Source organism: Stenotrophomonas sp. SKA14, assembly GCF_000158575.1.
GTDB lineage: Bacteria > Pseudomonadota > Gammaproteobacteria > Xanthomonadales > Xanthomonadaceae > Stenotrophomonas > Stenotrophomonas forensis.
Map to the genome: position 1 here is coordinate 3,939,540 of NZ_DS999412.1, position 55,915 is coordinate 3,995,454.

57 protein-coding genes are annotated in these 55,915 nt (G+C 62.1%); 16 read left to right on the plus strand and 41 right to left on the minus strand.

The annotated features are described in order from the left end of the window. Positions 1-348 precede the first annotated feature (348 nt). The 4 genes from SSKA14_RS17805 to SSKA14_RS17820 all read right to left on the minus strand — a co-directional run bounded on the left by SSKA14_RS17805 (position 349) and on the right by SSKA14_RS17820 (position 4,243). Positions 349-717: a glycine zipper 2TM domain-containing protein gene (locus SSKA14_RS17805; RefSeq protein ID WP_008268471.1), complete on the minus strand. Its 369-nt coding sequence runs from the start codon at positions 715-717 to the stop codon at positions 349-351. Between the two features lie 166 nt (positions 718-883). After that, positions 884-3,106: a methyl-accepting chemotaxis protein gene (locus tag SSKA14_RS17810; protein WP_008265347.1), complete on the minus strand. Its 2,223-nt coding sequence runs from the start codon at positions 3,104-3,106 to the stop codon at positions 884-886. A 182-nt stretch (positions 3,107-3,288) separates the two neighbouring features. Continuing rightward, positions 3,289-3,984 (minus strand): hypothetical protein, encoded by a 696-nt coding sequence (locus SSKA14_RS17815; RefSeq protein ID WP_157635957.1) that lies wholly within the window; start codon positions 3,982-3,984, stop codon positions 3,289-3,291. Continuing rightward, positions 3,968-4,243, minus strand: a complete 276-nt coding sequence (locus SSKA14_RS17820; protein WP_157635958.1) for a DUF596 domain-containing protein — start codon at positions 4,241-4,243, stop codon at positions 3,968-3,970. Before SSKA14_RS17820 ends, SSKA14_RS17815 begins: the two co-directional genes overlap by 17 nt. A gap of 312 nt (positions 4,244-4,555) precedes the next feature. On the opposite strand from SSKA14_RS17820, the gene SSKA14_RS17825 reads away from it, so the two are divergent. From SSKA14_RS17825 to SSKA14_RS17840, 4 genes are all read left to right on the plus strand, one after another. Further along, positions 4,556-4,948: a barstar family protein gene (locus tag SSKA14_RS17825; protein ID WP_008267696.1), complete on the plus strand. Its 393-nt coding sequence runs from the start codon at positions 4,556-4,558 to the stop codon at positions 4,946-4,948. Between the two features lie 594 nt (positions 4,949-5,542). Continuing rightward, the gene (locus SSKA14_RS23070) at positions 5,543-6,298 is read left to right on the plus strand and encodes a M15 family metallopeptidase (protein WP_053091888.1); all 756 of its coding nucleotides are present in this window, start codon (positions 5,543-5,545) and stop codon (positions 6,296-6,298) included. 65 nt (positions 6,299-6,363) lie between these two features. After that, entirely contained in the window at positions 6,364-8,055 is a 1,692-nt protein-coding gene (locus tag SSKA14_RS17835) for a YadA-like family protein (RefSeq protein ID WP_160314184.1), read from the plus strand. A gap of 131 nt (positions 8,056-8,186) precedes the next feature. Continuing rightward, positions 8,187-8,669 carry a GIY-YIG nuclease family protein gene (locus SSKA14_RS17840; RefSeq protein WP_040008353.1) on the plus strand — a complete coding sequence of 161 codons (483 nt, stop codon included), beginning with the start codon at positions 8,187-8,189 and terminating at the stop codon, positions 8,667-8,669. Positions 8,670-8,845: 176 nt separating this feature from the next. Here SSKA14_RS17840 and mobF read toward each other — a convergent pair whose 3' ends face one another. The 10 genes from mobF to SSKA14_RS17885 all read right to left on the minus strand — a co-directional run bounded on the left by mobF (position 8,846) and on the right by SSKA14_RS17885 (position 21,989). Beyond that, complete coding sequence (gene mobF, locus SSKA14_RS17845) at positions 8,846-11,773, minus strand: MobF family relaxase (RefSeq protein ID WP_008265274.1); 2,928 nt, start codon at positions 11,771-11,773, stop codon at positions 8,846-8,848. A gap of 62 nt (positions 11,774-11,835) precedes the next feature. Beyond that, positions 11,836-13,746, minus strand: a complete 1,911-nt coding sequence (locus SSKA14_RS17850; protein WP_008268642.1) for a type IV secretion system DNA-binding domain-containing protein — start codon at positions 13,744-13,746, stop codon at positions 11,836-11,838. After that, a complete protein-coding gene (locus SSKA14_RS23075; protein ID WP_050413387.1) occupies positions 13,724-14,800 on the minus strand; it encodes an ankyrin repeat domain-containing protein in 1,077 nt (358 codons plus the stop codon). The genes SSKA14_RS17850 and SSKA14_RS23075 overlap by 23 nt, the downstream gene beginning before the upstream one ends. Positions 14,801-14,944: 144 nt before the next feature. After that, positions 14,945-15,067: a hypothetical protein gene (locus SSKA14_RS24315; protein ID WP_269724181.1), complete on the minus strand. Its 123-nt coding sequence runs from the start codon at positions 15,065-15,067 to the stop codon at positions 14,945-14,947. A 253-nt stretch (positions 15,068-15,320) separates the two neighbouring features. Then, complete coding sequence (locus SSKA14_RS17860; RefSeq protein WP_040008355.1) at positions 15,321-16,022, minus strand: hypothetical protein; 702 nt, start codon at positions 16,020-16,022, stop codon at positions 15,321-15,323. Then, the gene (locus tag SSKA14_RS17865) at positions 16,022-18,949 is read right to left on the minus strand and encodes a CPBP family intramembrane metalloprotease (RefSeq protein ID WP_008265877.1); all 2,928 of its coding nucleotides are present in this window, start codon (positions 18,947-18,949) and stop codon (positions 16,022-16,024) included. The genes SSKA14_RS17860 and SSKA14_RS17865 overlap by 1 nt, the downstream gene beginning before the upstream one ends. Further along, complete coding sequence (locus SSKA14_RS17870) at positions 18,946-19,566, minus strand: hypothetical protein (RefSeq protein ID WP_040008357.1); 621 nt, start codon at positions 19,564-19,566, stop codon at positions 18,946-18,948. The genes SSKA14_RS17865 and SSKA14_RS17870 overlap by 4 nt, the downstream gene beginning before the upstream one ends. 62 nt (positions 19,567-19,628) lie before the next feature. After that, a complete protein-coding gene (locus SSKA14_RS23680) occupies positions 19,629-20,828 on the minus strand; it encodes a hypothetical protein (protein ID WP_040008359.1) in 1,200 nt (399 codons plus the stop codon). Positions 20,829-20,894: 66 nt separating this feature from the next. Further along, the gene (locus SSKA14_RS17880; RefSeq protein ID WP_040008362.1) at positions 20,895-21,509 is read right to left on the minus strand and encodes a hypothetical protein; all 615 of its coding nucleotides are present in this window, start codon (positions 21,507-21,509) and stop codon (positions 20,895-20,897) included. Between the two features lie 33 nt (positions 21,510-21,542). Next, complete coding sequence (locus SSKA14_RS17885; protein WP_040008364.1) at positions 21,543-21,989, minus strand: hypothetical protein; 447 nt, start codon at positions 21,987-21,989, stop codon at positions 21,543-21,545. Positions 21,990-22,983: 994 nt separating this feature from the next. Between SSKA14_RS17885 and SSKA14_RS17890 the strand changes: the two genes are divergently transcribed. Continuing rightward, complete coding sequence (locus SSKA14_RS17890) at positions 22,984-24,036, plus strand: hypothetical protein (RefSeq protein ID WP_040008366.1); 1,053 nt, start codon at positions 22,984-22,986, stop codon at positions 24,034-24,036. Between the two features lie 7 nt (positions 24,037-24,043). On the opposite strand, the gene SSKA14_RS17895 is transcribed toward SSKA14_RS17890, so the two are convergent. The 8 genes from SSKA14_RS17895 to SSKA14_RS17925 all read right to left on the minus strand — a co-directional run bounded on the left by SSKA14_RS17895 (position 24,044) and on the right by SSKA14_RS17925 (position 27,910). Beyond that, positions 24,044-24,304, minus strand: a complete 261-nt coding sequence (locus SSKA14_RS17895; RefSeq protein WP_040008368.1) for a hypothetical protein — start codon at positions 24,302-24,304, stop codon at positions 24,044-24,046. After that, complete coding sequence (locus SSKA14_RS24020; RefSeq protein ID WP_083797396.1) at positions 24,291-24,650, minus strand: hypothetical protein; 360 nt, start codon at positions 24,648-24,650, stop codon at positions 24,291-24,293. Before SSKA14_RS24020 ends, SSKA14_RS17895 begins: the two co-directional genes overlap by 14 nt. A 74-nt stretch (positions 24,651-24,724) precedes the next feature. Next, the gene (locus SSKA14_RS17900; RefSeq protein ID WP_040008370.1) at positions 24,725-25,306 is read right to left on the minus strand and encodes a hypothetical protein; all 582 of its coding nucleotides are present in this window, start codon (positions 25,304-25,306) and stop codon (positions 24,725-24,727) included. Between the two features lie 320 nt (positions 25,307-25,626). After that, positions 25,627-26,181 carry a hypothetical protein gene (locus SSKA14_RS17905; RefSeq protein WP_008267180.1) on the minus strand — a complete coding sequence of 185 codons (555 nt, stop codon included), beginning with the start codon at positions 26,179-26,181 and terminating at the stop codon, positions 25,627-25,629. Positions 26,182-26,192: 11 nt separating this feature from the next. After that, complete coding sequence (locus tag SSKA14_RS17910) at positions 26,193-26,777, minus strand: ParA family protein (RefSeq protein WP_031421740.1); 585 nt, start codon at positions 26,775-26,777, stop codon at positions 26,193-26,195. A 196-nt stretch (positions 26,778-26,973) separates the two neighbouring features. After that, on the minus strand, positions 26,974-27,444 hold the full coding sequence (locus SSKA14_RS17915; protein WP_040008379.1) for a hypothetical protein: 471 nt from the start codon (positions 27,442-27,444) through the stop codon (positions 26,974-26,976). Continuing rightward, positions 27,441-27,686: a hypothetical protein gene (locus SSKA14_RS17920; protein WP_008266668.1), complete on the minus strand. Its 246-nt coding sequence runs from the start codon at positions 27,684-27,686 to the stop codon at positions 27,441-27,443. Before SSKA14_RS17920 ends, SSKA14_RS17915 begins: the two co-directional genes overlap by 4 nt. Then, a complete protein-coding gene (locus SSKA14_RS17925; protein ID WP_130519086.1) occupies positions 27,683-27,910 on the minus strand; it encodes a hypothetical protein in 228 nt (75 codons plus the stop codon). Before SSKA14_RS17925 ends, SSKA14_RS17920 begins: the two co-directional genes overlap by 4 nt. Before the next feature lie 133 nt (positions 27,911-28,043). Here SSKA14_RS17925 and SSKA14_RS17930 point away from each other — a divergent pair, with 133 nt between their 5' ends. Continuing rightward, positions 28,044-29,957, plus strand: coding sequence for a type 4 pilus major pilin (locus SSKA14_RS17930; RefSeq protein ID WP_008265185.1), 1,914 nt, complete (start codon positions 28,044-28,046; stop codon positions 29,955-29,957). A gap of 31 nt (positions 29,958-29,988) precedes the next feature. Here SSKA14_RS17930 and SSKA14_RS17935 read toward each other — a convergent pair whose 3' ends face one another. Beyond that, positions 29,989-31,197, minus strand: coding sequence for a restriction endonuclease (locus SSKA14_RS17935; protein ID WP_157635959.1), 1,209 nt, complete (start codon positions 31,195-31,197; stop codon positions 29,989-29,991). 76 nt (positions 31,198-31,273) lie between these two features. On the opposite strand from SSKA14_RS17935, the gene SSKA14_RS17940 reads away from it, so the two are divergent. Beyond that, positions 31,274-32,056, plus strand: a complete 783-nt coding sequence (locus SSKA14_RS17940; protein WP_040008391.1) for a hypothetical protein — start codon at positions 31,274-31,276, stop codon at positions 32,054-32,056. Between the two features lie 21 nt (positions 32,057-32,077). On the opposite strand, the gene SSKA14_RS17945 is transcribed toward SSKA14_RS17940, so the two are convergent. The 3 genes from SSKA14_RS17945 to SSKA14_RS17955 all read right to left on the minus strand — a co-directional run bounded on the left by SSKA14_RS17945 (position 32,078) and on the right by SSKA14_RS17955 (position 33,856). After that, positions 32,078-32,578: a hypothetical protein gene (locus tag SSKA14_RS17945; RefSeq protein ID WP_232281411.1), complete on the minus strand. Its 501-nt coding sequence runs from the start codon at positions 32,576-32,578 to the stop codon at positions 32,078-32,080. A gap of 74 nt (positions 32,579-32,652) precedes the next feature. Then, positions 32,653-33,036 carry a hypothetical protein gene (locus tag SSKA14_RS17950; RefSeq protein ID WP_049441146.1) on the minus strand — a complete coding sequence of 128 codons (384 nt, stop codon included), beginning with the start codon at positions 33,034-33,036 and terminating at the stop codon, positions 32,653-32,655. Between the two features lies 1 nt (position 33,037). Further along, the gene (locus SSKA14_RS17955) at positions 33,038-33,856 is read right to left on the minus strand and encodes a hypothetical protein (protein ID WP_008265097.1); all 819 of its coding nucleotides are present in this window, start codon (positions 33,854-33,856) and stop codon (positions 33,038-33,040) included. 106 nt (positions 33,857-33,962) lie between these two features. Between SSKA14_RS17955 and SSKA14_RS24320 the strand changes: the two genes are divergently transcribed. The 3 genes from SSKA14_RS24320 (at position 33,963) to SSKA14_RS17970 (ending at position 37,396) form a co-directional block, all read left to right on the plus strand. Beyond that, a complete protein-coding gene (locus SSKA14_RS24320) occupies positions 33,963-34,319 on the plus strand; it encodes a helix-turn-helix transcriptional regulator (RefSeq protein ID WP_031421721.1) in 357 nt (118 codons plus the stop codon). Positions 34,320-34,346: 27 nt separating this feature from the next. Continuing rightward, positions 34,347-34,658 carry a hypothetical protein gene (locus tag SSKA14_RS17965; RefSeq protein WP_146260237.1) on the plus strand — a complete coding sequence of 104 codons (312 nt, stop codon included), beginning with the start codon at positions 34,347-34,349 and terminating at the stop codon, positions 34,656-34,658. Positions 34,659-34,789: 131 nt separating this feature from the next. Further along, a complete protein-coding gene (locus SSKA14_RS17970) occupies positions 34,790-37,396 on the plus strand; it encodes an AAA family ATPase (protein ID WP_157635961.1) in 2,607 nt (868 codons plus the stop codon). Positions 37,397-37,429: 33 nt separating this feature from the next. Here SSKA14_RS17970 and SSKA14_RS17975 read toward each other — a convergent pair whose 3' ends face one another. The 7 genes from SSKA14_RS17975 to SSKA14_RS18010 all read right to left on the minus strand — a co-directional run bounded on the left by SSKA14_RS17975 (position 37,430) and on the right by SSKA14_RS18010 (position 41,942). Beyond that, positions 37,430-37,738, minus strand: coding sequence for a hypothetical protein (locus SSKA14_RS17975; RefSeq protein WP_040008394.1), 309 nt, complete (start codon positions 37,736-37,738; stop codon positions 37,430-37,432). Next, on the minus strand, positions 37,738-37,923 hold the full coding sequence (locus SSKA14_RS17980) for a hypothetical protein (protein ID WP_008268538.1): 186 nt from the start codon (positions 37,921-37,923) through the stop codon (positions 37,738-37,740). Before SSKA14_RS17980 ends, SSKA14_RS17975 begins: the two co-directional genes overlap by 1 nt. Positions 37,924-37,959: 36 nt before the next feature. After that, positions 37,960-38,211, minus strand: a complete 252-nt coding sequence (locus SSKA14_RS17985; protein ID WP_040008397.1) for a hypothetical protein — start codon at positions 38,209-38,211, stop codon at positions 37,960-37,962. A gap of 474 nt (positions 38,212-38,685) precedes the next feature. Further along, positions 38,686-39,060, minus strand: coding sequence for a hypothetical protein (locus SSKA14_RS17990; RefSeq protein WP_040008400.1), 375 nt, complete (start codon positions 39,058-39,060; stop codon positions 38,686-38,688). Then, complete coding sequence (locus SSKA14_RS17995; RefSeq protein ID WP_040008402.1) at positions 39,057-39,296, minus strand: hypothetical protein; 240 nt, start codon at positions 39,294-39,296, stop codon at positions 39,057-39,059. Before SSKA14_RS17995 ends, SSKA14_RS17990 begins: the two co-directional genes overlap by 4 nt. A 992-nt stretch (positions 39,297-40,288) precedes the next feature. Beyond that, positions 40,289-40,675 carry an H-NS family nucleoid-associated regulatory protein gene (locus SSKA14_RS18005; RefSeq protein WP_008264690.1) on the minus strand — a complete coding sequence of 129 codons (387 nt, stop codon included), beginning with the start codon at positions 40,673-40,675 and terminating at the stop codon, positions 40,289-40,291. Positions 40,676-41,036: 361 nt separating this feature from the next. Beyond that, positions 41,037-41,942 carry a hypothetical protein gene (locus SSKA14_RS18010; RefSeq protein ID WP_146260241.1) on the minus strand — a complete coding sequence of 302 codons (906 nt, stop codon included), beginning with the start codon at positions 41,940-41,942 and terminating at the stop codon, positions 41,037-41,039. Positions 41,943-42,870: 928 nt separating this feature from the next. Between SSKA14_RS18010 and SSKA14_RS18015 the strand changes: the two genes are divergently transcribed. The 3 genes from SSKA14_RS18015 to SSKA14_RS18025 are packed head-to-tail and all read left to right on the plus strand — an operon-like array spanning position 42,871 to position 45,218. Then, the gene (locus SSKA14_RS18015) at positions 42,871-44,559 is read left to right on the plus strand and encodes a PAS domain S-box protein (RefSeq protein ID WP_008267364.1); all 1,689 of its coding nucleotides are present in this window, start codon (positions 42,871-42,873) and stop codon (positions 44,557-44,559) included. Next, entirely contained in the window at positions 44,556-44,933 is a 378-nt protein-coding gene (locus tag SSKA14_RS24220; RefSeq protein WP_232281412.1) for a hypothetical protein, read from the plus strand. The genes SSKA14_RS18015 and SSKA14_RS24220 overlap by 4 nt, the downstream gene beginning before the upstream one ends. A gap of 6 nt (positions 44,934-44,939) precedes the next feature. Next, on the plus strand, positions 44,940-45,218 hold the full coding sequence (locus SSKA14_RS18025; protein ID WP_040008414.1) for a membrane protein: 279 nt from the start codon (positions 44,940-44,942) through the stop codon (positions 45,216-45,218). Between the two features lie 555 nt (positions 45,219-45,773). Here SSKA14_RS18025 and SSKA14_RS18035 read toward each other — a convergent pair. Further along, positions 45,774-46,769, minus strand: a complete 996-nt coding sequence (locus tag SSKA14_RS18035; RefSeq protein WP_008265322.1) for a CorA family divalent cation transporter — start codon at positions 46,767-46,769, stop codon at positions 45,774-45,776. 190 nt (positions 46,770-46,959) lie between these two features. Further along, positions 46,960-47,373 carry a hypothetical protein gene (locus tag SSKA14_RS18040; RefSeq protein WP_008267992.1) on the minus strand — a complete coding sequence of 138 codons (414 nt, stop codon included), beginning with the start codon at positions 47,371-47,373 and terminating at the stop codon, positions 46,960-46,962. Between the two features lie 244 nt (positions 47,374-47,617). Between SSKA14_RS18040 and SSKA14_RS18045 the strand changes: the two genes are divergently transcribed. The 3 genes from SSKA14_RS18045 to SSKA14_RS18055 are packed head-to-tail and all read left to right on the plus strand — an operon-like array spanning position 47,618 to position 49,390. Beyond that, positions 47,618-48,112 (plus strand): ferritin-like domain-containing protein, encoded by a 495-nt coding sequence (locus SSKA14_RS18045; protein WP_040008420.1) that lies wholly within the window; start codon positions 47,618-47,620, stop codon positions 48,110-48,112. A gap of 47 nt (positions 48,113-48,159) precedes the next feature. Then, positions 48,160-48,798, plus strand: a complete 639-nt coding sequence (locus SSKA14_RS18050; RefSeq protein ID WP_040008423.1) for a DUF6766 family protein — start codon at positions 48,160-48,162, stop codon at positions 48,796-48,798. A 1-nt stretch (position 48,799) separates the two neighbouring features. Beyond that, positions 48,800-49,390 (plus strand): isochorismatase family cysteine hydrolase, encoded by a 591-nt coding sequence (locus SSKA14_RS18055; RefSeq protein ID WP_040008426.1) that lies wholly within the window; start codon positions 48,800-48,802, stop codon positions 49,388-49,390. A 29-nt stretch (positions 49,391-49,419) separates the two neighbouring features. On the opposite strand, the gene SSKA14_RS18060 is transcribed toward SSKA14_RS18055, so the two are convergent. The 6 genes from SSKA14_RS18060 to SSKA14_RS18080 all read right to left on the minus strand — a co-directional run bounded on the left by SSKA14_RS18060 (position 49,420) and on the right by SSKA14_RS18080 (position 55,384). Next, positions 49,420-50,349, minus strand: coding sequence for an NAD(P)/FAD-dependent oxidoreductase (locus SSKA14_RS18060; protein ID WP_050413388.1), 930 nt, complete (start codon positions 50,347-50,349; stop codon positions 49,420-49,422). 66 nt (positions 50,350-50,415) lie between these two features. Continuing rightward, positions 50,416-50,985: a DUF488 domain-containing protein gene (locus tag SSKA14_RS18065; protein ID WP_083797401.1), complete on the minus strand. Its 570-nt coding sequence runs from the start codon at positions 50,983-50,985 to the stop codon at positions 50,416-50,418. A gap of 106 nt (positions 50,986-51,091) precedes the next feature. Next, a complete protein-coding gene (gene ligD / locus SSKA14_RS18070; RefSeq protein ID WP_008264674.1) occupies positions 51,092-53,638 on the minus strand; it encodes a DNA ligase D in 2,547 nt (848 codons plus the stop codon). Positions 53,639-53,650: 12 nt separating this feature from the next. Continuing rightward, positions 53,651-53,827, minus strand: coding sequence for a DUF3606 domain-containing protein (locus tag SSKA14_RS23565; RefSeq protein ID WP_008266817.1), 177 nt, complete (start codon positions 53,825-53,827; stop codon positions 53,651-53,653). An 18-nt stretch (positions 53,828-53,845) separates the two neighbouring features. Next, positions 53,846-54,790 (minus strand): Ku protein, encoded by a 945-nt coding sequence (locus SSKA14_RS18075; protein ID WP_024957538.1) that lies wholly within the window; start codon positions 54,788-54,790, stop codon positions 53,846-53,848. 84 nt (positions 54,791-54,874) lie between these two features. Beyond that, positions 54,875-55,384 (minus strand): DUF892 family protein, encoded by a 510-nt coding sequence (locus SSKA14_RS18080; protein ID WP_024957537.1) that lies wholly within the window; start codon positions 55,382-55,384, stop codon positions 54,875-54,877. Between the last annotated feature and the right edge of the window lie 531 nt (positions 55,385-55,915).

Sequence of the window (55,915 nt, forward strand, 5' to 3'; positions counted from 1 at the left end):
CTGCGGGGCGCAAGGGCTGAGCAGGAACATGCCACGGGCACCGGGGGCGCCCCGTAGATGAGCCTGCTCGGGGAAGCATTGTCGGCACTGCGGGGCCGTCGCCGCCACGATGCAGTGTTGACGGCGGCCCCCGTTGTACCGCTGGGTGCGGACCAGGCCCTGGTACGGGCCATCATCGACGGCTCGCACGGGGCGTTTTCGCAGCTGGTCGAGACCCATCAACGCACCTGCGCGCATGTGATCGGGAGCATGGTACGCGATCGCCTCCGCCCCTTTTCCAGAACGACGAACGCCGGCGCGGGGCCGGCGTTCGAAGTACAACGAGTGTGCGGAAGGGGGCTACATCGATCAGCGGTAGACACGCTCGCAGCGGCGCTCGACAACACGGTCGCCATTCTTCTGCTGCTGGTTGCCCTGGATCTGCCGGCCCGCGGCGCCACCGGCGACAGCACCGGCCACGGTGGCCAGCTTCTTGCCGTTGCCGCCGCCCACCTGGTTGCCGAGCAGGCCGCCAATCACCGCGCCGGTGGCCGTACCGGCAATACGGTTGGGATCACGCGAATTGCGCTGCACTTCCACGTTCTTGCAGACCACGCGGCTGCCATCATTGAACTTGCGTCCTTCATCACGCGGCCCGTAGGTCTGCGCGCCTGCAACCGAGCTGGCCGCCAGCAGCGTGCCCAGCACAAGCAGTCGAGTCGAGGTCTTCATGGCCATCTCCTGAGGTCCGGTATGGGACAAGTGTCCTCTCACGGTTGGCAACCCGAAGTGAAATGGGCGTATTCGCGATGACATCGGCCATTCTTCGTTCAGGAAGAAAATCCGCGCCCATCGCGACCAGCCATCGCGATGGGCGCCGTCTCCCTGCCGGCTTGCCACCTCTCTAGAACTCTTCCCAGCCACCTGCGTTAGCCGCCAGCGTCGGCTCGATACGGGGCGAAAGTACCGCCGGCCGACGCACCGGAACCACCGTCGCAGCGACCGCCGCCAACGCGGGGCGCATCGCCGCCGCAGCGGTGGCGGCGCCGGTGCGGAACACCGATACCGCTTCGGCCAGGAGGTTCGCCTGCTCCTCCATCGAGCGTGCCGCTGCGCTGGCTTCTTCCACCAATGCCGCATTCTGCTGGGTGGTCTCGTCCATCTGCACCACCGCCTGGTTGACCTGCTCGATGCCCGAACTCTGCTCCTGCGAGGCGGCAGAGATATCGGCCATGATGTCGGTCACCCGCTGCACCGAGGCCACGATCTCGCCCATCGTGGTACCTGCCTGGCGCACCAGCGCCGACCCATCGGCCACCTTGCCGACCGAGTCCTCGATCAGGCCCTTGATCTCCTTGGCGGCACCGGCCGAGCGCTGCGCCAGCGTGCGCACCTCGCTGGCCACCACCGCAAAGCCCCGGCCCTGCTCACCGGCGCGCGCCGCTTCCACTGCAGCATTCAGTGCCAGGATGTTGGTCTGGAACGCGATGCCGTCGATCACCGAGATGATCTCGGCAATTTTCTTCGAGGAGGCTTCGATGGCGGACATCGTAGTCACCACCTGGCCGACCACCTCCCCGCCCTGCGAGGCGACACCATGCGCGCCGATGGCAAGCTGGTTGGCCTGCCGTGCGTGTTCGGCATTCTGCTTCACGGTGGAGGTCAGTTCCTCCATCGACGCGGCCGTCTCTTCCAGGTTCGCCGCCTGCTGCTCGGTGCGCCGCGACAGGTCGGTGTTGCCCGAAGCGATCTCGCCCGCCGCCAGGTTGATGCTGGATGCGCTGGCCTGGATGCGGCCAACGATCTGCTTGAGCTGATCGACGGTGGCATTGCAGTCATCGCGCATGCGCGCAAACACCCCGTGGAAATCGCCGTGCATGCGCACGGTCAGGTCACCGCGCGAGATCGCCTGCAACAGGGTCGACACCTGCACCAGGTTTTCATCGGTGGTCTGCATCAGCTGGTTGAGCCCGGCCACCATGTCGCGGAAATCGTAGGCGAAGCGATCCTCATCGCCACGCAGGCTGAAGTCCCCCGCCGCAGCTGCGGTCGCCAGCCGGCGGATCTCGCTGTTGATCGCCGACAGGCTGCTCTTGGTTTCGTCCATTGCCTGGGTGATCGCCGCCTTCTCGCCCGGCAACGGGTCCATGTCCACCGACAGGTCACCGCGGGCATAGTGCTTCATCACCTCGATCAACCGGTTCTGCACCTGCACGTGCGAGCCAACCAGCGCATTGGTCTCGTGCACCATGCGCCCGTAGTCGCCCGGGAAGGCACTCTCGTCCATGCGGTAGCTGAGGCTGCCGGCATCGTGCTGGCGGGCCAGTTCGCCTTGCGCCGCCATCACCGCCTGTACCTGCATCTGCATGCGCTGCATCGACCTGAGCAGCTGGGTCACCTCATCATTGCCCGACGCATCGATGACGTTGTCCAGGCGGCCACTGGCGATGCCGTCGGCCAGGGTTACCGCGCCTTCCAGCGGGCGGGTCAGGCTGCGGGTGATGGCCCACGCCGCCAGTGAACCCAGTACCAGGCTCAGCACGCCGAACACGATCGACAACGTGCCGGTCCAGTATTCGGTTGACCGGTATTCCTCGCGGCTGCGCGCGGTCAGCGTCTCCTGATGCCGAAGCAGGGTCGAGATCGCCTCATTCCATGCGGTTGCCAGCCCGTGCTCGGCCAACAGCTCTTTGGCAGCGCCGTCAAAATCCCCAGCCTTCATGCGCTCGTGCAGATGCTGGGTCGAGGCGTCGGTCGCCTTGCGTGCCGCGTCGATTTTCGCAACCAGGGCATCGCCGGTGGCGTCACGCGGAATCTTGATGTACTTGGCCCAGATGCCGTCGTAGGTCTGCGACAGCTCCTGCGCCTTCTGATAATCCTTGTCGAAATCCTCGCCACGCTTGATCACCATCAGCCGGCGGTGCATCAACACCGCGTTGTTGGTATCCAGCATGTCGTTCAACAGCCGCATCTTCACCATGTTGACGTCCACCACTTTCTCGAACTGGGCGGACTTCAGGTGATTCCCGTACAGCACCAGGCCGACGATGGCCACGATGAACAGCAGCAGCAAACCGAACCCGGCACCCAGCCGGGATCCCACTCGGAGGTTGCGTAAGGCGAGCATCTCAATTCCCTTGATCATGGCCGTACGATCGGTTGCGGCGCAGGCAAGGGAAACTTTATGGGCCAATATTATTATATCGATCCAAAAGATTGAAACTGTGCAGGCAGGCGTGAAATCGGGCCGAGCCGGATAGCACTATATCCGGATGAAATATCGATATACCGCTTACCCTCCCACAACCATCACGTCACCATCACGGCTTTCGATACGTCCCAGCCTTTCTGCTGCAGTTCCTGCTGAACGTCCTTCAATGTCGGGACAGCCTGCGCAAACTCCCTGCCTGCCAACCGGAAGCCATCCTTCCAGCAATACAACCTGTTGCCCTCCGCCAAAATCGACACCAGACGTTTCAACAACCCTTCGTCCAGTTCATTGGCACCGTCGTCCAACTCCAGAACCAGAAGAATCTCCTGGGCGGCATCCACGGGTGGGCTATAGACGGTTTCGCCCAGGTATTCCACCAGTGCGTGGGCTCGAAGAATCTCGATCCTGATGAAGGGTTCGATCTCTCCCACCCGCTCTTCGCTTCCGATCTCCCACTTGTTGACCTTCAGGTCAAGAAAGCTACAGTTGTTGAGATCCTCATCGCTCTGAAAGTGGGAGACGGGAACGTCGCCCCATGCGGCATGGATCCACGCGTCGCGCTGTGGCAATACGACCGATGAGTGCAAAGCAATCGCGTACTTCCGGCTCATTGCCAGCCCCCGCACACCATTGAGCGGCCGCACCATGAAGCCTGATGGCAGATTCCCCTCAGGACGCTCGCACCGTTCGGCATGCTCCCTTCGCGCGAAATCGCGATCGAGTGCGCCTGTGCGATCAAATGGGCACCCTGCGGCCTGGAAGCGCCCATCAGGAGTTTCATGTCCATACTTCACCTTCGGGCGACATCCAGACCAGTCCAAACGGCGCATCTGAAAGGAACCAGATTCCCTCCTCATCGAGATCCGCCTGGTCTCTTCTGGCAGGCCATGCGCGGCGCAGAACGTCCAGCTGCTCCGCGGTCCTCCCCACGGCGAAGACACCATTGGAGGCAAGCTTCAACCTGCCTTCCATCATCAATATCTCCAGCATCGAGAAGAAGTCCTCCGTCTGCTGCTCGAAGGTCATGCCACGCCCTTCCAGTTCCATATTCATGTTTCTCCAAAGTACCCCCATGGAGTACCCGTAGGAGTAGCGGAGCGTATTGCGGGCGGCGTCAGACATCATCTGAAATGCATCTCCATGGCAGTGTGGCCTGCAATCGCCGGGGCGTGGCCCAACGTGTGGCTGGTGCGATGGAACGCATCATTCCTGAGATTCAATGCACTCCCCTTGGGACCGGCGTGACTCCTGGTGCAGGCGCCAAACACAGCCATGCGGCGCGCAGTATGTGTTTTCCGGATGCGCTCCGCAAAGCACGCACCACCCGACTCTCATCCGCGACCGGAACAACGCTACAGTCCCTGCATGACCATCACCCTGCAGATCGAAGGAACCGCCATCGATGACATTGCCGGCCTGTACGCGGAGATCAACCGCGTGTTCATGGCCGGCGAGGACTGGCAGCTCGGACCGAGCCTGGATGCGCTGGACGACCTGTTGTATGGCGCCTACGGCGCGTTGGCCGGCCATCCGCAGGCCACGGTGATCTGGCGCGATGTCGCACACAGCAGAGCGGCCCTGGGCGCGGATGCCACCCGCCAGTGGCTGCAGGCCAAGCTCGACACACCGGGAACCTTCAATGCGCAGGCCATTGCCCGCCAGCTGCAGGCCCTGCAACGGGGCGAAGGCAAGACCTACTTCGAGATCGTCATGGACATCTTCGCCAGCCATCGGCAGATCACCCTGGTCCCAGCCTGACTGCGCCCCCTGCAGGATCGTGACCGGTCAGCCGCAGCGGCGTCGCCGGTTCCCAGCAGTTACCATGGACAGCCCTGTACCTGCTCCGCTGCCGCTGCCCTCCGGCGCGGCCGGACGCCCTGATCCACGAGTCCCATGTCCAAAGACAAGTCCGCCGAACACACCCCGCTGATGAAGCATCATTAGCGTCTGTTCATTTTCGAGCGCGAAAGCCTTGCTGGGCAAGGCCCGGACAGCCAGGCCAATACTCTGACCTGACCGCCGCAACACTATCGCAACAACTCTTCCCTCTTACTTACGCGCTGTGCGGCCACCCGTCATCCCCAGGCCCAGTCACCGGCATCCGCCTTGACCGCCCAATGCCACGCGCCTTCTGCCCCTGTCACGCGATCGGCAATCGGTTTGACTTCTTGCCCTTGTGTGTGCTATGGCTTGCAACGGGGCAGGGTTTCTTACTCTTTTTCCCTGCCTCATTAAGCCCCCGAGCTGCAGGCCTCCTCCCCCGGTCGTTCGGGGGCTTTTTTTAGCTCGCTTGCGCTTTCCTGAAAATCCACTACCCCTGAAAGCATCTATCTACCTTTCTGGGAGGAAAGCATGCAACCGCGCTTTACCATCGCCGTCGTTCTGGCTTGCCTGACACTGGCTGGGTGTTCGACCGTTCAACCCAAACCCAAGCCCAGCAGCCCCTGGGTTTTCCAAACCCCGAAGCCGCACGGCGCCATTTACCGATTCTTCCATCCGAAAAACGAACGGATGTGGAAGGGGGTTTCCCCAGCGCTGCGGGAAAAGGTGGAAGCCGTCCAGGCCCAGCTGGCCGCGGAAGGGTTTGATGTGCGGCCCGTGGAAGGGTATCGAAGCCCCGAGCGCCAGGCGGCCCTGCTTGCCTCCGGGTCTGGCGTGACCAGCGTTGGGGCATTCTCCAGCTGCCACAACTTCGGACTGGCCTTGGATGCCGCCGTGTTCATCAATGGGGAGCCCAGCTGGAACTTGGACGATGCCCATGTGATGGCCGGCTATCAACGCTTTGGGGAGCTGGCGGAGATCGTGGGGCTGAACTGGGGCGGCCGATGGACCAGCCCGAAAGACTATCCGCACGTCGAGCTGAAAGCCGAGTGCGGCCAAGCCAAGTGGGCCTACCGGCAGGGGCGCAAGCCGGGCGCGTTTCCTTCGGTGACCGGGGAGCCCTCTTCGGAAGTGCTGGCCCGTGCGCTGGCACCGGCTTGGTGCCCTGCGGGGATGGAAACGGCGTGCTTGGCCTGGGGCAATGAAAACCGGATGGCCTGGAACTGGTTCGCGCCGGCACGGGTTTGCTTTGCGACCTTTCCTAACACCTTGAAAAAGATCGGATGATCACCTTGCGGAAATGAAATCGCCTGCTATGGATGAAGTATCAATCCATACTCGGGAGGGTTTTCATGTCTTCGCTTCGCGCATCCATCTTAACGGCTTTGATGGGGGCCTCGTTGTTTGCCTCCCCATCGTTTGCTCAAACCGCCACGGGAACCGGGGCCACGGCTTCGGAACCCAACTCGACGGCGACCGGGGAATACGCCCAAGCCTCAGCCCCGAATGCCACTGCAACGGGGGCCTATGCCAATGCCTCCGGGAACGGGGCCATCGCCACGGGCGTTCAAGCCAACGCCTCCGCAGACAACGCGGTGGCGTCGGGCACGAATGCCCAAGCGTCCGGTGCGAACTCCATTGCGACGGGCCAAGCCGCGAATGCCGCGGCAGCGAGGACTGTTGCCATCGGCACTTTGAGTTTTGCTGGTGGCGAAGATGCGGTAGCCGTTGGACAACAAGCCGTCGCGACCGGTGTTAAATCGTTGGCTCAAGGGGTGCAGGCGCAAGCCAGTGGGGATCTTTCCATGTCCTTTGGCTATTCCAGCCGTTCGCGGGGCAATGCATCGATTGCTCAAGGCCACTTGGCAGAGGCAAACGCTGACCATGCCGTCGCCATAGGCACCTCTGCCGTTGCCGATGCATTTCAGTCACTTGCGTTAGGCGTTGGGGCTGAAGCACGCGGGCAAGACTGCGTTGCCCTGGGCTCACATAGCCGCTGCTGGGCCAGTGACGAAGTCAGCGTGGGATCCACGTATGAGGACGGGGGCCAGAGCACCCGCCGAATCACGAACGTTCGAGCCGGCACCTCAGACACCGACGTCGCAAACCTCGGACAGGTCCGTCAGGCGGCCCAAGCGCTGGGCGGCGGTGCCACGTTCGTCAACGGCAACTTTATCGCGCCCATCTATCAGTTCCGCAGCGGTGCCACGCATCAAACCGTGGGAGCCGCATTGGACGATCTGGACGGACGCGTGACTTCGCTCGAGCAAAACCCAGGCAGCGGCTCTGGCACGCCAGGCCCGCGCGGCGCGGATGGGTTGAGCGCTTACGAGGTGGCCTTGGCCAACGGCTTCCAAGGGAATGAACAAGATTGGCTGGCAAGCCTGAAAGGGGAGCCAGGGGTCCAAGGGCCTGCCGGCACCGATGGGGTGGATGGAACCGCCGGGACCGGCGCGGGCTGGACTGTAAGGGCGGGCAAGAACGTCGAGGTGACCGACAACACGGACGGCACCCAAACCGTGGCGGTCAGCGACAACGTGCAGTTGTCCGAGCAGGGCTCTGTCCAGGTCGGCCAGACCACGGTCAACGCCCAAGGCGTGACGATTCAAGGCGGCCCTTCGGTGACGACTGCGGGCGTCAACGCGGGCAATCAGCGCGTGACCAGCGTGGCTCCGGGGCGCATCGAACGCGGGTCCACGGATGCTGTGAACGGTGGGCAGGTCTACGAAATGCAGCAGGTGTGGGATGACCGCTGGGTCGATACGGACCGCCGCCTTCGGCACCAGGATCGCCGCATCAACGGCTTGGGCGCGCAACTCGGCGCGATGAGCCAGATGGCCACCGCTGCGGCGCAGAACGGGGGCACGGCCGTTGGCCAGGTGAACCTGAACGTGGGCGTGGGATTCTCGGGGGGCAGTGCTGCAATGGCCGTGGGCTGGGGTGCTCGGGTGTCTGAAAAGGTCAGCGTCTCGGCGGGCCTGTCCTTCGGCTCTGGCAACAAGCCGGTAGCCGGCTTCGGGTTGAGCATCAACTTGGGGCGCTAAACGATTGCGTGGTGGAAAAGGAGGTGATCGTATCTCGGCAAGGGCCCTTCGGGGCCCTTGTTCGTGCCATGGCTTGACGAATCGGTTCTTTCTTTTATGGGTATGTAGGTATACCCATCGATGGAGGACCCTTGAACTGGAAACGCAATCAGAAATACCTGCCCCGCCCACGCCATCTCTACGGGTTGTTCTTTGACAACGGGTGCTGCTACGTGGGGCAGACCGTCGATTTAAAGCAACGCGAGCAGCAGCACCGCAGTGCTCGTGGGGGCTGGCAGGGACGCCGATTCTCGTTCGTCCCGCTGTCGAGCATGACGGGCACCCAGGCCGATGCCGAGGCTCACGAATACGCGTGGCGCTACAAAGCCCTTCAGCATGGCTGGCGGATCTACAGCAAGCCACCGGGCATTCTTATCCGCGATCCCCGCAGGCGCACCACGGGTTACATGAAGTCCTTGGCGGCGGGGTATGCGTGGCCCGAGGCGGTTCCGCGCCGCTCGGCGGGGGCTCCGTCGTCCCTGGCTTGGGGGCTCTTCAAATGGCTGTTCCTCTACCCCTTCCTTTTCGGCGTGGCGGTGATAGTGCTGCAGGCCGTGGTCATGGCCACCCTGTAAAGCAAGGGCCCCGGCGGAAGCCGCGGGCCAACCTGCCCCACCCTCCATGCGCTTTTGCTCCATGCCGCTTTGACGTTGCTTTGGTGTCAAAAAGAACGCAGCCAGTGGCCGCGCCTCAAAGCAAAAGCGGTGTGGAGAGAAAAGCACATGGGCGGCATTGCCGCCCAGCCTGCTGCTCACAACGAGAAGCCCTGCCTGTGATTCGGGGACTGCGCCGGCAGCTTGGGAGACGCCTGGCGCGCCCGCCGCAACGGCTCCAGCACTTCCAGCAGCCAACGGGCCTTACGCTCGCCCTCGCTCATCTGCGGTTTTGGGCGTTCCGCGTGCTCCTTCAGCAACGCGTCGAGCTTGCCCTGGATGCGCGTTCGCTGAGCGGCTGGGCGTTGAGTGGTGGGGCGTGCAACTGCCCCAGGGCGCTGGACAACCGGCCGTTGCGGATCGTCTTTCAGTCCCGCGTCGAGCACGGTCGCTTTCAGTCGCTCCAAGCCCAAGCGGGTGTTGAGCTGCTCGACGTCATCGTAAGTGCCGTAAAGCCTGTAGTGGCCTTTCGTGAGGCGAGTAAAGGCCACCAGCGAACTGGCGTTGTCCATCATCCCCAGGTTCATAAGGTGGAACACTTCGCGCTTGCCCTGCCCTTGGCTCTTGTGGACGGTCACCGCGTAGTCGTGGACCACCGCCTTGTGCTCGTGCGTGTTCCACACCACCTTACGCCCATTCTCCTTTGGGTTCTCCGAACGCAAGGCGCCGACGATATCGTAGCCGCCCGAGCGCGACGCTTTGATGGATTGGATGGTGGCCTGGGTGCCATTGACCACACCCAAGTCCTTGCTCTTGGCCGTGAACATCACCCGATCTCCCTCCACCAAGGCCAGATCGAACTTTCGTCCATTGACGCGCCCCTCCACCACCACCTCATCCGTGCCGATCTCGCCGCGTTCTTTTAGGCCTTTTCGAATCCCTGCGTTGAGAGCGCCGACCTCGGCCCGGCTGTGGGCCAGGACGAGCTTGTCGTCCAGCGCCGCTGGATTCTTGAAGTAGTCGTTCACCAGGCGCTCGATGCATTTCTCCTGCGAGTGGGCTTCCACGATGGAATCCATCAGGCGCTCCTTCTGCTCGTCGCCCAGCTCCAAGGTTTCGCGCCGGCTGCGGGTGCCCTTTTTCAGATCGACCACTTCACCGTTCTCGTTTTTGGCGTAGAACCCCATCGCCGTCTCGCGGTCCTCCTGCCGCGCCTGTCGGCGAATCTCGGTCAACTTCACATCGCCCACCGCTTGCTTGGTGAGCTGAAAGCCTGACCCCGCACCGATGGGCTGCAGTTGCTCGGCGTCGCCTTGAAGGATGACCTTGGATTTCGCTTTCTCTGCGTAGGCCAACAAGGCTCGGGTGTCGCGGGTGTCCACCATGCCGGCTTCGTCAATGACCAGCACGTCGTTGGGCTGGAGTTCGCGCTTGCCTTCGGCCAGGTCGTGAAGCATCTGGGCCATGGAAACGCTGGGCATGCCACTCTCGCCTTCCAACTTCTGGGCAGCTTTGTTCGACACGCACACCCCCAGCAGCACCATTCCCTCAGATTCCAGCGCTTCCTTGTAGAGCTCGGAAATCGTGGTCTTGCCCGTGCCGGCCAATCCGCTCAAGTTTGCCACCCCGCCACTGCCGCGACAGATGTGGTTCACGGCCACCAACTGCTCTTGCGAGAGCTGGAAGCCCTTGGCTTTCTGGTAGTCCTCAATGACGCGATCCACCGTGGCCTGCGAAGCATGGTGCTGGGTCTCGTTTGCCCGGCGGTTGGCGATGTCCACCACCGCTTGCTCCGCTTGCAACATCCATGGCGCGCAGAACCGGTCTTCCGTGTGCTTGCGGGCCAGTGTCTGCCCCCGGTCTTCGTCCGCCAAGCGCTCGGCGTTGACCAGCACCAGCCCATTGTCTTGCTTGAACTGCTCAATGCGGGCATGGAGTCCGGCCGCGTCCAACTTGCCGGCGTATTCCATTCCCAGCACCCGCACCAAATCAATGTCGTTGAACACGGCTTCGTTCTCGTGGAGCAGTTCCAGCAGCTCGGCGTCGCTCTTGTGCTCCACCTTGTCCAGGTTGCCCTGCGCTGCTTTCAACGTCTCCGGGGTCAGGTCGAAGCCCTTCAACGCCTCCTGCCAATGCTCGACCAACTCCGTGTAAGTGGGCTCGTTCTTGTGCTTCCGCGTGGCCTTGTTCGCCTGTTGGGTGCTGACCCCATGCTGCTCCGCGTATTCGAGCAGGGCCTTCCGGCGCTTGCTGAAGTGGTCGATGACGTCCTGGTCGATGCCCGCAAGGCGTGCGTAGGATCGGTTGGTCTCCTTGCCGTCGTCGTCCAGTTCTCGGACGTGCTCGACCTGATAGCCCAACCCTTGAAGGTTCTTGTAGAGCTCCAGCTTGTAGATTTCATCCATGGCCCGGGCATGGCGATAGATTTCGACGGCATCGAAGGTCGATTCCTTGCCATCGGCTCCCAGCGCCACCCCATAAACGAGATGGTGGGTGTGCAGATCCATGTCGAGGTCACGCCCGGCGAAGTGCTGGTGGCTTGACCACACCAGGCCCTTCACGCCGATCACGTCCTTGCCGCCCTTTCCCCGTCGAGTCTCAACCATCTGTTCCAGCCGGTTCATCGCTTCTGCAGAGGCGGCTTGGTGCGCCTTGAGCACGGCATCGCGCCGTTCTGGCGACTCCATTGCAAAGAGAATCCCAACGTCCTTGGGCGCCGACACCGTGACGTCGTAGCCGACCCGGTGGCCGCCGACCACCACGACCTCGGGCTTGCCTTGGGCGTCCAGGACGGGATCCCCGTTCTTGTCCACCTTTGGCCGCACCTTGCCTTTCTGGCCTGCGTTCTGGCAAAGCGCCCTCCCTGTCTGGGGGTCGAATCCTTCGGCCAGCTTGCTCATGCTCTCCCGTGTTACCGCCGTGGACAAGAGATTGAGGTGCGCGGCCATCTTGCCGCCCCAGGCCATGGTGTCCTGCGCGTTCCCGTCTTTGTCGAGGTAATACTCGGTGAGCATCAGATACTCGACCACGGCCGCGCCGGACTTGCTGTCCGTGCCTTGAGCGGTCAATGCCGTGACATTGAACATGGAGTCCTCCAGGAATGGGTATCCCTTCAGATCTACCAAAACCCAGCGACTCCACAACCCCACTACTTGCGGAAGATTGCTTCCAGCTCGTCGTCTGAAACGGCGCGGAGCTTCGGCGGCGTGGCACCACGTTTTTGCAGCTCCGCGGCGGCCTGATCGGCGGTCATCTTCAGCACCCGCTGGACCTCTGCAGCGCTCTGCGCGTCGCTCGGTGACATGGGCTTTTGCTCCACCGGGCGCGCCCCCTGCTTCGTCCACCGTGCCCGCTTCTGCCCCTCTCGAACCTTCGGATAGCTCACACCCGGCCAGTCCAGCAACAACAAATCGCCCGTGGTCTGCACGATGGCCCGGATACCCCAACGTTCTTTGCCGTAAGCCTTTCCTTTGCGGAAGCCCAGATCGTCGGTGAGGCGCCCTGGCGGAACAACGGATTTCGACTCCTCGTGGACGGTCGCCTTGTCGTCATGCGTGCGCCAAGCCACGGTGCGCTTGCCCAGGTTCCGGGAGATCTTCTCTCGGGTCTCGCCAACCTGGAGCTGGCAAATAATGTGTGTGCCAACCAACCCAGAAAACGCCTGCGCGGTCTTGTCGCCGTAGACCTTCTCGACCTGTGACCAGTCTTGGACGGCCATACAAGCCACTACGCCTTTCGACCGACCTAGCGCCAGCAACGGCTCAATTTTGAGCTGGCCGACGGAGCTTAGCTCATCGAAAAAGAACCCCAGGAACCGACCGCTTTCATCATCTGGCAAGCTGGGCGAAATGATCTCGGGCACGGCCACGTTGATCATGGCGGAGATGTAACTGCGCGCCAACACCTCGTCCGGTCCGCTCTGGACGATCACTTGCTTCCTACCCTCATAAGAATCTTTGATCCAATCCAGCATGGAGAACATGCAGTCCGGCTTGCGCTCCGGCCAGGCCAGGGCCAGGCGCTCGATGACCGCGGTTCCATTCGCGAGGACGGCCATGCAGCTCGATGTGGTGTTGCTGTCGGGGTTGGCAATGAGAGCGGCGGCTCGGGGGTAGTAGAGCGACAGTGCTTTAGCCATCGGTTCAGCGGGACGGGCAACCAACGCGGCCAAGTCTGCCCACCCCCAGTTCTTGCCCTTCGTGGCCTGGAGTTCGCGCACGCACCCTTCCAGCAAGGCTTGCGCCGCAGACGCCCAGAATGCGCCGCTGCCCTCCTCCGGGGGGATGATGGATTGGGAGAACGCGGCAGCCTGGGTTTGCGTCGCTACGTCCTGGCCGACATCCCAAATCCAACTGCGCTTATCAAACGGGCAGACAATCGCTGGCCGTTCAAAGATCGAAGTGAAGTCGCCCTTGATGTCGTAGATGAATGCCTTTTTGTCGAGCTTGACCACCTGTTCCAGCAGGTGCTTCAGGATGACCGATTTGCCCGAGCCCACGCTTCCGTAGATGAACATGTGACGGGCCAGCAGCTTCTTGCTGACGGTCCAGTCGCGATGCAGCGACAAGGCATGCAACTCGTCCCTCTGCTCCTTCTTCGTGAGCGAGCGGCGGCGGGCTTCAGCGATGGCTTCCTTGCCGCTAAGCAGTTGATTACCCCCGATGTGCCACATGTTTGAGCGAGGGGCCAACTCCCGACGCGTCACCCAAGCCGACGTCCACCCTGTCAAGCCCGCCGCAACGCCTACCCGTGCCAACGTGCCAAACGTGGCCTGCTCCTTGGCCACCTCCCAGAATGCAGCGGCAGGCTCTCGGAATGAGATGGTGCCGGTGGCAAGGTTCCCCAGCGCTGCCAGGCTGCCAGTCAGTGCCTGACCGTAGTTCATGAGGCTGTGGCTGCTGGGAATCTGCCAACCCAGCCAGAGCGCGACCGGATAGGTCAGCGCCGCGATGCATGCCCCGCTAAGCAACCCCTGGGGCCAGTAACGGACTTCGCGGCTCGGCTCGATGCTCGGCGGGACCGTCCAGCTCCAGCAGTCATAGACCGTGGATTTGCTCACGTCCCTTCTCCCTCCCCCGATGCATGTCCCCCGGCTTGCGGCCGGCGTTGTCGAGCTGGCCAGGGTCCGCGCCTGCGGCCATGAGCTCCAGGCAGCACTGCGCGCGTTTGTGCTGGGCCGCTACATGTAGGGGAGTCTCCCCGCGGGGGTTCCCCAACGCTGTATCCGCGCCGGCCTCAATCAACCGACGAACGATACCGGGGTGGCCGTGGCGCGCGGCGAGGTGTAGCGGCGTCTCGCCGTTGGCGTCGGGCACATTGGGCTCGGCATGCATGCGCAAACAGGCCTCCACCCCATCGAGGTTCCCGGTCGTTGCGTTCTCGCAAAGCCACGTCTGCCAAGGGGCTCCGTAGAGCCCGAGGTGGGGGGAATGCGCATGGGCCGCTGCCAGCACCTGGCTACCATGCATCGTGGTTAGCGCTTCTCGATAGGTCGCCTTGACGTGGTCCGCCGCCAACCGGGCTTGGGCATAGGGGACCTCAAACCGGCGGAGCAGTTGGGCGATGTCTAGGGGCGGCTGAGACGGCACCGGCAGTTCAGGCAGGACTCGGAGGGCCTGGAGCTGCTTCGCTGCGGAACGGTTCGACTGGACCTGGTCGATGGATTCCCTCAGTTCTCTCAACAGCCCATCCCGCTGCTCGGCCGGGAGCAACGCGTAAGCAGAGGCCAGGGTCTTGTGACCCAGCACGCCGGCATGGATGGCTGCGTCGAGCGGGTGCGCGGACAGGTCCGGATCGACCTGTAGCAACGCGGCGTGACCGCCCTGCCCCAGTTCCAGGGAAATGCGGTTGGAGAAACGGCTGGGGGTCAGCACCCAGTCAAAGCCAGCATCGGTTCGAGTGTCCAGCCCGGACACCTGGGCTTCTCGGCAGAACCGCGTGGCCAGGTCCAAGACTTCGCGTGCATCGGCGGCAGCGGCTGCCTCGTGATGCTTGCCGTAGAACCGGGCCAGCGTCAGGGGATGGAGAATAGGATGAAGCAACGACTCGTGGGGACGATTCAAGAAATCGCCCCCATCTGGGTTGCCTGCTGGGTTGTTGATCTGGGGTTCCATCCCCATTGCATACCGCTTTTCTGCCGTTTGGCAATCAGCAGCAGATCTTGATGAAGTAGGCCAGGCCGATCAGCACGCCAGTTTGAAGGACGAACGAGACGTTGTGTAGGTCCATCTGCTCCAAATCCTCCCGGAGCCAAGCCATCATGCCAGCAGCCCAGCGACGTTGGCAGCAATGTAGCTCACCACCGAAAACGCACCCAACGTCAACAGCAGGTTCCCCACGTTGTCCACGGCGAACTCGTAAGCATCAGCGAAAATATACATTGGGACCTCCCCGGGTTGTGTTTGACTGATTACATTCAACCACACCCCATAAAACTGGCAACCCAAAAAACTTCGATTGATCGACACTTTTTATGTTTAGTCAAACTTTTCGCCACTCTTTCCAGCCGATCACCCCACCCCGCTTTTTGCTCTGAGCCGCTTTTGGCATTTTCTTTTATGGGTAGATCGAACCACTCACAACTACGCACCAGCGCCCAGTAAAAAGGGCCCCGAAGGGCCCCTATTAGTGTGCTTACTGGCGAAACACATTGGGTTGCCGTTCGCGATCTTGCTTCTGCCAATCAAACTCTTCCTCATAGAGGCGCATCTTTTTCTGCTCAGCCAAGGCCGTTGCGGCGAAGGTCGCCCCACCCCACTTGCCGGCACCGTATTGGGGAAAGACCACCTGCACGTCGTCGCTCCGCTGGCGCTGCTTGCGCCACTCATCCAGACGCATCATGGGAATCTCCACCTGCCCCGCGCGTTGCTGCTCTTCCTGGGCGCGCTCAGAAGGCATCTGACCCACTCCCTGGCGCTGCTCGATGGTCTTAACCAGCTCCTCTTGCTTGTTCGCCATTCGCTCTTGATGCTTCGCAATCTCCGACGGATCCGACTTCCGAAGCCACGTTCGAATGTCTTTACGAGTCTCCTTTAGACCCGCTTCCAGCTCCGCCATTTGCTTGTCATACGCCGCCCGTTGCTTGACCAAGAAGAGGTTGGGCCGCCCTCTTACCTCCATTTCATGGCGCTGATTGGCCAAGTCCGCTGCTCGCTCCTCCAGCATCACCAGCCGCTCTGGGTCCAAACGTCGCTCCATGGAGCGCTGCATGCGCTCCACTTCGGATTTTTGCTCGTGGGCCTTCCGGTCCAACTCCGTCCATTTTTCTGCGACGGGGTCTTTTCTCGATGCCATCTGAGCGCGGAACTGTTGATCTTTCTCGTGATGATGGTTCATTACTTGGTCTCCTGCTGTGGGGATTGAAGGTCTTTGGAACGCGCCAGGCGCTCCTTCTTGATTGCCGCCACCACCGCCTCGACTTGGCTAAGCGGAAGGAAGGGGGTGTTGCACACGTCGGCGCGACGAACGCCAGCCCGGTTGAACCAAAGAATGGCTCGCCCCTGCTGGTTCAGCAGGCCGGTGAACTCGGCTTGCGAGAACAGCGGTTGGGCCTCGCGGTGACCGGACGCCGGCACCTCAATGTCCTTCACGGCGTTCACCCCAGTGAGCTTCTGGCCGGTCCAGCGCATCTTGGTCACGGGGTCGATGTGGGTCGCCACCAAGCGCCCAGCACCCGCCCTGCGCAGTTGCTTCATGCCGGCCGCCATGGGGTGATTCGGGTCGAACAACGAGTTGTCCAACGCCATCTCAATCCCACCGGAGTAGTCCAAGCCAACGGCCTTCTGCTTGAAGGAAGTCATTTCTTCGACTCCGTAGCGGCTGGCCGCATACTCGTAGCTCTTCGGGGTGGTGCGCTGCAGAACGAGGTTCTGGAAGCTGCCCAAGAACTGATCAGCCGCATCGCCAGGCAACTTCACCCGAATGCCGTCCACGTTCTGGGTGGCATAGATGCAGCCCATCTTCGTTGAGCGGCAGATCGGCAGGATGATCTGATCCTCGCGCCCAATGAGGTTCTGGCACTCATCCTTGATCAAGATCACCGGCAGCTCGCCGCGCTGGCGCCATTCTTCTTCACTGACTTCGTTCCGCAGCTTGATGCCGTTGTTCAGACGCTGGCAGATGAGGTTCTGCACCAACACGCCGGCGGTGCCGTGGCGCGTGTCGGGCAGGTTCACGCCCATGGAGGTGCCCTTGAGCATCTGGCCCACGTCCACTTCGCCTCGCTCAATGCTGTGCCAGGGCACGCCGTTCTCGTCCACCAAATACTTGCCGCGCATCAGGGGATTGATCCGACGGTCCACGTTGGCCATGAAACTGCCGCGCGTTTCGGCCGGGTAGGTCGGCCACTTCTTGAGCACGAACTCAAACGACATCTGAAGCAATGAGCCGCCGACGAGAAGGTCCGGGTGAATGGTCTTTTGAGCCGTTTCCAGCCGAAGGTCCCAGTCCTTCTTGCGGGCCGCAAAGTCCTCATCGCTTCCCAGATGCATGGGTTGCACGCCGAGGAAGTTGGCCGCCGCCAACAAGCTTTCACCGGGCAAGCTGCTGGTCTGCGTGGTGCGAATGTCGTTGATGGCGATGAGAACCTTGTTCAGGCGCTCCAGCGTCCACTGCCACTCGCGCTCCTTGGAAAGCTCTTGCTGGCGAATGGCCATTTTTGCTTCCAGGTCGGCGATCACCAGATCGATGTCAGCACCATCCCCGCCATTGGCCACCTCAGCATCTTGCTTCTGAAGCAATCCTTCAATCTCAAGCTCCAAGCCCAGTTTCTCTGCGGCATCCAACGCCCGCATCTTGTTCTCATGGTTGTGTAGCGCTTCCAGGATGACGGTCGCGTGGTCGATGATGTCCGCGGACATCCCCTTCCAAATATCCGTCTCGTCGTCTTCCATGCGAGTGTTGGTCAGCGCAGCCTTCACGCCTTGGGCATCCAGGCCTTCAATCAAGCCCAAGTGAACGCCGGTCTCCACCACGTAATCCAACATGCCGCGAACCTCGCCCGCGAGCGCCCCCTTGCCGCAGAACACCGCGAACGCGCAGGGGTAGCCCGACTTCATGATTTCGGCCATCAGCCACCGAATGTAGGACGATTTCCCCATGCCGCTTTCGGCCAAAATCATCGCGTGCATGAACAGGTCATCGACGCTGATGCCTGCCGGGGAACCGGCGTCGTAGCAGAACTTCGCCCCTTTTTTCTTCAGGTGGCCGGTCGCCGTGCCCCAGGCAATGAATGGGGTTTTGTCAGCCAAGGCTTTCCGAACTTGGTTTTCCAAGGCTTCGGCCGTCGCCCGCTCCATCAACCCTTGCTTGCCTAGGTTGAACCGGGAGCTTTGGGACTGAAGCGCCAACGTGCGCTCTTTGTAGTCCCGCGAGTAGTAGACAAACCCGTATGCACCGGCCATCACGAACCAGGCGAAGCCGCCGATCACCGGCGGGAAGAGCGTCGTGATCAGCAGCGCAACCATGCCAACACTGCTCCAAAGGACAAAGGCCTTCAGACGTGCCAGCCTTCCGCCCCACGCTTCCTGATCTTGCTCCACCGGAGCAATCAGGCAGTAGAGGAACCCGGCCACGAGATAAAGGGTCAGTGCCGTCATGGCACCGCTCAACACGATGCCGCTGGTCCAAGCTGCCGTCCCCAGGCCTTTGATGAGCACCAACGGCAATGCAAAGGTCAGGAAGAATGCCCGCAACGCATCCGAGGTGCCCTCGCTCCTTTGAATGGCCCTTACGTAGGGGACGACGACCGGAAGCAGCAACCACCCCAAGATACCGACGTAAGGGATGGAAGTGAGAGCTGAGATCAGCGCACCAGAGATGGGAAGCGCCGCATACATCAAGAACAGCGCCGTGCTATCTCCCCCTTGGAACTTGTCCCTGGGCAGCACTCGGCTCTCGATCAGCCGCCCGTCTTTGGTCAGCTCCGCCCGGCCCTCCTGATTCTGCAGATCCAATGGAGCCGAAGGCCAGAAGACAGAGAACTTCTCGTCCTTCTCGTCCATCGACCCCGGAACCACGTAGCAGCCGCTTACGGCGTCGTATTCTGCTCCCAAATCCGTGGCGTTCTTCTCACGGCCTTTCGGAACCACCAGCCGGCGGCTGGAGACACGGTTGTGCGCGTTGACCAGGCCTTGGACGTTCTTGAAGTTGGCCGAGGATTTTTGACGCACGGCATCAACGATCCCCTGAGGCGCCCCGCGCAGCAGGATCCGATGCTTGAGCTGGTTGGCGAGGTCCAACAGGTTGTAAAGATTCAATCTCATTTCAGTTCCTCCTGGCCCAACTCATTCCAAATCGTTCTGCACCGAACAACCGCATTGCTGGTAACGTCGTTCCTTTTCCATCTGTCCTCGCACTCAGCGCGAAGCGCGGCAAGTTCCTCCGCAGTGGCCTCCTTCTCAGCAGGTAACGCAGCCCTTTGAGCAGGTGCCGTGCTCGCTTTTGGTTCGGCGGACGCCGCCGCCCTTTTGGGCCGAGCTTCTTGTCCACTCTTCAACGGGCTGAGAACACCAGCAACCAACTGAACTGCCATCCCAACCGGCGATCCACCCCAGTTGGAGAACGGCGCCGCGATCAGGGCACAACCAAAGCTGACGGCCACTACGGCCAAAAAGGTTGCCTTCGGGATTTCGGCCTTACTGACCTGCCGGGCTTCCTCTGCGTGCTGCTGCCCAAGGGACCACGCTTTCAGATTGTGCTGCTGCATCTCAATCGGACGATCCTCGGCCAGATCGTAGTAACTGTCTTTGACGGCCTGCGGGACATTTTTTAAACCCAGATCATCAGGACGCCCCAAGAACGTCTCGCCATGCCACCGCATGAAGCGAGATGTGAATGAAACCCCCGCCCCGCGATACGGCAAGAAGAACCAACCCAACATAAAACCTCCCTTGAATGTAACCACCATTTACTTGTAACCGACCATCTTGTTTGCGCAAGGGGTTAGTTGATTCCAGCCTTCTTTGCCCAGGCATCCATGTCGCTTTCTGCCTTTTCCTGCCACTGCGTTTCTTCCCGGGGCTTTTCAGCCGCTGGTTTCTTAGCTGCAGGCGTTGCTCCTACGCCTGCCGAAGACGTCGCTTTGGCAACCACTGCCCTCGGCCTCTTCACTTCCTCAGGAGCGCGTTTGTCGCCTTTCTTCACCTGTTGAACCTCGGCCCGTGCTGCCGCCCTGGGCGCTTCTGCGAGAGCAGGCGCGGCGCCCTTCTCAACCGGCAACGCGGGCGGCGCTTCGACTGCAACCGGCGCTTGCTCAGGTTCAGGAGCCGAAACAGGGGACGCTTGCTTAACCTCTGGGCCCGGCACTGCCGGCGTTGAAACAGGCGCAGCCACCGCAGACGCAGGAGCCGCAGCGGGAGCGGGTTCGTTTTTCCCGGTGTCGCGAGTGACCCACCATGCAATCCCCCCAGCCAGCACCAGGCAGGCGACGCTGGCCACAACGACGATTGACCAGCCCTTCTTGCGGCTGACCGTTGCTGAGGTCGAGCCAGCAGGGGCGGCATGCGCTGGCGAGGGCTCCGGTTGAACCGCTGCCGCGTCCGCGACATGAGGCGCGGGCGTGGACGGGGGCAACGCCTCCACGTCCTCCGATGCCTCCGAAGCAACGGAAAGGTCCGCCGGCTTCACTGCCTCCTCTTCCGCAAGCACGTCCGGCGTCGGCTCTACGGCTTCTGGTTCGACAACGACCACCGGAGCCAGCGGATCTTGGGCCCGGCTGGGTCCTTCCGGTGCAACCGTTGTGGGTTCCAAACCCGGCTCGGGGGCGCACACGTCCACCGGCTGCGAACGGGCGTCAGGCTTCGCCGCTTCCTCCCGTTCGGCTTGTTCTTGTTCTTGCTGTTGCCGCGCCTGCTCGGCTGCGGCGGCCTCCTTGGCTGCCTTGGCTGCCTTGGCCTCTTCTGCTCGGCGTGCCAAAGCTCCCTGGGTTTCCTTGGTCTTCTCGACAGCCTTCTCCGTCAGCTCCTTGGTCTTGCGCCCGAAGGCACGGCCCCAATGCTTGGCAGCGTTCAACACCTCGCTACCTCCGCTTGGCGTTGTGGGCGGAGTGGTGGTGGCGGGCGACGGCGCGGTGTCGTCATCAAAAAGCTCAGCCAACTCTTGGAGACGGCGAAGCTCTTCGGGGCTTTGGGGGGTGTTGCTCATCGGATCCTCCAAGAGTTTGAAAAAGATTTGAGCCAAGGGGCTTTCGCCCCCCAGCTCTCGGTTGGCTTAGCGAACGTCAGGGATGGGCGTCACACGAATGAGGAAGGGCTCGTTGTCCTCCCCGCACGCCACAATCGAGCGATGAGCAGTCAGTGCCCCACGGCGATACAACTCCTCCGCGGGGATCGGGCACACCGCGAGATCCCCGCCCTCAAAGCGAATCGTCAACTGGCTTTTCGATGACCTGAGCAGAGCCGCCAGTTTGTCCAAGGTCGCGGCCGTCTTCGGATTGCTGCCCTGCATGTCCTTGGGGTTGTAGCGAATCGTCAGCGCGTCCAAAGCCTGGGCCTGGCCGTCAGTGGTCTGCACTGTTTTGGTCTGCACTTGCGCGTCCAAGCCCGCCTGCCTCGCGGCTTGGGCGACCTCTTCCGCCTCCTGAACCTGTGCGCGAAACGAAGCAATACCGCCAACGACCGCGCCCGCGGCGCACGCCGTCAGGGTCTTTTCTTTCTTGCCCGTCAGCAGGGCGATGCCTGCACCGGCAGCGCAGCCAATCCCGCCCGCCTTGAACAGGCGCAGCTTGTTGGTTTTCTGCGGTTCCGCCGGAGCGGCGTCCTGAGCGAACGAGATGCCAGGGGCCAGCAACGCGGCGATGGTGAGAGTAAGAGCAAAGCGTTTCATGGAGACCTCCTTTGAGGCAGTGGGGGGAAAGGGTTAAGAGCGGTTGGCGTGACGTCGCCAATCCGCGCTGTTGTCTGAAGGGGTGGGGGACGGCCCGCGATGCGGCTTGGCGGCTGGCGGCTCGGCGGGGGCTTCGTGGTCGGCCTGTTGTTCGGCGATGAAGTGGCTAAACCCTCGGAGCGTTTCGAAGATGAGCGTCCGGTTGTCCTGGAGCGCCGCGTCCTGCTCGGCTCGCAGGTCCGCCACGAGGCTTTCCAGCGCCATGGCATTCCGGGTTTCAAAGTCGCGGACGGTGGCTCGGATGTCATCCAGGGCGTCGCGGGCCTCCAGCCCCTGCACCACGCCCCGGTTCTTTTCCAAGACCGCCAAGCGCAAGTATCTATTTAGCGAAATGCCTTGCTGTTTCGCTAAATACCGAGCGCTCTCCAACTCATCGGGAGCGATGTTGAACGACTTGGTTAGAAGCGACGAACGACCCACTTAACCCCCAGCATTGAAAAATCCATACCCAATGGATTAGCAGGAGTTTTCAGTTACGCAAGTGGGCTAAGCCGATTTTCTTCTCTTTTGCTGGGGTTCCAACCATTTTTCAGCCGAACTGTTGGCCAAGTTGTTAGCCAAGGTTAAAAGCAAGGCGCAGCAAGGCTTGGGTGGGTGGAAACGCGCAGCGTTTCTAGCCAAGCCGGAAAAACACTTCAGTGCGACTTGTGTATGGCCTACTCCCTTCACCCTTCGGAAAACCTTGAACGGTGAATGGGCAGCCAACCTCTTCCCTCGCAGTCCTCCCCAAGTTTTTGCTCCCCCGCTCTTGCCCTTCCGCTTTTCCCCGGTAGAAGTTTAGGAAAGCCCCAATCCTCAACCCAACCGGAGCCCCCTATGCCCCTCACTCCCGCCACGCCCAGCCGCTCAAAAAAGTTTTCGCCAGCCCCCGTAGCCTGCCTCCCCACCCATCCAGCTCCCCACCTCTCCACCGACGCCGCACCCCCTGTCTCAGAAATCGGGGACCGCCGTTTCCCCCACGCCCCAGCCCTGTCCCAGTTCGTTTTAGTCAAGCGGAGGCCAGCATGGGATCGCGTGAGTGGTTGGGTTCAGTCACGCTGCTCGGGTGTTCTGAAAGCCCTGCCTCCATCTGTTTTAGTCAACTTTGCTCGGGGGTTCTGGAGGACGACTGCAGGGGCTATTGGTTTTGGTTCGGGTGCCTGGAAAGCGTTGACCCCATCCGTTTTAGTCAAGCGAGTGGCCTCGGTTGAAGTTCACTGCCCCCCGGTATTCGATCAGCGGTTGGGGGGCCAGTGCTGGTCTGGAAATGTTTCGGGCAAGCGGGCTCTGGGTTTTGGATCGGCGGTCGCTGGGGAGGTTCGACAGGCTCGGCAAAGCGTTTTAGTCAAATCTTTTTCAAACTCCTGCAACGCCCCACTGCCCCTGTTCTGCGATCCGGTTGCTGGGCCTGCGTTGAACGGCTGGGGGGTGTTCCGTGCTTGAGCTGTCCCCCTTCTTGAATGCCATTGCCCAAGCCGACGCCCCGCTGGAGGGCAAGGCCAACGGGTGGCAACGCAAGGCTGTTTTGGCCGAGTTCGGCAACGCCTGCGCCTTCTGCTCCGCTCCGCTGGACCTGTCCTCTCCAAAGTCATGGACGGCTACGTCACTGGTGCCCGCTCAACTGGGCGGCCCCGCTGGCGTTGTCGAAAACTGGGTGCCTGCCTGCCGTCCCTGCGCTGCTGCCAAGGGCCTGCGAGATGTGGTGAGCTGGTCGGAGTGGCAAGCGAAGGCGGCCCCTGACCGGGTGGCCCTGCTGCTGGAGCGTCGGCGATCTGCGTTGCTCTACGCGGAGAACCACTTCACCCCGTTGAGCCGTCACTCGAAGCGCGAGCGCGTGCTCTCCCATCTGTCGGCACGTTTCTCTAAGCCCCGCTTCAGGGTCTATGCCTGGTCGGGTGAGGTGGATGGGGAGAGGGTGGGTTTGGTGGGCTGGAGCACCCGGTCAGGCGATGCCTTGGCACTGAGCGAGGCCCTGCTGGCGTTACGACTGAGGGACGGGGGCGAGGTGCTGGCAGAGGGCCAGGTGATCCTTCTGCGAGTGCCGCCAGACGCGTTCCTAGGGGCCGTGTGGGCGCTCATTGAGGCCCATGGGATCGTCGTTGAGTTGGACGTGCCAGGCGGTGGTCCGCTCGATGTGGGCGACTGGAGGGAGTGCTGGCGCCACCGAGTGATGGACCCGGTGAGCAACCACAAGCGCGTCCCGATGACCGGAGGCCAGGCCCTGCCTCATGCCCCTAGAACGCTCTCCACCAATCCTGATTCGATTCGTCGGCTCGCCCAGCTGCAGGAGCGTCGGCGTGCTGACCGGTTGGAGGAAGCGGAGTTGCGGTTTCGAGAAGCGATGGCCCGGAAGACCAAATACTTGGAGCGGGTGAAGCGTGGGCTGGAGGCCCCGATGCCGTTGGAAGAATACCGCGCGTGGGCGGATGTGGTGCGGCAGCTAGGCGTGGCCTGGGCTCGGATGGTCACCGAGAGCCGGGAGCAGTAGTCACTGGTCAGACATGCAACGTGTTTTCGAAAATGTCGGATTCGGGGTCCGTTTCAATGGTCGTGCTGCCGTCCGCCTGGACCGTTACTGTCACCGTGACGTTTGGATTCTTATGCTCGGCGACATAGACACCAGGCTTGCCTGGCACGGGCTTGAGATCTGAGGGAGTGATGAGGATTCCGTGCATGATAGGGTCCATGCCCTGCTCAATATCTCTCTCGTCATCGCTGTAAACCGGGACATCGATCTTCGCTTCACCCTTCAGCATGTTCACTTCCTTTCCGTGGTGTGGTCTCGCGAGTATCCATGTTTCGGAACCACCCGGCATAAGGGGAGTTCTTCACCAGGTGCCGGTTCCAGTCCCTCTCCCCATCCGTCCACCACACCGGACCACGTTCGCCCAAGCCCCTCTTTGCGCTGTCCACGGCGCGCCGCGCGGCGGCGAGTGCTTCCCCATCCTGGTTGGCTTTTGCTGACTTCACGGCACGCCGGGCGTCCATCAGCTCGTGGACCAGTCGCTCCCTCTGCGGCTCGCTTAGGCCCGGGTTGGTGGTTCGCCAGAGGCGCCCTCGGACGATGAGGTAACGGCCGTCTGGGGTGGTAAGTGGAGTCATGGGGAAGAGTGTATGGGGCCAGCGGTGACGGGGGAGCAGACAAGAGAAGGACGGCCATTGATCCGCCCTTACTTTCAAGACACCTCTTCCTCTTCCACCTTTTTCAGCACCAGGTCCGGGTTGGCGCTGATGTAGCACTGGCCGTTTTCATCATCGATGGCGGCCCCCACCAAGCCCAGCTTGTGCGCCACCAGGGCCCGAACGCTTTGCAGGCCCCAGCCGTCGATCTGCTCATCCCAGGGGTCGCAACAGTCGCTATCGTCACCGCCGATGCTCTCATCGCAATCGTCGAACTCAATGGCGCGGCAAAAAACAAACTCAACGGTTTCATCGTCCAGGTCATAGCCCATCTCTGCCATGGCTTCCTTGCAGGCTTGCTCGGCCATGGTGAGGGTCAACTGGAGCTGTTCGCCATTCCTGCCCACCGCCCGGGTTCCTTCTTCCACGGCCAGCTTCATGTTCCACACCAAGTTGGCGGTGAGAAAATCGCAGTCGTCTGGGAGGCTGATCTGGTAACTGTGGGGCCCGAAATGCTGCTCTTCGCCATCCGAAAAGCAGAGGCCACGGATTTCAGAGGTTTGCCCATCAAAGGGCTCCAAGGGCTGGTCGGCCAGGTTGGCATTGCGGGAGCAGTGGTAGAAATGACGCATGAGCATGGCGGTTATCTTTTCTTTTTTGGGTCGGCGTCATAGCCCCCCCTACAAATCCAGGTTACGACAGGACATAAAAATGTAAACCCTAAAACAACACATTTATTTGACTAAAGTGCAGAACTGACGGGCAACCGCAGAAAACCCAAAAACCCGAAACGCTTCACATTTCCCGCCCAGCACTGGGCCCGGCGGAAGCCGAGGCCCCACCCGCCTTTTCTCCACAACGCTTTTGCTCTAGCCGCTTTTTCCGTTGCTCTTTCCACCCGCCGCCAGCCATAAAAAAGGCGGCCCATGGCCGCCTGTCGTTCACTACCAACCTAGGGCTACCGTTGTTTCCTCGCCCGCCCCACGATGGCTTTCCGAACCTGTCTCCGCATTGGATCCAGGTCATCGGTTGCCGTGGTCACGACGAGGCGACGCTTGCTCTTTTTGAGCTCCTGGCAAGCCCAGGAAGCCAGCGCAATGAGCGCGGTGGTGAGAATCGGCTGTTCTTCCCCGGTGACGTCCTGAATCTGCTCCCGGAGCTTGGGCGGCACGGTGACCATCGTTCGCTCCACACGCGCCCCGTTCTCGTCGCGGTAGTCGAACATGGTGGAGTCGCGTCCCACGTCCAGATGAACCCTCTGGCCGTCCCGCAAGTAGGGCCGCTCTTCTTGGAAATCGAAGTAGGTCTTCCGCCCAGGCGCGTCCCCTGCAGCCACCATCAGCTCTGCCAGCTGCTCTTCGGAAAACTGGTCCAGATCAATGAGCGGCGCATACGTGCGTTGCGGCTTGGCGTGGACCACTTTCGCGGCCTTGGACAGGTCTTTGCGGGCTTTGGCAACGGCGTTCTTGGCGGGGGTCTTCTTGGCAGCCATGAGGTCCGGCAGGGGCAGCATTGGGATGTCCATCATGCATTCCCCCGGCCTGGGTTGGCCAATCTTTTTTGGATAGCCTGACCTACCCGCAATATATCTTCTCGGGCGTTAGCCACGCCCGCGCCGCGCATGGAAAAGACGGTCTCCCCCAGCTCATAGAAGCTTCCCAGCGCAGCGCGCTCGGGGATGACGATGGCCCCGGCCAGCTCCGGGTCTTCCAGCCGCCGGCGGTGTTCAGCCCGCTTGATGTTGACCCGGTTGGCCACCGGTAGGAAGGCCTTGCCCTGCTTCCGGAGGGTCTCGATGGTATGCAGGTAGACGACGTAACTCCCGCCGTCGAGCAGAGTGGGAACGATGTAGAGGTCGCCATCCGGAAGCTGATCTTTCACTGGGGCGCTGGGCGGCAGGTCTTGGATTTCCAAGTCGAACCCGGGGGAGGCCGAACGGCCCACGGTGAATGGGGTTTCGTCGGAAAGCGCGGCCCAGGCAACAGAACAGCAGTGCGGATCTCGGTCGTTCACCAAAACTCGGTGTTGGGAGGCGAAGAGCGCAGCAAGATTGAGCGAAAGCGTCGTTTTGCCAACGCCCCCTTTGAAACAACAGACGACGAGACGCATGATAGAGATCCTTTTATGGGTAGGTCATGCAACACACTAGGCTGCAAACCTAATCCCGCAAGGGCCTCTGCATCCAGAGGGTTTTCGCCGTGCAGACGTCCGGGATTCAGCGACCCAGGCCGCGGCGGGAGCCGTGGCCCTCCCCGCCCCTTCTCCCACGACGCCTTTCGGCGGCGAGTAGCCGCCGGCACGTGCTTCAAACCTTTTCAGCGACCGGTTGCTGAGTCTTGATGAACGCTGGGTGGTAGCGGTGAAGGTGGGTGTTCATCAAATCCGCGGTATGGCGTGCGAACCATGCCTGCATGGCCGGGCAAAGAACGGCCCCGCAGACCTCCGCCAGCGTTCGGCCTTCGTCCACCCGTCGCCGCTCCAGCTTCCCCGTGTGCCCCCGTCGCACCACGAACCGCTCCCCGATCCGAACCAACGGATTTGCCCCGGCGTCCATGAGCGCCTCCACCATCGCCGCATAGCGCGCCGCCAAGATCCGGTCCGACTGGATGGCCTTGGAATACATGACGCTCGCGACGGCCAACGCAGTGATGCCGGGATCGCCGGCCACGCCAGCGTCCAGGTCGGGCGTCCCCTTGAGTGTGTGGAGCCACCCATAAAACGCCAGCGGGTCGTTGGTTTGGATGGCCCTGATGAGGCTTTCGGTCCCGGCGCTCATTGCCCACTTCCCAAAACCCCGATGAGCACCAAGGCCACCAACGCGTAGAACGGCACCAGCATGATGCTCCACCACTGCCGGGATGCTTCCTGGGCCTTGCTGCCCTGTCGAACAGGAGCTGACACGCGATAGAGGCGCACCAGGGCGCGCCCAGCGGTGATGGGGTTGGCGACCAGGTCCTGGTAGAACACCGTGGTGCCCAGGAGACCGACAAACAGCAGGGCCATGTTCAAAAGGCTCATGCGAAGCGCTCCTCTTCCTTCTTCCAACGCCGCTCATGGCGGGCGCGGGTGGCCAAGCGCTGGATCCTGCGGTGCTTGTCGGCCAGCTGGTTGAGGCCATTGGTGCGGTCCAGGAACCGCGCGGCGGTGTGGAGTTGGAAATGCGCCAGGTCAGTGCTGGCAGGCTCGACGGGATGAATCTTCATGTCTTCACTCTCTTTTTGTGGATAGGTCGGCTTACCCATTAAACCGCTCCTTCACCACGATCCAACCACATCGCCAACCGATGTCAACCCATTGATTTGAAAGATTTTTGACTAAAATCAAGAACTGCCGTAAGGGCTTGTCAAAACGCGGTTGTGTCGCATGCTGAAATGCATGACACCGTATGCCCGCCCTCGCCGTTGTTTGCCCGCCCCCGGCTTTGGCCTGGTCGAGTTGCTGCTCGCATTGGGGATTGCCACCGCAATGGGGGCCGCCGCGTTCTGGGTCTACCCCCGCGTTACCACCCGGGTGAAGGTTGCGTCGGACGTCGAGAACGTTCGGGACCTGGCCAGCCGCGTTGATCGGTCCCATGGCGTCGTCGGCTCGTTCCGCGGCGTCAGCACGTTGAACGTGCTTGAAGATGGGCTGGCCCCCACCGACTTCCGCCAAGGCAGCGCAGCGACCATGAGCAACGCGTGGGGCGGCGCGGTGACCGTGGCCCCAGCCACGGTGCGCTTGGCAGGAGATGCCTTCACCGTGGGGCTGTCCGGGCTTCCTGCCCGGGCCTGCGTGCCGTTCGTCTCAGCCGTGGCCGGCGACGCGAACGTGCGGGACGTGATCGTGGGCAACACCAGCCTTCTGCTGAGCAACCGAGGGAGCTTGGACGTCCCCGGGTTGGGATTGGCGTGCGGGGCCGATGGGGCCGTGGTCGAGATCGTCTATTACTCGGGCATGGTGGCCGGCTCGTCGGTCGCCGTGGTGCCCACGCTTCCCCTGCCATCCGCGCCCGCCGTCCATGGCCCCTCAACGCCACCCCCGGCTGGACCCGTTTCTAGCGCGCCCAGCGTCAGCGATGCGGTGCCAGGCGTTGCTGGGAGCGTGCCGCCGGGCCCTGGCGTTGCGCCTTCCCCGGCGGTTCCGCCGCTTCCTGTTGCGCCCAGCGTTCCGGTGCCTCAGCCGCTCCCAACGCCGGTCCCCACCCCGGCTCCGCCGGCCTTGGTGCCGTGCCGGCAATCGGAAAGCTCGGCGGCCCGGGCGAGCTGTCCGGCGGGCACGTGGGGCACAGAGACGGTGCGCACGCGCCAGGTCTGCGCTCCCGGCGACGTGGATCCAAACTCAGACGCCGCGTGGGAGCATCCCGAGGCGTGGGTTCAAGCCCAGACGGTGGCGGCCGTGACGACGAGGGATTGCCAGGCCTGCCCTGGAGCCGCCCAAGAGGAACGGGATCAATGGCTGCCCACTTCGCAAGCCTGCCCGTCGGGTCAAACCGGCACGCACACCTGGGAACGGCAGCAGGTGCGGTCGAGGGACGTATTCACCCATTGCCCGTTCGGCACCACGACCCTGCCCGGGCCCACTTACGGCGGCTGGTCCCACTGGGTGGATACCGGGTCTCGTCGCTACGAGGTCAACACGTGCAAGCCCACGGCCGCTCGCTGCAGCGATGGCAGCTTGCAGGTTGTGGCATGGCACTCCGCCGATTGGCAGGACGTTCCGCCCCCCTCGGGTTCGAGTGGCATCTCCTACTGGTATCCCGACGCGGTGGTGCGCCTGACGCCAGCGGAGAAAGCAAAGCTGGACTGGGCCATCGCCAACGTGCCCATCCACCGGGTGGAGACGCCCGCACCGATGCCCGGCAACTGGCCCGCCAACGTGAGCGAGTCGGCTTTCTATGAAGAGCAATGCAACGCGCTTTCGGACGCGGGGAACATCCGCTACGCCTACTCTTACGATTTTGAGTGCGTCTCCAACATGGGCATGCATTACTGCGACTACAACTGGACCAGCGGCGGCACGTCCTTGGCCGTGTGCCGGCAAGCGTGCGCGTCCGACCTAGTGGGCAAGAGCAACAATCCCTATCGCTGGGAGTGGCCCGAGTCGTCCGTGGTGGCTTCGACGCCCTACACCACCTGCACGGGCCAGCCCGGATGCACGCCCAACGGCGGGTTTGGCACCCAGCAAGGGCTGCCTGCGTGCAACGAGCACAACGTCGGCCAGACCGTCGTGTTCAACTGGTATCGGCAGTTCTACAACCCAGTGCGGGTGGACTACCAGGTGCTGACGCTGACATGCAGAGGGCCTAGCTGATGTGCCGGGGACCATCGTCCCCGCCCATAGGTCAGTCGCAGAGATCAAACCTCAACGGCTTGCCATCCCACCGACCATACAGCTCGCCACTCCCCCAATAGCTGACCCGGCCTTCGCTTTCGCGCCGAATCGCTCTGAACACGCCGTTTCCCGGTGTCTGGTCGACCAAGCTCCCATCAAGCACCGGGAGAACATATCCAACCAGGCCATCCGGCGGAGTTGCTTGAGAAGGGATTGGTAAAAGGAGAGCACCTGTCGGCGTTTCTCGAAGAACGATGCAGAAGCACGGGTAGCTGAAGCTCTTCCAGGAAAAGACCAGCGCAGGATGCGTGCCTCGGGAACGAATCTCGTCGAGCAGCGGGCCGAGCGAAGTCATTGCTAGCGCCCTGGCCTTCGCCTTCATGGCCTCTTGGCTTGCCTCCTCGCACCAAGATGCAACGTCCGATGAGTCGGCGAGGATCAGGTCCTTATTTCGGCTAGCAAAGCGCTTGGCGACGTTTCTGTAGCGAGACGTAGTAACAAACAACCCGCCCGCCTTCTCCCGCAGGCTATGCGCCTCAAGGGCTGCCACTGCATCAAGATCTATAGGACGATGCTTGGCGTAACGCTTCGCTTGCACCAGCGTGAGGGCATCCCCCAAAGGGGATTGAATCCACATTCGGACATCCACGCCTTCATCGGCGCTGCCCGGTCCGATCTGAGTCCGCCAGCCTCTGGCCGTGAACACGCTGCTGATCAGCTCTTCGAACGCACGGGGACTCAGCCGATACAGGTCATCTGGGCGCTTCGAAAAATATTCGTAGATATCGCCGGAAACATCCGCCGTATCGGCCTCGATCAGCCGACAGGTCCACCTCCAGCGAGCCCATTCGTCGAACCTCTTCTGAAGGTCGGACTCCTGGTCAATGAGGTAGTAGCCGGCGGTGACGTGGTCATCTAGCTCAATGAATACACCGATGGACTCCAATGCCGCGTAGAGCTCCTCGGCCTCGTCCATCCCTTCATTCAAGCAGCGCCCCACCATACCTTCGGACCAGAGGGTCAAAATGGAAGAACCCTCACCCGGCTCAGTGTCGTAGTGATCAAGTGGATCCTTGTGCCCAGAATCACCCCACAGGTCGTGGCGCTCTGCCCATGACTCGGTGATCGCCTTGGCTTGGGCAACCACATCCTCCAGCTCTTGATCCGGCTTGGCCCTTGACTTTCGAGCACCCTTGATACTTTTAGATGAAGTTGCCACGACATATCTGCCGTCCGATAAAGTTGGAACGTATACTCCGCCCAACCGACATCTTTTTCCACATCCTCGGACGCACATGACAATCCTTTTCTTGATTGCGCTAGCCCTTGCGATCCCTACCAGCGGCCTATCTCTACTGGTCTACGGTGCAGTATTTGTAGGGAAAGCCATCCTTAAAGCTAAAGTAAGGATGCAGGAGGCCAACAAGAACATCGCCTTTAAAGCGATTGACAGCGAGGGCCCGAAGAACCTTCCCTCTTGGGTTAAAAACGAGGATCGGCGAGATGAGTTTGTCAGCGCGCTGCTGATGATGGCTCAGCGAAGAGGAGTTCCGGAGGCTTACTTGGGCGTGATGCTCAACACTCGGCAGTCTCTAGAAATCCTGTTGGGCTTCGCAGCAGAGATGGAGAAGAACGGCGCCTCTTTCGTGGAGCAGCAGTCCGGCAGCATCGATTTCGTCTGCCAGATGTGGGATCGCTTGGACGCAGCAAACAAAGCTAAGTTCGCAAACATTGATCTGACAGAAGAACAGTATCGCAGCCTCCACACGCCAATCGAACGCCGACTCCCCATCAACGCTCCGAGGCGCAACGATGCCCGCACTACCCAAATGATCGAATGGGCAATCGAGACTCTTGGCAAAGAGCCAAGCGTAATCGGAACCGCCTACGACGAGATTTCCTACAGCGCAGTGGTCAGCTACGTTCATGAACGCAAATGCACGATCATTACGCGAGTGGCAAAGCCCTACGGCGACTGGCTTGAGTTCCAAACGAACGTGCGTGGTCGGTCCTATCAAGTCACACTGGGAATGACACACGAAGGACACGGTTCGGTGCTCACCTCTCATCCCGCCTAAGATGTCAGTCCATGCGCTGGCTCATCGGGCGTCCGGCAGGGCCGTTCTATCCCACGCCCGCTTGACCCACCCGAACACTACGGCCAGCACGCCGATCAACAGCACGCCCCAGAGCCAAGCCAAGTAAAACGCTGCGGTAGCGATCTCCCCAAGCTGGGGATGCTCCGCATACTTGAACCCCAGAACGGCGGCCGCCACCACCGTCACCACGCCCAATCCGCCCCCGAGCAGCGCCCCTTTCAGGAAGCCGTGCTTCCGAAAATACGGCATCCGCCCCGTTCGGACGTGCCAGTCCCAGAGCCGCTGAGCCCGGAGATGGAGCGCCAGGCAAAATGCCAAAAACGCGAAGACGAGCGCACCGGGCACACAACAGACCACGCCGATGAAGAAGTCGCGCTTCATCACCTCCAGGCCGGCCGCCAGCCCAACCAGGCCCAACGGGCCCAAGATGACGCTAGGGAGGATCAGCGCGGATGGGCCCGGCGGCGCATACACAACTTGCTGCGGCGGATAGCGGTTCATATGGTCCTCCCCTGTTGGATGGCTGCACGCTTGATCGGGACCGGCGTGCAGTCAAGCGGCGGACTGCGGCCCGTTTAGCCCGCAGACGTCCCTTCGTCGGTCACTTCGACCACTTGCCAGCCCTCGCCCTGCGGGCGGAACAGTGCACGCAGCTTCGGCTTGAGGGTGCTTGGCTCGGGCTTGGTGGGCTGGCCACCGATGGACCCCTGCGCTTTTACCGACCCGCCCACCATGCATTCTTGATCCCCATTGGGCTTCTTCTCGCAGTCGAGATCCAAGCCGCCCGCGTCGGTCACTTCGAACCGCCAAGAGCGCTGGAGGGTTGCCTGCCTCCCCTGCTCGGTGAAAAAGCCTTCCACGACCTTCACCCCGTCCTCCTTCGTGGGGCCCTTGTCGCCAGAGCAGGCCGTCAGGGTCAAAAGTGCCGCTGCTGCGGCCACGATCATTGCGTGCTTCATGTCATGCGTCCTTGTCTTTGGAAGGAGTGATGCCGATGATCTGGGTCTTGTAGCCGATCTCCAGCCGGTCGATTTGGAGAACGATGTCGGGCAGGCCGTTGGGCTTCAACCTGCCCTCCACGACCTTGAAAAAGATTCGATCTCCCGTGGCGTCGCGCCCCACCCGTCGCAGCTCGGCCGCGTCTTCCGGCCTCAATCGCAGCGCGGCGTGGTAGCGCCCGCCATGCTCGACCCCGACCACCGCACTCCCCTTGCCCAACGGCGAAGCGCCGATAACAGCCGTCGGAAGAAAGTCAGGCGAACGGGGATACCAGTCGTGGTTCATGACCAGCACGTAGGCGTGGAGAATGTTGGTGCTGGGGTCGATCTCCACGTCGATGTAGGGCCGCAGGTAGAACGCGTCGGTGGAGGCGATCTGCCGCGCCTTGGCCTCAAACGCAGAGGCCCGGTCGCCCTGAAGGCCTACGCGTTTGAACTGGTGCCCCCATGAGCCAATGCAGTGGGTTCGCATCGCCGGTGCCAGGGCAGCGCCGGCCTTGGCCTGGGCAAAGAGGTTGTCTTCGCACATGCCGAAACCGGCCGACGCGGTGGCCGCCAAGCCCCACCGGATCCGGGTGTAGCCGTCGAGCACCGGAGGGTCGCCGTCGTCCCAGTAGGTGCCGGCAGGTTCTAGGTAACGCTTAGTCGCAGGCGCGGATGCGGCATCTTTCCCCGCCTGCATCAACCCCTTGCTAATCCTTCCCAGAATGCCGTCCTGAGCAGTGGCGGCCCCGCTGGACAACGCCAGGCACACGGCCACGGCTGCAATCGCTTGCTTCATCCATCCCCCTGATCCCGGCCACCATGGCCTTATTTGCCATTTTGGCAAATGCGGTGCAGCATGGGAAGCGGCAGACTTGGGGATTGTTCCCGGTTCGTGATCGCCCATGCCTGCCCCTCTCGCCCCAGCTCACACGTTTGGCCGCCGCTTGCGCGAGGCCCGGCTGGCCAAGGGCCTGACGCAAGCACAGTTGGGGGCCGTGCTTGGGTTGGACGAGGAAAACTCCGCCGCTCCCAGGGTTTCTCGTTACGAGAGAGGAGATCGCGTGCCGGATCCTGCAACGATGGAAAAGCTGGCCCAAGCACTTGGCATGCCGGTCGCCTATTTCCATGCCACAAATGATCTAGTGGCAGAGACGTTGCTGGTGATGTCGCGGCTTGAACCCGAACAGCAGCGAGAGCTGCTGACGAAGGTGAGGGATTACGCCCAGAGCCGTGGCGTGGCTATCGATCCTCCCGAGTAGCGACAACGATCTCAGGGAAGAGAAGACATGCTGAAACGACTTCGACGCTGGTGGCTGCCGCAGCATGCGCCAAGCCCTATGGCGCCGGAGCAGTTGCAGGCGCTGATGGACATCAACCTGCTAGAAATCCAGTTGGCGGCATTGGACGCCCTCAAGTCCTCGACGCCAGCCGCGGAAGCGGCCAGACTGCGATCCCATGCTTGGCTCGCGTCGGTGCGTGGGCAAGGCCCGGTCGGGACGCCGAACTGGAGCGAACTGCGGGCTGAAGCGCGAGCACTGAACCGTGATTTGGCGGCCGCCCTGGCTGCCTCGCACGTCGCTGCGCCTTCTGACATGTGAGACGTGCGTATCGCTGAAATGCTCCCCTTCCTACGACGATCACCGACTTGCCTCTAAATGTGACCCGCGTCACTATTGAGGAAGGGGGACGGAGCCTTCCTGGCTACCGCCAATCACTAGGGAAGTGACCGATGGCAAAGAAGGACGGGGCTACCGCGCCCACGACGCTCGAAGACTGGTTGAATAGCCGCCCAAGCTGGTTGCGCATGGCGGCAGCCACGGTCATCGAGCACCGCCGCATGCCGAACGAAGAGGAGATGGAGGCGCTGGCGGATCACTGCCTGGCCGAGGCAGCCAAGAAGCTGGATGCTCCCCACCCGGCGTTGGCACCGGGAACCATCTTGGGGACACCCACCGCCGCTGAGCTTCGCATCGACTCGGTCTCCTCCATCTGCGGCGTCAATGCCCTTGGCGAGGACGCGGCATTGGACCTCAGCCAAGGCCAGATGACCGTGGTCTACGGACCCAACGGGGCCGGGAAATCGGGCTACGCCCGTTTGATGAAGCACGTTTGTGGCGCGCGGGCCAAGGGATCCATCCACGGCAACGTGTTCAAGCAGAACCCGGCTGCCGCCTCTGCTCTGATCAAAGTCACGGCGACGCGAGCCGACGGCACCACTTCGCCTGCCGATCTCACTTGGCAAGCATCCGACGGCCCCCACGCGACATTGAAAGCGGTCCCGGTCTTCGACTCAGCCACAGCGCTGGAGTTCGGAGACAGCGCCACCACCGCCACCCATCTTCCCCGGGCGATGCGGTTCGTCGGGATGCTCATCAAGATCTCCGATGACTTGGCCACCCAGTTGAAGGCCCGCGCGGCCAAGCTCACCAGCAAACTGCCCATCATCCCGGAAGACCATGCGCAGAGCAGCGCTGCAACGGTCCTCCGGAAGTTGACGGCGAAACTGACCGAAGAGGAGATCAACCAGCGTTGCGCGTTCCCCGCTGCACTGAACGATGAGCGTTTGGCACTGGAGACCGCGCTGGCCCAGGCGAACCCTGAAGTGGCCCACGCCAAGGCCGTCGGAGAGCTGGAACGCTTGTCGCAGATGGCCACAAGCGTCTCGGCGTTGAGGGAGAGCTTGAGCGACGAGAAGGCCCAAGCCCTCTTGGATGCCCGCAGCAATGCAGAGGTCAAGCGCCAGGCCGCCACCGCCTATGCCACGGCATTCCTCAACGGGTTGCCGCTCAAGGGCATCGGAGACGCCGTGTGGCGAACCCTTTGGGACGCTGCAAAAGCGTATTCGACAGGTCTTGCCTACCGTGACCACCCTTTCCCCCACGTTGGGGACGAATCCCGTTGTGTCCTCTGCCAGCAACCGTTGGGAGACGACGGCAAGGCCCGCTTGGCCAGCTTCGAGAGCTATCTCAACGACACCCTGCAGACAGAAGCCAAGAGCGCGGAAGACGCGCTGACGACGCTGAAGAAGGCATTGCCCAGTCCTCTCACCGATGTCGCCTGGCAGGCCCAGTGCGCTGCTATTGGCTTGGAAGCCCCCCAAGCCGCTGAGCTGCTTGAGGCCATCCATGCGAGGTTGAAAGCCATGGCCGGGGCCACGACGGCTTCGGCGGTGGAGTGGTCGGTGTGGACCAACGCCTACGATCAGAAGGTCAAGACAACCACCGCTGATCGCGACGCGCTGGCGGGCTTGCTGGACCCGATGGGGCGGAAGGAGAAGGAAACCCGCCTAGCAGAGCTGAAAGCACAACAGTGGCTGTCGGAGCAGCGCGATGCGGTATGGGCCGACGTGATCCGCCTCAAACGCGTGGGAACGGTGGAGGCCGCTGTCCGGTCCACCTCAACCAGCCAGTTGACGACCAAAAGCAATGACATCGGCGAATCGGAGTTGGCCAAGGGCTATTGCGACCGCTTCAATGCCGAGTTGCAGGCGTTGGGCGGTCATTCGCTGCCCGTCCGCATGTCGTATCGATCCCAAGGTAAAGGGGCGTTCACCTTCTACGTTGAGCTGAAGGACGCGCAAGGTGCCCAGAAGAATCGTGAAATCCTGAGCGAGGGGGAGCAACGCATTGTGGCGTTGGCGGCCTTCCTGGCCGACGCGACGGGCCTTGAACGGGGCATGCCCGTGATCTTCGACGACCCCATTTCCTCCCTGGACCAGCGCTTTGAGGAGGCGGTCGCCAAACGACTGGTGGATCTGGCCGAGCATCGCCAGGTGATCGTTTTCACGCATCGGCTGTCTCTAATGGTTCTCCTGCAGAACGCCTCGAAGCAGCGGGCCAACCTCGATCAGTCTACGGTCAAGGTCGCGGTTGAATCGATCGCCCGCGATGGAAGCAGGACCGGCATGCCGGCGCAGATCAATACGTTCTCTCTGAAGCCACAATCCGGCTTGGGACAAATGGTCAGCAGCATCGGACAGCTCAAGAAGCTCGATCCGCCGCTGAAAGAGCTTGCCCTGAAGGCCGCCTGCAGCAACTTCCGAATCTTGGTTGAGCGCTCTGTAGAGGACGAACTTTGCTCTGGCGTCATCAACCGCTACCGGCGCGAGATCAACACGCTCAACAAGCTACAGCGGCTCAGTGCAATCACCCCAGCAGACTGCGCACTGATCGACGGGATGATGACGAAGTATTCGGCATTCGAGCACTCCCAACCCACCGACACCCCCAGTTGGCTTCCGGGTCCGGACGAACTGCTAAAGGACGTTCAAGACATGCTCGAATGGTGCAAGGAGTTCGGTAAGCGAGCGGAAACCGCGGCGAAACCCAAGGCGTAGCCCTGGCCACCCGTTACTGCGTGCTCAGGTTCATCAGAAGCGCCGCTTGCCAGCGCTTCCCACAGCAGGTGGCAGCGCTTGATGCAACTCGTGCGCGCGAAGAAACGCGTGCAGCCACTCTTCGGCGTCCTTGACGCCCGTCAGTTCCCGAATCACCACCCCGGCCATGCAATCCCCAGGGACGGCAAACAGGTCGTCGTTCAGATCGCTGCTGGACAGAGGGGTATGGAAATCGGCCCCCTCTTGGAACGCCTGAAGCAGGTGCTGCCGGGCAAGAGGATCCCGGCGTGCCGCCCATGCGAGGCGAACGAGCTCCGACGATGGCCAGGGTGCGGGGGTCATCAGAACTCGTAACCGTCTGGCACGCCCGAGGGGATGCCCTGCATGGGGCCCGAGTAGCCCACCTGCTGAACCAGGTTCTGGGCGGTTTGCGACATGCGATCCAGGCGTTCTGGGACTTGGTCCAGGGCGAACAGAACCATGCCAAAAAGGGCGATGTTGAGCAGTTTGTTGAAAAGTTTTCGCACGAGCGGGGTCCTCCGTGGTTGTCAGGGGTTCGGGTTTCAAAAAAGCTGGTGGTGTTGGGCGATGCCGAACAAGCAAAGCGCCCAGGTGGCCGCAATCGCTGCAGGGGCCAGGCAGAGCGACACGCCGAGGGCAATGTCCGACAGCTTGGCCTTGGGGTCGGTCACCATCTCCCATCCCAGCTTGGCCGCCCCCATCCCCGACATGGCGTCGAACAGGAATCGCAGGAGGGCTGCGGTGGTGGCGAAGGTGGACCGGGCGGGCGCTTGGGTTTGGCTGCGGGTATTCATCAGAGCGCATCCAATCGATCAGCAATGGCCAATCCGGCGACCAATCCAGCCAAGAGGCAAAAAGCAAAGAACGTCAACATGGGGTTTCCTTTGGTTAAAGAGCATCAGCGCTCTTCTCTGATCTCAAAGTAAAAGAAAACCAACTTTTCGCAATAGATTGACCCTACATTTTTATGACTAAAACACAAAACTGACGGGGAAAAGCAGAAAACACAAAAACCCTGAAACACCTCACATTTCCAGCCCAGCGTCGGGCCCGGCGGAAGCCGAGGCCCCACCTGCCCTTCCCCCAATGCGCTTTTGCTTTGAGCCACTTTTGCCGTTGCCTTCTCTCTCCTAGATCTCAAAAGAACGCGGCCCGGGGCCGCGCCTGAAAAGCCCCCTCCGGGGAGGTTAGGACATGGGCCGGGGCTTCCGCCCCAGCGTCCGCGTGGCTGTCCTTGGCCCCATGCCCGCAAAAGGCAGTCCGATTCGTCAGGCGCTGGCTTGGATGCATCGCCAGACCAACTGGCGAACGGCTTCTGGCTGACGAATGCCGATTCGGTTGGCGTCGATGAGCAGGGCCATGGCGACCTGGGGAGCCACCTGCACACTGGGGAGCGCGGTTTTGTAGCGCTCTCGCCCCTTCGCCGCCTCTCCGGTCCAAGGCGTGGGGCGTCGAGGGGAAAACGGTTCTCGAATCTGGGCGTGTTGCTCGATGAGCTGGGCCAGTGCAGCGCGCATGCTCAGGCCTTGCGCGGCGGCCAGGGCTTGAAACGCGGCTTTGCTGGGCGCGTCAATCCACGTTTCGTGGATGGTCTCCACAAGTGGCATGTTGTTCCGCTTGGGTTGTAGCGTGTAGCGGCTCATCCGCTCCTCCTCTTCTCCTTCAGGTCTGCTCTTACATACAACCCCGAATCCATAAAAACGAGGGCCATCTCGCGAAACGAAACGCCCGCCGGAAACTCTTGACTCCAGACCACAATCCCATCTTTGAGGTAGCTGTATTCCTGGCGAGTCACTACGCCAAAGCCATCTTCTGAGTCGCACATGTATTTGACCCGGTGGCGGTAACCGGCGTTCTCGATTTCAATCAACTCTTTCATTCGAACCCTGCTTGTGAGGGCCAGAGGACGTAGCGCCTTCTCATGCGGTCCTCCGGCTGGGCTTGGCCATCCATCCTTGGGCGGCCGCTTCTTCAGCGGTCAGCAACGCGGAAGTGCCCAGGAAACGCGTGAGCTGGTAATGGCCGATGGTGTGGGGATACCGCTGGAGGTGGGCGTGCATGTCCTTGCCGAAGTAGCACGTGGACCCAGAGCGGCGTTGATAGGCGAAATAGCGGCGGCGACGCGTTGCTGGGGGTTTCATGCAGCCCCCCCGCAATCGTCGCAACGCTGCATTTCTGCCGGATACGTTGAGAAGGGGTAGGCCCCTTTCTGCCCCACTTCCCCGCAGCACCCGCACTGCATGAGCCCCCGGGCGGTTTGGCAAATCGCGACCTCCGGGCCTTGCCAAACCACGCCGACCACCACGGCTTCCCAGGAGCTGCCGCTCCGGGCAACCACAGTGAGCCTGTCGCCGTTCCGAACATTCGGGGCGGGCACCCGGGCGCCCCATTCGCCCGACTTGAGTTGGAGGGGCCTGGCGTGGTGGTGGGCCATTAGAAGACCCCCCGATAACCAAGGGCAACAAAGCCTGACCGGCCAATAGCGCAAGCAATCATTAGAAAACCTTTGAAGAGGGGGCATTCCCTCACTACCCACTCAAACTAAGCCCCCTCAAAAAAATCGCAATACTTTCACCCTACGTTTTATCGACTAAATATCAAAACCGCCATAAGGGCCGCAGATCGCCGGAAAACTTGAACCGCAGCACATTTCCCGCCCAGCACCGGGCCCGGTGGAAGCCGAGGCCCCACCCGCCCTTTTTCCAACGCACTTTAAAAGAACGCGGCCCGGGGCCGCGCCTGAAAAGCCCCCTCCGGGGAGGAACGGCCCAGGGCCGGGGCTCCCGCCCCAGCCCCCGCTTCGCCCTGGTTCAACGCCCACAAAAAAAGCCCCGGTTTCCCGGGGCTCTATCTGCAACGCTGTAATGCCGGTCAGGCCTTATACGGGTGCGCCGGCCATTCCTGGTCCGGGTGCTTCTTTTTCCACGCCTTGCCTTCAGCGGTTTCGGCCCACGCAAGGAAGGCCTTCGGCTGACGTCCAGTGCCAGCCCAGGTGGTGCCGTCCGGGATCTGGAACTTCGGGGCGCGACTGATGCCGGCGCTCGCGGAAACCGCCTTGCGTGGCTCAAGCAGCGCCTTCAGATCGTTCTTCTGCTTCGTTGTGTAATGCTGCCCAAACTGCTGCAAGGTCTCGTAGACTCCTGCAAAGCTGGCCCCGGCTTCGGCCGCAAGCGCATCGCCTTCAGCCTTTTCCATTTCGGCCAGTAAGGCCTCGGCCTCGGCCTTTTTCTTTCGGATTTGTTCAAGCGTCAATGCCACGGCTTTCCCTTGGGGTTGGTCAAACCCCGATCCTGCCTTTTTGCGAGATTACTGTAAACCCTCAACGGCCCAACTCCGGCTCTCCAGTGGCGACTGCCACGGGGCTTCACCCTCAAGAGTCACTGAGGGCATGCCTTCCGCCGGCCACTGGAGCAAGCCCTCGGAGGTTAAGGGGACCGGCCGTGCCCACCTCCGCGTTCCACCATGCAATGCCGCAATGTCCAGGGGCTACCGGGCGCCGGCAAAGCCTTGGGCAGCGGTCCCGCGATCCGGGCGTTCAGGCGGTCAACCAGGTGCAAGGCGTGCTTGTGGAAGATGACGTGGATGTTGCCGTTCTTAAACCGCCCGCCCAGGAACGGCTTCAGCAGTTCCCCACCTCGTGCGTCACCAAGAACCCTTCGGAGCCCCGTGTCTCATCGGATGCAGGCTGCTGGGTGGCGCGATTGGCCTTCATGGCCATCGTCTCGGCCCAGACCCGCAATCCGATGTCCTGCAGAAGGATATCTTCCCTCTTTCGTGCGGTCGATTCGATGATCCAGTGGCGGCCATACGCGCCATGCAGCAATGGCCCCTCTGGCCATCCTTTCCGGGCGACGGTCATGGCCAGTCCGGCGATCAACTGAACGTCAAAGCATCGCCCCGTCTCTTCCTCGGATAGCTCCAAGCGTGGAGCAAGCAAGGCTTCCCGGGCCTTCGTATCGGTCTGTATGACCCGCTCAAGCTCTGCTGGGGTTGGAGCCTCCATGCGCGTCCACACTTGCGCTGGCAAGCATGCCTTGACCCAGTTCCAAGCGCTTGCGGTGTCGTCAGACGGATCAGCCGGGTGCAGGATGAGCCGACTTTCAAACAACGCCTGGAGGGTTTCCGGGTGCTTCCACTGGCGACCGTGGATGTAGTGTCCCCAAGCCAGGATCTTGTCGCACACGGGCACCACCACGGGTGCTGGCACGGTCAGGAAATCGTTCAACGCGCGTCGCACTATTTCGCCCAGGCTGACCTGCTCCATCCATGCCCTCGACTTCAACGTCGCCACCAACTCTGCTGGGGCTGACACCGGAGCCAGGGCGATGCGAGGCCCAGGCACCAGGCCTTGCGACGGGGATAAAGGCTTGGTGATCGCATCGGCCAACACTTGGCGCACGGCTTCGGCGATGGTCACGCCAGAGGTGCTGGCTTGCACTTGCAGCGCTTGGTGCATGGCCTCCGGAAGCAAGACCTTGGGAAGGCGCTGCGGGGATTGAGGCTTGAAAAGACGGGGCATCAGCACGGCCCCTCTCCGCCGCAGTTGGAGGCCGGTCCCGTGCATGGCTGTTCATTGTCCCTCTCCAGGTCTCGCTACAACCAATGGCTTAGCAACGGCCCGGGAGAACTCAATCGTGGTCCTGCGCGTTGAGAATAGACCCGTCACCGTGACCGAGCAGGCATCCCAGCCTGAGCGTTCAGCAACGCGTAAACAGGCTTCACCGATTCGTTGGACGTCATACCCATCCCTGCGACTCTCAACGAGCTCCTCAAGCACCGGCAGCAGTCGGTCATAGCAGACGTTCGTTCGAAAGAGGTTGCCACCTGCGGTGCTTCTGCAGAACTGCGAGAGTCCTTCGCCGTCGTCCGGCGGTGGCCGTAGTGACCAACCCGCCAGACCCAACAACGCGGCTACCGCCCCTCCCAGCACGAGGCCCCTCGCCCTTCGTGACTCGGCCAGCGCCCGCAGTGCGTCGACGGAACGCTGATCCACTGTAGCCACACGTTGACGCCATTTATTGGCCCACTCATTCGACAACCCCATAAGACCCTCCCGTCTGAATGTTCGATGCATTCATCCTTGATCGAAATCTGACGTCTGCAATAGGCGACCACCCGTTGGCATTTGACTAAATATCGAATCCGCGAGACTGCCCACAAAAACCCGTGGCATTGCGAAATAGGCCGCATGTCAGACCGTCTTGGATCCGCGACTGCCAAACTCAGTGAGCCAAGGGGCTTGACGCTTCTCTCAGCGTCTTTGGGGTTGCCCGAGCGACTCAATAGCCACGTGGCGGCTATCGCCAAGCGGTCTAAGTCGCCGTCGCTGCCGGCTTGTAAGGAGCGGCCCGGAGGCACGGCGGCCCAATGGGCCACTCCGCCTGGCGTTCACCGGCCCCAGACGCAGGATCTGACTAATCTATCGCGGTAGCCCCACATGATGAAGGTGACCGATGGCCGAGGCCGCCCGTCAGACTGCTCTGGAGTCATTACGGATCCTTGATTCTGATCCCGAGCCCTTTTTCGACGCCCTGACCCGGGCCGCGAGAAACATGACGGGCATGCCGATCGCCCTGATCTCCTTGGTGGACGGGGATCGCCAATGGTTCAAGGCCCAAATAGGCCTTCCCGGTGTGGACGAGACGCCCCGCGACATTTCCTTCTGCACCTGGGCCATCCAGTCCGATGAGCTGTTTGAGGTGGCAGACGCCGCCCAGGACGCCCGCTTTTCGACCAACCCGTTGGTCCTGGGTCCGCCTTTCGTCCGCCACTACGTCGGTGCGCCCATCAGCGCCAATGGCCAGAACGTGGGAACGCTTTGCCTGCTCAGCCCAAACCCGGGAACGATCTCAGCGGAGCAGGGAGCAGCCCTGTCATGCTTGGCCCAGGCCGCCGCAGTCGGCATGCAGCAGCGCGCTCGCCTTCTTGAGCGGGTCAGCGAATCCCAGGCCTTGCAACGGCGTTTTCAGAGAAGCCAGTTCTTTCTGGAGCGCACCAATGCACTGGCCAAGGTCGGAGGGTGGGAGCTGGTGCTTGGAACTGGAGAAGTCAAATGGACCAAGGAGACCCGGAGGATCCATGGCGTCTCTGACGACGCGGTGCCCGGCCTGGACACGGCGATTGCCCTGTATCCGGAAGGCGCACGGCAGCGGCTGGAGGCCGCCCTGGAAGACTGTATCTCATCGGGTGTGCCCATCGATTTGACCCTTCCGTCCAGCAAGCTTTCGGGGGAGCGCACGTGGGTCCACGTGGTGGGCCAGCGGGAAGAGACCGAAACCGGTGCCCGATTGATCGGCGCGATCCAGGACGTGACGGAGCAACGGGCGGCGGTCGAGGCCTTGGCGCATAGCGAGGCACGCTACCGCAGGCTGTTCCAACACAGCCTCGGCCTCATCTGCACGCATTCCTTGGACGGGACGGTCACGTCGGTCAACCCTGCGGCCTCGCACTCACTGGGTCTCTCGGAGGGTGACGTCGTCGGCCGATCGCTGGCCGAGCTCATTCCCCAGAGCAAGCAGGACGCGTTCAAGGCTTACTTGGATCGCATCCGGGAAAACGAGAGCGACTCGGGCATGATGGAGCTGGTGGCCCGCGACGGATCGCGCCGCTTCTGGGCGTATCACAACGTGCTGGACACAGAAGCCCAACCGCCCTACGTGCTGGGCCACGCGCAAGACATCACGACTCAACACATCCAAGAGCAGCAGCTCCACGACTTGGCGACCCGCGACCCGCTCACCCGAGCGTTCAACCGTCGCTACTTGGCCGATCTGGCCCACCAGCAGTTCGATGGGTGGGGCTGTCTGGTGTTTGACTTGGACCACTTCAAAGAAGTCAACGACACCCAAGGCCACGCCCAAGGCGACAAGGTGCTGGTCGACTTCGTGGCTTTCCTGTCCGCCCCGCTCCAAGGCGAGGAAGCGGTGGTTCGGCTCGGGGGCGACGAGTTCCTCGTGTTCGTCCCCGATGCGACGTTGGAACGGCTGAGCGTGTTGGAGGACACCTACCACGAGCGCGCCGGCGAGGCACCGATCCGCTTTTCCGGCGGTTGCGCCATTGGTCGGCCCTCGGAATCGGTGGCCGATACCATCAATCGCGCAGACATGAAACTCTACGACCGCCGAAAGCGGGAACGGCAGTGAGCCTGCCCTCAGATCCGGGCATGGGGCCAGTTGTGGGCTGCCCCCTTACGCCGATGATCGCCTTTAGCGTAGCAAGCGGCCCTTCAGTGCCGCCCAATCTCACCGATGGAGAGGGCAACATGGATAAGCGGGTGTGCTTTGATTTCGAGATTGATTTCAGCAACGGGGGCGGGATTCAGGGCCAAGGCTTCCGGCTGGACATCGCCGGTGACGACATCACCAATGAGGCGTTGGCCGACTACATCGTGCGCGACATGCGCCTGCTGATGGTGGGTGAGGTTCGCATCCTCAACAAGGAAATCATTGAGGAGCCTCATAAGCGCCCGGCGCACGACCAAGACGGTTCAACTGTCCACGACTCAAAGGACGGGTGAGCGGCCATGCATCCTGATGTTCTCGGCTGGGCTGCAACCGTAGTGCTGATTGCCACGCTGGTCCGGCAAATGATCAAACAGTGGCAGTCTCCCCACCCCGAAACGGTCTCCAAGTGGCTGTTCGTCGGTCAGATGACCGCGTCCACCCTTTTCACCGTCTACAGTGCACTTTTGGGGTCAACGGTGTTTGTGGTGACCAATGCCCTGCTGCTGCTCACGGCCGTGGTGGGACAGATCCTGGCTTGGCGTCGACGTCGACGAACCGACGCATCGCCTCCCTGCTGACCCAGTATTTGCCGCACCAAGAAAGGCCGTCGTAGGCCTTGAGCAGCCGCTCTCATCAGATCCGAAACGCGCGTCGCCTGACATGTTCGACCCGGCCTCCGACCGTGACCAGCGTCGAGATGGCCCAGTCGCTGGAAGCGGACACGGGCGGAAGCAACAAGATCTCAACGCCGGCCCCCATCGCCGCGCCTTTCCATAGCTCCACGGCGCTGTCCCCGCTGGGAGTGCGGTGGAGGCCCCAATCCGAGGCGAACTCCGTCAGCTCCTGCCTTCCATGAATCCCATCGAGCGCGCTGCAAAGCGAATCATACTGAGCACTCCTCACTCCCCCTTGCATCGTTTTCTAACCTGCGCTTCACCATCCATCCCAGACTACTTCATGGCAGACATGAAGATCGAAAGCCAGTCTGAATCCCTCAGGAGAACGCCAACTTTCTGACGGGGCAGCCTCCGATCCATTACCTGAAGCTGGGACCAGGGACGACACGCAGCGGATTCAGGCAGGTTTCCGCCTGTGCCTCGCAGAAACCCTATCTGCCACGGACCGGGGCAGGATTACAGCCACCCGCGCTTTCGCCCGACGAAAATTGAGGTCGCGCCCAACCCCGCCATGATGCCCACCGCAATCCAGAAGCCTTCGGTCTTCATGCCGAAGAAGTTGGCATCGAAGTTCATGCCCAACGCGCCCGCGATGACGGCCAGCAAGCCGGTCACCACCGTCACGAAGGTCAGCAGCTTCATGCGTTCGTTGGTTTGGAGCTCGGTCTGGGTGCTGAAGAGCTGGAAGCTGCCAACAACGAGCTCTCGGGCGTTCTCAACCACGTCCAACGCTCGCTCAAACCTGTCGTCCAGATCGCGTAAGTGCCGCGCCACCTCTTCGGCCCCGTCAGGCACGAAGTCCGGCCGCGAGAGGCCGTCGAAGACAGTTCGGTGCGGTGCCAGCATCCGTCGGAGCCGAGAGGCCGCGGCTCGGAGCGCGGCGAGCTCGGGCAGGGCCGAGCGCCCAGGGGGCTGATCAGACAAGATCCGACTCTCCAACCGTTCGATCTCCACCTCAAACAGCGCGACGGCGGAGAAATACGTGGAAAGATGCCAATCCAACAATGCGGCCACGAAGCTCGCCTCGCCCAAGCAGCCGATGTCGCGGGCGCTCTCGGGTTCCCGCTCCCGCAGATCGGCCAAGAAGGCAATGTCTTCGTCGTGGTGGGTCACCACAAAGTTCGCCCCAGCCACGACGGTCAACACCGCGCCTTGGAACTTCAGCCCCTTCCCACGCAACACTGCCACTACACGCGCCATGAAATGGTCGGCGAACTTTTCAAGCCGGGGATTGGTGGCGATGGGACTGCTCGGCAGGGATGCGGGATTCAACCTCAGCGCGCGCCACACCTGTTCGGCTTGCTGATTGGGAGCCCCGCATAGATCCACCCAAAGAAGTTCGTCGTCGCTCGGAGGATTGCTAGGAAGATCCTCCAATCGAAGCGTGCAACTGCCCTTCTCGCGATAAAGCTTGATGGTCAAGCCACTTTCAGGAACGTCGGGGGTATCCATGCGGGAATCTTGCCGAGCGCCAGTTGAGCCACACGTGAAGATCCAACACTGCGCTTGCCCCGCGGCAAGAATGGCCTTGAAACTGCGCTACGCCGCCCGGACGGTCGTTGAGGTCCTCGGGGCGAAAGCGAAGACCCTTAGGGTTCGACAGTCCAAGGTCTAACTGCGCTCACTCGCTTCGCAAGGCTATTCATCCTTCGGCATCGGCGATCCGCACATACGCTTCTGTCATCGCCGCAGAGAAGTGAGCGCCGCAGCGAAACGCATTCAGCAACGCGCCCAAGAGGTAGCGGTGCTCGTCGACGGGGAACAGATCCACGTGGTGCTCGCCCTCTCGAGTCGCGTGCTTCACTGCATTCCGCAGTCCCACCATGTCCTCTTTGATGTCACGGTAGACCAGATCCTGGCGGGCGCTCATCTGCCTGGCCACCTGGAGCATGTGCTCGCCAATGGTGGGGGTGTCGTTGGCCGGGGGCAGCGCGCGAAGCATGTCCTCTGCCGTGCCGGCCAGAAGCACGACGGTGGCGGGGTGATGGCCCGCCAGATAGAGCGCGCACGCGGCTTCCAAGTGGCCGATGGCGATGTCCAGTTTGCTCAAGCGCATGGGACCACGCCGTGGGAGGGACGTTCATCATAACTCCCATGGCGGCGACCGGCCCGGGGAGTTCCTCATTGACAGGGCGCAGGGCTCCGGCCCTGACCGCTTCCCTTTCTGGGCACGTCTGATGGTGCAGATTTCTCCGTTTCCTCCGCTACGCGCGTGTCATAACCTTGATTGCACCGGTCCTTCACGCATCGTCGCCGACCAGCGGGGCATGGTAATGGCTCTCCCTAACTCGGATGCCCACATGGCTATCAAGACCGCTGAAGAACTGTTTGTGCACGAGCTCTCTGACATTTACAGCGCTGAAAAGCAGCTGACCAAGGCCCTGCCCCGCCTGGCCCGTGCTGCGGAGAATCCGGACCTGGCCGCCGCCTTCGAGACCCACTTGGAAGAGACCCAAGGGCAGATCGAACGCATCGATCAGGTCGTGGAGGTGCTGGGGATCCGCCTGAAGCGCATCAAATGCGCAGCGATGGAAGGCTTGGTGGAGGAAGGCAAGGAAGTGATCGATTCCATTGAGAAGGGCCCGGTGCGCGACGCCGCCCTGATTGGCGGTGCCCAAAAGGTGGAGCACTACGAGATCGCCTCCTACGGCACCATCGCGGCGTTGGCCAAACAGCTGGGCTACAAGGACGCCTTGCCCTACCTTCTGGAGACGTTGGAGGAGGAAAAGGCGACGGATGAAAAGCTCACCCTGCTGGCTGAGCAGGGCGGAAACCAGAAAGCCGCGAGCAAGTAAGCAACCACGGTGGGCCTTCGGGCCCGCCTTTCATTTGGGAGCAGGAAATGTGGCGTCGCAATGGTCTGTCGATCGTGCTCTTCGGCCTGATGGTGCTCTTTCTGGTGGGACAGGCTCTGACCGGTTGGCAGGTCCACAATGAAGAGCTGAACCAGCACGGCGTGGCGGCCATTGGCTTCTGGGACTACTTGGCCAGCGGGCACTTCAGCAGTGCCACGTTTGAGAACTGGGAAAGCGAGTTCCTCCAGATGGGCATGTATGTGCTGCTCACCGTCCGGCTGCGTCAAGCCGGCTCTGCTGAGTCGCGCCCCCTCGACCCAGCAGAAGAAGAGCCCCGTGTAGAATCAGGGCCGGTCCCTTGGCCGGTGCGCAAGGGGGGCGTCTGGAAGAGCCTCTACGGCCACTCTTTGGCCATTGTTTTCTTTCTCCTGTTCTTCCTCTCCTTCTCGCTCCATGCAGTGGGAAGTTGGAGAGCCAAGTCTCAGGAAAATCGACTGGACGGGTTGCTGCCCCCATCGTTTACCGATCACCTCTTCAGCAGCGACTTTTGGTTTGAGTCCATGCAGAACTGGCAAAGCGAGTTTCTAGCGGTCTTGGCGCTGGTTGTGCTGACCATCTTCCTGCGGCAGAAGGATTCGCCACAATCCAAGGCGGTGGAAGCGCCGCATTCACAGACGGGGGACTGAGGTGCGCACGCCCGCCCTCCTGATCATCGACCTGTTCAGCAAGTTCGACTTTCCCGATGGGCAGCAACTCGCACCGCTGGCCCTCCGGGCCGCGAAAAAAGCCGGTCAGATTCGAACGGCGTTTGACGAAAGGGGCTGGCCCGTCATCTATGCCAACGACAACTTTGGCGACTGGAAGTGCGGCTTTCACCAGCTGGCGGAGGTGTGTCGCCATGAGGGCGGTCCGGCCGGTGACATTGCCCGACTCCTTTTCCCTGGCCCGGATCATTACACGGTGCTCAAGCCGAAGCACTCGGCGTTCCTGGCGACCCCGCTGGCCGTGCTTCTCGCAAAGCTGGACGTTCGCACCCTGGTGCTTGTAGGCATGGCCTTGGATTCCTGTATTCACGCCACCGCTATCGACGCACACTCGCGGGAGTTCTCTACCGTTGTCATCTCCGACGCCACGGCGTGCCTGCCAAAGCGCCGGTCCGCCGCGCTGACGCTGCTGCGATCCACCGGGAGCGTCCAAGTGCGCACGACCGGAGCGCTGCTTCAGTCAATCGAGAGCGGCCCTCGCCGTTCAGCGATTGATCCTATTGGACGGAAATAGAGACATTCTTGAGCCCTTCGGGGCCTGCGTTAGGGGAGCAAGCCAAGCAAAGATCGGTGTGCGGCCACGCCCGCCAAGGCTCCCTCCCCCACCGCCAGGGCGATGTTCCCTGCAAACCGGGCTGCATCGCCGCACGCGAACACCCCTGGGATGGTGGATTGCTTGGCCGAATCGGTCGTGATGCATCCCGCGTCCTCGGTTGCGCAACCCAAGCATTTGGCCAAGCCGGAGGCCAACGTGGTTTCCGGGTGGACGAACAAGGCTTCCACTTCGCGGGAGCTGCCGTCTGCGAGAGTCAAGGACGCTTTGCCGGTCATGCCAACCAGGGCCTCCTTCTCCAGGGTCGCACCGATGCCCCTCAGCTGCAGAGAAAGCTCTTCCACCTCCGACGCAGAAAGCGCGCCGTCGTGGAACGCCGTGATCTGTCCCCACTGAGAAAGCGCCCTGACTTGATCCATCGCTTCGGATCTGGACGCAATAAGCACGCCGATGGCTGTTCCGCAGATTTCATAGCCGTGGCAGTAGGGGCAATGGAGGACGGTTTTTCCCCATCGCTCCGCGAGCCCCGGGACGTCGGGCAACCGATCCTCCACGCCGTGCGCAAGTATCAGTCGCTGGGCGTAGTAGTAATCGCCGGATACACAATCGACACGGAACCCGGCCTCCAGTGAACCGGCGGCGTCGGTGGCCTCATCGGTCACCCATTGCACTCCCTCGTAGGCCAGCAACTGCCGGCGGCCGGTCTCAAGCAAGGCTGCGGGGCTCGCCCCATCCCACCCCAAACACCCGTGCGCCTTCCCAGCGCGTTGGTTGCGGGGCTGCCCGTGGTCTATCACCAACACCGTGCGGCAAGCGCGCGCCAACTGCAAGGCAGCCGACATGCCCGCATAGCTTCCGCCGATCACGATGGCGTCGAAGGCAGGCAGGTCCTGCGAGGTTGGCGGGCTTGGACTGGTCATCTTCGCTTGCTCGATGGGGGAAATGCGCCGGGCGGTCGCGACACTCGTTCGCCCGAACTGGTTGGTTCAGAACAGCTCGGTCTGGGCCGGTGGGTAGACAAGCGCTGGCCCGGCGGCCTGCGCCATCGGGTTCAGCGGATGCGGCTTGGGTTCGGCGTGGGACACGATGTGCAACACCTCATGGCCCCGGTGCATCAGCAGGTCGGAGATGAGACGTCGGTGGCAGCGCCACCAGGGTGCCTCCGCGCACATCAGCGCGGTCCGATGTTTGCCCCCCAGTGCAAGCACCTTCGATAGCCCGCCGGCGAACTCGGCGGTCGCCATGTGGTCTGCGTAGCCCTGAAACGCGGCGTTGTCCCACGCACCATTGGGCGAATCCGGCTGCACCTTGCGCCGCCCGCCCAGTTCAGGAATCCAAAGATACTCCACGCCGTGCGCTGGCAGCGTTTTAGCCATCTGCTCGGATGCGAACCAAGGGTGACGACGCGATCCTGGGAAACGACGCACGTCCGCGATCGCCGAGATGCCTTGTGCGAACAGCAGGTGTAAGAACTCGTCCCAAGGTCGAGTGGAATGCCCGATGGTCCAGACGGTCACCGGGGTCGGAGCGGGAGCATCGCACTGCATGAGGCTCATTGGACAGGAGCCGGCATCAAGCCCGCGTGCTCATCACGTGCTCGGCAGCTGCCAACGACGCTCGCGTCTGCCCGTCTACGCTCGGACACGACCGCGGGGATAGCGGCTAGTCGTTTCGGGCCCATTTCGACAAGTTCTGCTTCAACGCATCGATGCCCTCCCAGGGATCCTTGCGGCGACGTTTCAGCTTGCCCGGCACGTCCTTGATCGTGAACGCGTCAGCCCGTTTGAGGTTTGGCAGCTCGCTCCACGCCAGAGGCATCGCGACAGGCGCGCCCGGTCTACCCCGCAGGGAATACGACGCCGCTGCGGTGGCACCTCGACCGTTACGCAGGTAGTCGACAAAGATCCGCTTGTTTCGAAGGGCTTTGGTGGCGGTGGCCAAGAACCGCTGAGGTTCCGACTGGGCCAACGCGTCGGCGAATCCTTTGGCGAAGCGCTTGGTCAGGTCCCAGTCGCACCCGGGATTCAAGGGCACCACGACATGAAGGCCCTTGCCTCCAGATACCCGCAGGAAGGACTCCAGCTCTAGTTGGGCCAGAAGCTTCCGGATATCAGTGGCAGCCTTTTTTACCTCCGCGAAAGGCACATCTGGGCCGGGGTCTAGATCGAATACCACCCGGTCGGCACGGTCAGGCTCCTCCGCGTGGCTTCCCCACGGATGGAACTCCAGGGCATTGAACTGGACCAGCTCCAGCAAGCTGGCCGCGTCGCGCACTACGAGGTAGTGGGCGTTGATGCCGCTGTCCTCCTTCAGCTTGACCGAGTCCACCAGCTCCAGCCCGGCGGTGTGGTGCTTTTGGAAGAAGCAAGGCTTGCCAGTGCCGGCGGGACAGCGAATGATCGACAAGGGCCGGTTGATCACCTCGGGCAGCAGGTGATCCATCACTGCCGAGTAGTAATCCCAAACGTCTTGCTTCGTATAGCCGTCGCCAGGGAAAAGGACCTTGCTCGGGGAGGACAGTTTGGGGGGCACGCGTTCGACTTGAGGCGTTGCGGCGGTCTTGCGGGCAGAAGACGCCGCCGATGCCCGTTTGCCACGGGCCGGTTTCGCCGGGGCGGCGCGATCCGAATCCGCCAAATCATTCACTTCCTTGTCGGCCCGCACGGCTTTCAAGGAGGCTTGGCGCAGCAGTTGCTGCCCCCCGATGCCGCGATAGAACACCTCCACCACGAAGCGCGGCTCGAACCACGTGGCAGAGCGAAGATCGGTGTCCTCGGTGGGCACGTAGGCCGTCGGCTTCTTGCCTCCCCCTTGGATCCTCTTGCTCACGTCCTTGATCAAGGCGTCGGAGAACCCGGTGCCCACCCGGCCCACGTAGAGCCAACCGTGTTTGGCGTCGGGCTTGGCCAGTAAAAGCGAGCCAAAGCCGCTGCGGCTGCCCTTGGGGGCCGTGTAACCGACCACGGCGAACTCGTCGCTGGCCAGCTGCTTGGTCTTGCGCCAGTCGTCGCTGCGGCCGAGGTGGTAGCCGCGATCGGCGCGCTTGGAAATGATGCCTTCAAAGTGCTGTTCGCCAGCCAGGCGGTAGGCTTCGTTGCCGTCGCCTTGGACGTGAGAGCTGAAGGCCAAGTGGCCGGCCTGGCCCGCCAGCAGCTCCTGCAGGAGCGCCTTGCGCTCCAACAGAGGTGCTGCGGCCACGTCCACGCCATCGATGTAGAGCAGGTCGAAGAGCGCGTAGGCCAGCGCGCCTTGCCGCTCCCCGGACAATGTCGCCTGGAGCAGGTTGAAGTCCTCCTTGGTGCCCGATCCGGCGATGAGTTCGCCATCCAAGGCAGCAGAGGTAAGGCCCAACTCCGCCACGGCGTCGCGTATCTCGGGGATCTTGTCGGTCCACTCCAACGCGTTGCGGGACCAGAGCCGGACGGCCCCATCGGCGACCGTTGCGAGGATCCGATACCCGTCCCACTTGATCTCATGGACCCATTGGTCGCCCTGCGGCGGGGCCTCCCCCAGCGTGGCCAACTGGGGCTCGAAGGGGCCGGAAGGCGGAGCCGCCTCTTTCGCTTTGGGCAGGACCAAGGCCTTCTTGGCCCAGTTCTTCCGTCGCGCACGCTTTGCAGGGAGGGCTTTGAGCTTCTTCTTGTCGGCTTTACCGCCGCCGGCCCTCCTGATGTCTGCCGTTGGGGCCGCCGACACATCGGCGAGCAGATCGTCCGCTTCCAGATCGCTCGCATACGCATCGTCGTCCTTGAACAACAGCCACTGCGGCTGACGGGCAGGCTTGCCGGAGCGGACCAGGTGCCACCCGCCTTTGAGCTTGGTGCCAAACAGCTCGAAGCGCAGGTGACCCTTGGCAAGTTGTGCCTCTGGGTCTCCTTGGGTGGCCCAGACGCCGTGATCAAACTGGGCCACGTGCCCACCACCGTATTGCCCTTTGGGGATCTCGCCTTCGAAGCTGGCGTAGTCGACGGGATGGTCTTCTACTTCCACGGCCATGCGCTTGACCTTGGGGTCGTAACTGGGGCCTTTGGGGACGGCCCAACTCTTCAGGGCGTCGCCGATTTGCAGCCGGAAGTCGTAGTGCCGGCGGCTGGCGTGGTGGAGTTGGACCACGAAAATGGCGCGCTGCCCTTGGGGCAGCGCTTTGCCAGGCTCCGGCTCCTTGGTCTGGTCAAAGCGGCGCTTGCGGCGGTATTCGACCAAGGACATGACGGCTCCTCGTTACTTGCCCAGGTGCTTGCGAACGGCCGCAGCGGTGGGGCCCACGGCTTTGACGGCGGCCCGGAGCTCGTCGGCGGACACGCCCAGCGCCTTGGTCCAATACTGGAGTTCGTAGTCTTCGTTGACGTTGATGCGGTCGCGGTCCGGGCTGCCGGTGTTCTTCTTGTCGTCGCTCATGGGATTCTCCTTGGGTGATCAGGCGCTCTTTAGAGCCTTCTTGGCGGGGGCTTTCTTTGCGGCTTTCTTTGCTGGGGCCTTCTTTATGGCGGCCTTCTTGGCAGGCTTGCTGTCTTTGGTGGAGGACTTGGAGGCGGTCTTCACCGGCGTTGCTTTCGCCGGGGTGCGCTTGTTGGTTTCCAAGCTCTTCTGGAGCAGCGCCATGAAGTCCACCACGTTGGTCGCCGAGTCCTCGCGATGTTCCGGTTCCTCGAAGGTGGTCGTGGCTCCGGCCTGCTTCACCCGCTTCTTGATGATGTCGGACAGGCGCTCGCGGAACTCGTCCTGGTAGCTGTCCGGCTCCCACTCAGAGGTCATGCTCTCAATCAGCTGCTTGGCCATTTCGAGCTCTTTGGGCGCAACCCGGTAGTCCGACGCCCCCCCCTGCGGCAGTTTGTATTCGTCCGGAGCCACCAACTCCTGCGGGTAGCGAAGCAGGATCATGATCAACGCATCGCCTTCGGGCATCACCGCGCAAATGTATTCGCGCGTGCGGATGACCACCCTGGCGATGCCCACCTTGCCGGTTTCCTTCAGGGTCTCTCGGAGCAGGACATAGCCCTTTTCGGCCTTCTTGCCGGGCACCAAGATGTAGGGCTTTTCGAAGAACCTCAGCCCGATGCTCTCGGCGTCGACAAAGGCCTCCACGTCGATGGACTCGTGCGTCTCGGGGGCGGCCGCGGCGATGTCTTCTTTCTCTATGACGACGTAGCTGCCCTTGTCGTATTCAAAGGCTTTGACGATGTCCTTCCAAGGCACTTCTTCGCCGGTTTCGGCGTTGACCCGCTCGTAGCGAATGGGCTTTTTGTTTCGTGCGTCCAACATGCGAAAGCTCAGATCCATGCGACGCTCGCCGGACATGAGGGACACCGGAACGTTGAGCAGCCCGAAGGACAACGAACCACTCCAGATGGGCCTGGGCATGCCAGCCGCCTCCAATCCTAGGGCCTTTCGTTGTAGGCCCGGCCGCGTCGGCCGGGCGTGAACCCGGCCGGCGCGGCGCAGCGGTTACTTTTTGGCTTCGACGCCCGGCGTGGCGTCGCGCACCATGAACTCTTCGGTCACCTCGGGCAGGTGGGCCGCCAGCCAGTCGGCCATCGCCTCTTCCTGCACGAGGATTTCTTCGCAGATCCGGGCCGTTTCTGCATCGCCCACCGTCTTCGCTGCGGCGATCAGGGCCGTGTAGGAGGCGATCTCGAAATGCTCGAAGACGTAACCGGCCATCGCGCCTTTGACGATCTCGTCGGAGGCCGTCATGCCGCCGACGGCCTGACCGAAGGCTGCCATCTTGCCCATCACGTCCTTGAGGGTCGACGGCGAGCCGCCCAAGCGCTTGATGCACCCTTCCAGCCGTTCGCGCTGGCCAATGGTTTCCTGAATGTGCTCTTCAATGCGCGCCTTCAGCACTGGGTAGTGCTCGATGCGGGACGCCTGCCCCTTGAGCATGGTCTCCGCCTGCTGCTCCATCGCGTGGGCGTCGCGGAGCCAGTCCAACAGGTTCTCTTTGAGCTCTGCCATGAATCTCCTCCTATCGTGTCGGGCGAAGCCTTACCGTATCGAGGCTGGGATGCGGATCAAGCGATCCCCGAGTGAAGGCTTGGCGAACGGCGGAGCGTCCGAGACCGCCGATGTGTGGGCCTGGCGATCGATGGTCTTCGTGGTGAACGGCGCGCATGCAACGCATTCGCAGGCCATTGACCGCTCCCGCCCCATGCTGAACGCTCCTCAGCGCCAGGCCATCCTCATGACCCGTTCCGCGCTTTTGCTCGTCTTGCTGGCCCCCTCTCTCGCCTTCGCTCAGCAGGGGGACGGAACCGACGTCCAAGCCAACGTCCACACGTTCAAACCGGCCAAGGCAGAGGCGACGCCTGAGCACGTTCAGGCCCTGAAGGTGCCCAGCGGCTTCCAGGTGCGTCCCCTTGCGCAAGGCCTTCAGAATCCCCGGATCATCGCCGTAGCGCCGGACGGGCGGATTTATATCTCACGTCGAGATCAAGGCGACGTGCTGTTGCTGGAGGATGCCAATGAAGACGGAGCCTTGGACGCCGA

Coding starts and splice junctions, on each gene's coding strand:
- SSKA14_RS17955 (WP_008265097.1), bottom strand. CDS start 33,856: ATGAAGCAAGCGATTGCAGCCGTGGCCGTGTGCCTGGCGTTGTCCAGC.
- SSKA14_RS18015 (WP_008267364.1), top strand. CDS start 42,871: ATGGCCGAGGCCGCCCGTCAGACTGCTCTGGAGTCATTACGGATCCTT.
- SSKA14_RS23070 (WP_053091888.1), top strand. CDS start 5,543: ATGCAACCGCGCTTTACCATCGCCGTCGTTCTGGCTTGCCTGACACTG.
- SSKA14_RS17985 (WP_040008397.1), bottom strand. CDS start 38,211: ATGAATACCCGCAGCCAAACCCAAGCGCCCGCCCGGTCCACCTTCGCC.
- SSKA14_RS17805 (WP_008268471.1), bottom strand. CDS start 717: ATGGCCATGAAGACCTCGACTCGACTGCTTGTGCTGGGCACGCTGCTG.
- SSKA14_RS17940 (WP_040008391.1), top strand. CDS start 31,274: ATGACAATCCTTTTCTTGATTGCGCTAGCCCTTGCGATCCCTACCAGC.
- SSKA14_RS17965 (WP_146260237.1), top strand. CDS start 34,347: ATGCTGAAACGACTTCGACGCTGGTGGCTGCCGCAGCATGCGCCAAGC.
- SSKA14_RS17870 (WP_040008357.1), bottom strand. CDS start 19,566: ATGTTGGGTTGGTTCTTCTTGCCGTATCGCGGGGCGGGGGTTTCATTC.
- SSKA14_RS18080 (WP_024957537.1), bottom strand. CDS start 55,384: ATGGCAGAGCTCAAAGAGAACCTGTTGGACTGGCTCCGCGACGCCCAC.
- SSKA14_RS17930 (WP_008265185.1), top strand. CDS start 28,044: ATGACACCGTATGCCCGCCCTCGCCGTTGTTTGCCCGCCCCCGGCTTT.
- SSKA14_RS18060 (WP_050413388.1), bottom strand. CDS start 50,349: ATGACCAGTCCAAGCCCGCCAACCTCGCAGGACCTGCCTGCCTTCGAC.
- SSKA14_RS18075 (WP_024957538.1), bottom strand. CDS start 54,790: ATGCCCAGGCCCATCTGGAGTGGTTCGTTGTCCTTCGGGCTGCTCAAC.
- SSKA14_RS17915 (WP_040008379.1), bottom strand. CDS start 27,444: ATGAGCGCCGGGACCGAAAGCCTCATCAGGGCCATCCAAACCAACGAC.
- SSKA14_RS24020 (WP_083797396.1), bottom strand. CDS start 24,650: ATGACTCCACTTACCACCCCAGACGGCCGTTACCTCATCGTCCGAGGG.
- SSKA14_RS17880 (WP_040008362.1), bottom strand. CDS start 21,509: ATGAAACGCTTTGCTCTTACTCTCACCATCGCCGCGTTGCTGGCCCCT.
- ligD (WP_008264674.1), bottom strand. CDS start 53,638: ATGTCCTTGGTCGAATACCGCCGCAAGCGCCGCTTTGACCAGACCAAG.
- SSKA14_RS18025 (WP_040008414.1), top strand. CDS start 44,940: ATGCATCCTGATGTTCTCGGCTGGGCTGCAACCGTAGTGCTGATTGCC.
- SSKA14_RS17910 (WP_031421740.1), bottom strand. CDS start 26,777: ATGCGTCTCGTCGTCTGTTGTTTCAAAGGGGGCGTTGGCAAAACGACG.
- SSKA14_RS17975 (WP_040008394.1), bottom strand. CDS start 37,738: ATGACCCCCGCACCCTGGCCATCGTCGGAGCTCGTTCGCCTCGCATGG.
- SSKA14_RS18045 (WP_040008420.1), top strand. CDS start 47,618: ATGGCTATCAAGACCGCTGAAGAACTGTTTGTGCACGAGCTCTCTGAC.
- SSKA14_RS18035 (WP_008265322.1), bottom strand. CDS start 46,769: ATGGATACCCCCGACGTTCCTGAAAGTGGCTTGACCATCAAGCTTTAT.
- SSKA14_RS17810 (WP_008265347.1), bottom strand. CDS start 3,106: ATGCTCGCCTTACGCAACCTCCGAGTGGGATCCCGGCTGGGTGCCGGG.
- SSKA14_RS17950 (WP_049441146.1), bottom strand. CDS start 33,036: ATGAAGCACGCAATGATCGTGGCCGCAGCAGCGGCACTTTTGACCCTG.
- SSKA14_RS23680 (WP_040008359.1), bottom strand. CDS start 20,828: ATGAGCAACACCCCCCAAAGCCCCGAAGAGCTTCGCCGTCTCCAAGAG.
- SSKA14_RS17925 (WP_130519086.1), bottom strand. CDS start 27,910: ATGGGTAAGCCGACCTATCCACAAAAAGAGAGTGAAGACATGAAGATT.
- SSKA14_RS17820 (WP_157635958.1), bottom strand. CDS start 4,243: ATGAATATGGAACTGGAAGGGCGTGGCATGACCTTCGAGCAGCAGACG.
- SSKA14_RS17995 (WP_040008402.1), bottom strand. CDS start 39,296: ATGAAAGAGTTGATTGAAATCGAGAACGCCGGTTACCGCCACCGGGTC.
- SSKA14_RS18065 (WP_083797401.1), bottom strand. CDS start 50,985: ATGAGCCTCATGCAGTGCGATGCTCCCGCTCCGACCCCGGTGACCGTC.
- SSKA14_RS17945 (WP_232281411.1), bottom strand. CDS start 32,578: ATGAACCGCTATCCGCCGCAGCAAGTTGTGTATGCGCCGCCGGGCCCA.
- SSKA14_RS17905 (WP_008267180.1), bottom strand. CDS start 26,181: ATGCTGCCCCTGCCGGACCTCATGGCTGCCAAGAAGACCCCCGCCAAG.
- SSKA14_RS17900 (WP_040008370.1), bottom strand. CDS start 25,306: ATGCTCATGCGTCATTTCTACCACTGCTCCCGCAATGCCAACCTGGCC.
- SSKA14_RS17895 (WP_040008368.1), bottom strand. CDS start 24,304: ATGCTGAAGGGTGAAGCGAAGATCGATGTCCCGGTTTACAGCGATGAC.
- SSKA14_RS17920 (WP_008266668.1), bottom strand. CDS start 27,686: ATGAGCCTTTTGAACATGGCCCTGCTGTTTGTCGGTCTCCTGGGCACC.
- SSKA14_RS17825 (WP_008267696.1), top strand. CDS start 4,556: ATGACCATCACCCTGCAGATCGAAGGAACCGCCATCGATGACATTGCC.
- SSKA14_RS24315 (WP_269724181.1), bottom strand. CDS start 15,067: ATGTATATTTTCGCTGATGCTTACGAGTTCGCCGTGGACAACGTGGGG.
- SSKA14_RS23075 (WP_050413387.1), bottom strand. CDS start 14,800: ATGGAACCCCAGATCAACAACCCAGCAGGCAACCCAGATGGGGGCGAT.
- SSKA14_RS17990 (WP_040008400.1), bottom strand. CDS start 39,060: ATGAGCCGCTACACGCTACAACCCAAGCGGAACAACATGCCACTTGTG.
- SSKA14_RS17865 (WP_008265877.1), bottom strand. CDS start 18,949: ATGAGATTGAATCTTTACAACCTGTTGGACCTCGCCAACCAGCTCAAG.
- mobF (WP_008265274.1), bottom strand. CDS start 11,773: ATGTTCAATGTCACGGCATTGACCGCTCAAGGCACGGACAGCAAGTCC.
- SSKA14_RS23565 (WP_008266817.1), bottom strand. CDS start 53,827: ATGAGCGACGACAAGAAGAACACCGGCAGCCCGGACCGCGACCGCATC.
- SSKA14_RS17860 (WP_040008355.1), bottom strand. CDS start 16,022: ATGAACCATCATCACGAGAAAGATCAACAGTTCCGCGCTCAGATGGCA.
- SSKA14_RS18050 (WP_040008423.1), top strand. CDS start 48,160: ATGTGGCGTCGCAATGGTCTGTCGATCGTGCTCTTCGGCCTGATGGTG.
- SSKA14_RS24320 (WP_031421721.1), top strand. CDS start 33,963: ATGCCTGCCCCTCTCGCCCCAGCTCACACGTTTGGCCGCCGCTTGCGC.
- SSKA14_RS17835 (WP_160314184.1), top strand. CDS start 6,364: ATGTCTTCGCTTCGCGCATCCATCTTAACGGCTTTGATGGGGGCCTCG.
- SSKA14_RS18040 (WP_008267992.1), bottom strand. CDS start 47,373: ATGCGCTTGAGCAAACTGGACATCGCCATCGGCCACTTGGAAGCCGCG.
- SSKA14_RS17970 (WP_157635961.1), top strand. CDS start 34,790: ATGGCAAAGAAGGACGGGGCTACCGCGCCCACGACGCTCGAAGACTGG.